This is a genomic window from Actinomadura sp. WAC 06369, from assembly GCF_003947565.1.
In the GTDB taxonomy this organism is placed as follows: Bacteria; Actinomycetota; Actinomycetes; order Streptosporangiales; family Streptosporangiaceae; genus Spirillospora; species Spirillospora rifamycini.
Window position 1 is genome coordinate 1 of record NZ_QHJN01000008.1, and the last position, 57,671, is coordinate 57,671.

Annotated in this window: 10 protein-coding genes (1 of these 10 running past the window's edge); all 10 read right to left on the bottom strand. The window is 76.5% G+C overall.

Going from position 1 to position 57,671, the window contains the following annotated elements; all coding sequences use genetic code 11:
- Nucleotides 1-5,416: type I polyketide synthase (locus DMH08_RS03540; protein ID WP_125611684.1), on the bottom strand; the 5,416-nt coding region annotated here is incomplete at its 3' end.
- Between the two features lie 49 nt (nucleotides 5,417-5,465).
- The gene (locus tag DMH08_RS03545) at nucleotides 5,466-10,958 is read right to left on the bottom strand and encodes a type I polyketide synthase (protein WP_125611686.1); all 5,493 of its coding nucleotides are present in this window, start codon (nucleotides 10,956-10,958) and stop codon (nucleotides 5,466-5,468) included.
- Between the two features lie 61 nt (nucleotides 10,959-11,019).
- Nucleotides 11,020-16,527 (bottom strand): type I polyketide synthase, encoded by a 5,508-nt coding sequence (locus tag DMH08_RS03550; RefSeq protein WP_125611688.1) that lies wholly within the window; start codon nucleotides 16,525-16,527, stop codon nucleotides 11,020-11,022.
- Nucleotides 16,528-16,554: 27 nt separating this feature from the next.
- Nucleotides 16,555-32,439 (bottom strand): type I polyketide synthase, encoded by a 15,885-nt coding sequence (locus DMH08_RS03555; RefSeq protein WP_125611690.1) that lies wholly within the window; start codon nucleotides 32,437-32,439, stop codon nucleotides 16,555-16,557.
- A gap of 30 nt (nucleotides 32,440-32,469) precedes the next feature.
- A complete protein-coding gene (locus DMH08_RS42585; protein WP_125611692.1) occupies nucleotides 32,470-49,182 on the bottom strand; it encodes a type I polyketide synthase in 16,713 nt (5,570 codons plus the stop codon).
- A gap of 41 nt (nucleotides 49,183-49,223) precedes the next feature.
- Entirely contained in the window at nucleotides 49,224-50,315 is a 1,092-nt protein-coding gene (locus tag DMH08_RS03565) for a cytochrome P450 (protein WP_233617375.1), read from the bottom strand.
- 258 nt (nucleotides 50,316-50,573) lie between these two features.
- Nucleotides 50,574-51,584 (bottom strand): Gfo/Idh/MocA family protein, encoded by a 1,011-nt coding sequence (locus DMH08_RS03570; RefSeq protein WP_125611696.1) that lies wholly within the window; start codon nucleotides 51,582-51,584, stop codon nucleotides 50,574-50,576.
- Complete coding sequence (locus DMH08_RS03575) at nucleotides 51,581-52,573, bottom strand: Gfo/Idh/MocA family protein (RefSeq protein WP_125611698.1); 993 nt, start codon at nucleotides 52,571-52,573, stop codon at nucleotides 51,581-51,583. Before DMH08_RS03575 ends, DMH08_RS03570 begins: the two co-directional genes overlap by 4 nt.
- A 236-nt stretch (nucleotides 52,574-52,809) precedes the next feature.
- The gene (locus DMH08_RS03580) at nucleotides 52,810-56,682 is read right to left on the bottom strand and encodes a DNA-directed RNA polymerase subunit beta' (protein ID WP_125611700.1); all 3,873 of its coding nucleotides are present in this window, start codon (nucleotides 56,680-56,682) and stop codon (nucleotides 52,810-52,812) included.
- A gap of 21 nt (nucleotides 56,683-56,703) precedes the next feature.
- Nucleotides 56,704-57,671, bottom strand: the 3' end of a protein-coding gene (gene rpoB / locus DMH08_RS03585; RefSeq protein ID WP_026404213.1) for a DNA-directed RNA polymerase subunit beta. Its footprint extends 2,500 nt past the window's final position; only the last 968 of its 3,468 coding nucleotides appear in the window; its start codon lies off the right edge, out of view; its stop codon occupies nucleotides 56,704-56,706.

The window sequence follows — 57,671 nt, forward strand, 5'->3', positions numbered from 1 at the left end:
CCTCGGGGCCGGTCACCTCGCCGGGCAGCCGGCACGCCATCCCGACGATCGCGATCGGCTCGCCGGGGTCCGCGGCGGCGGCGGGCGCGGCGGGCGGGGCCGGTGCCGCGGCCACCGACTCGTCCAGTTCGGCGCGCAGGTGCCGGGCGAGCGCCAGCGGGGTCGGGTAGTCGAACACCAGCGTGGCGGACAGCTTCAGGCCGGTTTGCTCGCGCAGCCGGTTGCGCAGCTCCACCGACGTCAGCGAGTCGAACCCGGCGTCCTTGAACGCGGCGTCCGCGTCGACGCCGTCCGGGCCGGCGTGCCCGAGCACGGTCGCGACCTCGCCGCGGACCAGGTCGAGCAGCAGCGCCTCCCGGTCCGCGGCGGCGAGCCCGGCGAGCCGCCGGGCCAGGCCGCCGTCGCCGCCGGACGCACCGGACGCCGCCTTGGCCTGCTGCCGTCCGGCCCGGACCAGGCCGCGCAGCAGGTGCGGCACCGTGCTTCCGGCCGCGGCGCCCGCGCGCGTCCCGCGCAGGTCCAGCTTGACCGGGACGAGCTGCGCGAGCGGGGAGCCGAGGGCGGCGTCGAACAGCGCCATGCCCTCCTCGGGCGTGATCGCCTGGACGCCGCCGCGGCTCATCCGCGCCTGGTCGGCGCCGCCGAGGTGCGCGGTCATGCCGCTGGTCTGCCGCCACAGCCCCCACGCCAGCGACAGCGCGGGCAGGCCCGCCGCGCGGCGGTCCGCCATCGCCGCGTCGAGGTAGGCGTTCGCGGCCGCGTAGTTGCCCTGCCCGGCGGACCCGAACACCCCGGAGGCCGAGGAGAACACGACGAACGCGTCCAGGTCCATGCCCCTCGTCAGCTCGTCGAGGTGGCGCACCGCGTCGACCTTCGGCGCGAACACCCCCGCGAGCCGCTCCGGCGTCAGCGCCTCGATCACGCCGTCGTCCAGGACGCCCGCCGTGTGCACCACGCCGGTCAGGCGGCCCGGCACCGCGGCGAGCAGCGCCGCCGCCTGCTCCCGGTCGGACACGTCGCAGGCCGCCACCGCGACCTCGGCGCCCTGCTCGGTGAGTTCGGCGACGAGCTCCCGGGCGCCTTCGGCGTCCGGGCCGCGGCGGCCGGCCAGCACCAGGCGCCGCACCCCGTGCCGGGCGACCAGGTGCCGGGCGACCAGCGCGCCCAGCGAGCCGGTGCCGCCGGTGACCAGGACCGTGCCCGCCGGGTCGAACGCGGCGGGCTCCCCCGCCGCCCGGTCGGCGGCGCGGGCGAGCCGGGGCGCCGCGAGGGCGGTGCCCCGGACGGCGACCTGCGGTTCGCCGGAGTCCAGCACGGGGCCCAGGACCCGCTCCGGGCCGCCGTCGGCGGCCGGGTCGAGGTCCAGCAGGACGACGCGGTCCGGGTTCTCGGCCTGCGCGGAACGCACGAGCCCCCACACCGCCGCGGCGGCGGGGTCGGTCACCGCGCCCTCGCCGGCGGGCACCGCGCCCCGGGTCGCGACGACCAGCCGCGACTCGTCCGGCACGGGCGCGGCCAGCCACGCCTGCACGACGCCCAGCACGCGGGACGCCGCCGCCAGTGCGGCGTCCGGGCCGTCGCCGCCGGCCGCCTCGACGACCGCGGCCCGCGGTGCCGCGCCGTCGCCGGTGAGGGCCGCCACGTCGTCCGGGTCGGCGACCGGCGCCCAGGTCGGCGGGGCCTCCTCCCGGACCGGCGGCAATTCGGCCCAGTCGACGCGGAACAGCGCGTCGCGGGTCGCCGCCGCGGCGGCGTCGAGCTGCTCGGCGGACACCGGGCGGGACACCAGCGACTCCACCGACACCACGGGGCCGCCCGCCTCGTCCGCCGCCTCCAGCGACAGGGCGGTGGGCCCGCGGGACAACAGCCGCACCCGCAGCGCCGCGGCGCCCGCCGCGTGCAGCACCAGCCCGTTCCAGGCGAACGGCAGCACCGGCGGCCCGGACTCCTCCGGCGCGTCCCGGGCGCCGAGCATGCCCGCGTGCAGGCCGGCGTCCAGCAGCGCCGGGTGGAGGCCGAACCGGGCGGCCTCGCCGCGCTCGCCGTCGGGCAGCGCGACCTCGGCGAAGACCTCGTCGCCGCGCCGCCACACCGCCCGCAGGCCCTGGAACACCGGCCCGTACGCGTAGCCGCGCTCGACCAGGTCCGCGTAGAAGTCGCCCATCTCGACCGGCTGCGCGCCGGGCGGCGGCCACGCGGTGAAGTCGCAGCCGGGTTCCCGCGCGGGCGGCGCGGCGGACAGGACGCCGGCGGCGTGCCGCGTCCACGCCTCCTCCGCGCCGTCGGGCTGGGAGTGCACCTCGACGGTGCGGGTCCCGTCGCCGGCCGGGGCGCCCACCGCGACCTGGAGCCGCACGCCGCCGTGCTCCGGGACGACCAGCGGCGCCTCGATCACCAGTTCGTCGAGCACCGGGCAGCCGGCCTCGTCCCCGGCCCGCACGGCCAGCTCCACCAGCCCGGTGCCCGCGACGAGGACCGTGCCGCCGATGGCGTGCTCGGCGAGCCAGGGGTGCGTGCGCAGCGACAGGCGGGAGGTGAACAGCAGCCCGTCGGAGGTCGACAGCCGCACCAGCGCGCCCAGCAGGGGGTGGTCGGCCGCCGCCTGCCCCAGCGACGCCGCGTCCGCGGCCCGCCCGGCCGGCCGCAGCCAGTAGTTCCGGTGGTCGAAGGCGTACTTCGGCAGGTCCACCCAGCCGGTCGCGGGCGGCAGGACGGCGCTCCAGTCGACCGGTGCGCCGCCCGCGAACGCCCGCCCGACGGAGGCGAGCAGCGTCTGCTCCTCGGGACGGCCGTCGCGCAGGGCCGGGACGCACGCCGCCGCCTCGGCGCCCGCGGCGGCGGCGGTCTCCTCGACCAGGGCGCTGAGCGCGGCGCCCGGCCCCAGTTCCACGAACACCGCGGCGCCGTGCTCGACGGCGGCCGCGATCCCGTCGGCGAACCGGACCGGCCGCCGCACGTGCTCGGCCCAGTACGCCGGATCGGCCAGCTCGCCGGGCCCGGCCGGACGCCCGGTCACGTTGGAGATCACCGGGATCTCCGGCGGCCGCCACGCCACGCCGTCCAGCTCGGCGGCGAAGTCGTCCAGCATCGGCTCCATCAGGGCGGAGTGGAAGGCGTGCGAGACCGCCAGCCGCTTGGTCTTGCGGCCGCGCTCCCGCGCCCGCCCGGCCGCCGCGAGGACCGCGTCGCGGTCGCCGGACAGCACCGCGGCGGACGGCCCGTTGACCGCGGCGAGCTCCACGCCGTCGCCGAGCAGCCCGGCGACCTCGTCCTCGGCGGCGGCCACCGCGACCATCGCGCCGCCCGGCGGCAGCGCCTGCATCAGCCGGCCGCGGGCCGCGACGATCCGCGCCGCGTCCGGCAGCGACAGGACGCCCGCGGCGTGCGCGGCGGTGATCTCGCCGATCGAGTGGCCGATCACCGCGTCCGGCCGCACGCCCCAAGACCGCACCAGCCGGAACAGCGCGCTCTCCACCGCGAACAGCCCCGCCTGCGTGAACACCGTCTGGTCGAGCAGCACCGCGCCGCCCGCCGCGCCGCCGAGCACGACGTCCCGGACCGGGTGGTCGACGCGGCCGCTCAGCCGGGCGTCCAGCTCCGCGCAGGCCGCGTCGAACGCCTCCGCGAACACCGGGTACCGGTCGTACAGCTCCCGGCCCATCCCGAGCCGCTGCGAGCCCTGCCCGGGGAAGACCAGCACGAGCCCGCCCGGCGGGTCCGCCCGGCCGGTCACGACGCCGGGCGCGGACTCGCCGCGCGCGACCGCGCGCAGCCCGCCGAGCGCCTCCTCGTCCGAACCGGCGACGACGACCGCGCGTTCGCCCAGCAGCGCGCGCTGCTCGACCAGGGCGGCGGCCACGCGGCCCAAGGGGGCCGCGCCGGACTCGACGAACGAGGCGAGCCGGTCGGCCTGCGCCGCGAGGGCGGCGGTGCCGGCCGCCGACACGACCAGCGGCATGTACCCCTCGGACGCCCGCTCCGCGTCGGCCGCCCCGGTCTCCGCTTCGGCCCGCGGCCCGGTCTGCGTCTCGGTCTCCGCCGGTGGCGCCTCTTCGAGGATCAGGTGCGCGTTCGTCCCGCTGATACCGAACGCGGACACCCCGGCCCGGCGCGGGCGGTCGCCGCCGTCCGGCCAGTCGCGGGGCTCGGTCAGCAGCTCCACCGCGCCCGCCGACCAGTCCACCCGCGGGGTCGGTTCCCGGACGTGCAGCGTGGGGGGCAGGACGCGGTGCCGCAGCGCCTGCACCATCTTGATCACGCCGGCGACGCCCGCGGCGGCCTGCGTGTGCCCGATGTTCGACTTGACCGACCCGAGCCACAGCGGACGTTCCGGGTCGCGGCCCTGCCCGTAGGCGGCGAGGAGCGCCTGCGCCTCGATCGGGTCGCCGAGGGCCGTCCCGGTGCCGTGCGCCTCCACGGCGTCCACGTCCGAGGGGAGCAGCCCGGCGCCCGCCAGCGCCTTGCGGATCACCCGCTGCTGCGACGGCCCGTTCGGCGCGGTCAGCCCGTTCGACGCGCCGTCCTGGTTCACCGCGCCGCCGCGCAGCACCGCCAGCACCCGGTGCCCGCGCTCCCGCGCGACCGACAGCCGTTCGAGGACGACCACGCCGACGCCCTCGGCCCAGCCGGTGCCGTCGGCCGTCGAGGAGAACGCCTTCGACCGGCCGTCGGCGGCGAGGACCCGCTGCCGGGAGAACGCCACGAACGTGCCGGGCGACGGCATCACCGTCGCGCCGCCCGCCAGCGCCATCGAGCACTCGCCGGACCGCAGCGCCTGCGCCGCCAGGTGGATCGCCACCAGCGAGGACGAGCACGCGGTGTCGATCGTGACCGCCGGGCCCTCGAACCCGAACGCGTAGGAGACGCGGCCCGACGCCACGCTCGACGCCGACCCGGTGCCCGCGTACCCCTCCAGCTCCGGGGTGATCGCACCGGCGCCGTAGCCCTGGGTGAACACCCCGGAGAACACGCCGACGTCGGTGCCCTTCAGCGACGCCGGGTCGACGCCGGCGTCCTCCAGGGCCTCCCACGACGTCTCCAGCAGCAGCCGCTGCTGCGGGTCCATCACCAGCGCCTCGCGCGGCGAGATGCCGAAGAAGCCGGCGTCGAACAGCCCGGCGCCGCGCAGGAAGCCGCCCTGGCTGGTGTAGGACGTCCCCGGGTTGTCCGGATCGGGGTCGAACAGGCCCTCCAGCTCCCACCCCCGGTCGTCCGGGAAGTCGGACAGGGCGTCGACCCCGCCGGCGACGAGCCGCCAGAGGTCCTCCGGCGAGGACACGCCGCCCGGGAACCGGCACGACATCCCCACGATGGCCAGCGGCTCGTCGGGATGGCGGGCCCCCTGCTGCTGCCGAAGCGTGTGCAGCTCGGCCGTGACGCGCTTCAGGTACTTGAGGAGTTTCTCGTCCGTGGCCATGGTTTCCGTCCTCGCGAGATCTGCTGTTGCGTGCCGTCCGGGAGCGGTGTCAGACCAGACCGAGCTCCTCGTCGATGAAGTCGAGGACCTCGTCGGCGGACGCGGACTCGAGCCGGTCCGCGACCGCGCCGGTCCCGTCCGCTCCGGGGTCCGGGTCCCCGCCGCACCGGGCCGCCAGGGCCTGGAGGCGGGGCGCGAGGACGGCCCTCGCGGCGTCGTCCAGGCGCAGCCCGCCGATCAGCGCTTCGACGTCGTCGAGCGCGGCCCGCATCCGCGACAGCGCGTCGTCGCCGACGCCGAGTTCGCCGCGCAGGTGCCGGGCGAGCGCCAGCGGCGTGGGATGGTCGAAGACCAGCGTCGCGGGCAGCTTCAGGCCGGTCTGCTCGCGCAGCCGGTTGCGCAGCTCCACCGACGTCAGCGAGTCGAACCCGGCGTCCTTGAACGCCGTGCCGGCCCGGACCGCGCCGGACCCGGCGTGCCCGAGCACGGCCGCGACCTGCTCGCGGACCAGGTCCAGCAGCAGGGCGTCGCGCTCGTCGTCGGCGAGCCCGGCCAGCCGGCGGACCAGCCCGCCGTCGCCGGACGCCGCCGCCCGCGCCCGCCGCCGTCCAACCCGGACCAGGCCGCGCAGCAGGTGCGGCACCGTCCCGCCGGCGCGCACCTCCCGCAGGTTCAGCTTGACCGGGACGAGCTGCGCGAGCGGGGAGCCGAGGGCGGCGTCGAACAGCGCCATCCCCTCCTCGGGCGTGATCGCCACCACGCCGCCGCGGCTCATCCGCGCCTGGTCGGCGCCGCCGAGGTGCGCGGTCAGCCCGGTGGCCTGCTCCCACAGCCCCCACGCCAGCGACAGGCCCGGCAGGCCCGCCGCCCGGCGGGCCGCCATCGCCGCGTCGAGGTACGCGTTCGCCGCCGCGTAGTTGCCCTGCCCCGGGGACCCGAAGACGCCGGACCCGGACGAGAACACGACGAACGCGTCCAGGTCCATGCCCCGGGTCAGCTCGTCGAGGTGCCGCACCGCGTCGACCTTCGGCGCGAACACCCCGGCCAGCCGCTCCGGGGTCAGCGCCTCGATCACGCCGTCGTCCAGGACGCCCGCCGTGTGCACGACGCCGGTCAGGCGGCCGGGCAGCGACTCCAGCAGGCGCGCCGCCTGCTCCCGGTCGGCCAGGTCGCACGCGACCGCCGACGCCTCCGCCCCCCGCTCGGTGAGGTCGGCGACGAGCTCCCGCGCGCCCTCGGCGTCCGGGCCCCGCCGGCTCGCCAGGACCACGCGCCGCACCCCGTGCCGGGCGACCAGGTGCCGCGCCACCAGCCCGCCCAGCGTGCCCGCGCCCGAGACGAGCACGGTCCCGTCCGGGTCGAACACCGCGGGACCGTCCGGGGCCCGCTCCTCCGCGCGGGCGAGGCGCGGGACGGCGAACGTCGTCCCGCGCACCGCGAGCTGCGGTTCGCCCGCGGCCAGCGCCGCGCCGAGCACGGGCCCGGCGTCGCCCCCGGACGCGGCACCGAGGTCGAGATCGGAATCGAGGTCGAGCAGGACGATGCGGTCGGGGTTCTCGGCCTGGGCGGAGCGGACCAGCCCCCACACCGCCGCCGCGGCCGGGTCGGCCACCGCGCCGTCCCCGGCGGGCACCGCGCCGCGGGTCACCACCACGAGCCGGGCGTCCTCCGGCCCCTCGGCCGCCAGCCACGCCTGGAGCACGCCCAGGGCCCGGGAGGCCGACGCGAGCGGCGTGTCCGCGCCGCCGTCCCCGGCGGCCTCGAACACCGTCGCGGCCGGGACGCCGGCCAGCGCCGCCACGTCGGCCGCGCCGGTCACCGCCGTCCACGGCGGCGGCTCGTCCGGGGGCGCGGCCACCTCGACCCAGTCCACCCGGAACAGCGCGTCGCGGTGCTCCGGCGGCGCGGCGTCCGCGCCCTCGGCGGGCGCCGCGCGGAACGCCAGCGCGTCCACCGACAGGACCGGGGCGCCGGTGTCGTCCGCCGCCTCCAGCGACACGGCGCCGGGGCCGGCGGGGGCGAGCCGCACCCGCAGCGCCGCGGCGCCCGCGGCGTGCAGGACGAACCCGCGCCAGTCCGCGGGCCGCCGCGGCCCGTCGGCGGCGGCGTCCAGCTGGGCCGGGTGCAGGGCCGCGTCCAGCAGCGCCGGGTGCACGCCGAACTCCGCCGCGCTCTCCCGCACGTCGTCCGGCAGGGCGGCCTCGGCGAAGACCTCGTCGCCGCGCCGCCACACCGCGCGCACGCCCTGGAACGCCGGCCCGTACGCGTACCCGAGGTCGGCGAGGTCGTCGTACCAGCCGCCGGCCTCGATCCGCTCGGCGTCCGGCGGCGGCCACGCGGCGAAGTCGTACCCGGGCGCGGGCTCCGGCTCCGGCGGCGCGGCGCACAGGACGCCGGTGGCGTGCCGCGTCCAGGCGTCGCCGTCGCGGTCCCGCCGGGAGTACACCTCCACCGTCCGGGACCCGTTCTCCGCCGGGCCGCCCAGGACGACCTGCACCTGCACCCCGCCGTGCTCCGGCACCGCGAGCGGCGCGGCGGTCTCCAGCTCGGCGAGCACCGGGCAGCCGGCCTCGTCGCCGGCGCGGACGGCCAGCTCGACCAGGCCGGTGTCCGGGACGGCGGCCGGACCGCCGGGGGCGCCGTCGGCCAGCCACGGGTGCGCCGCCGTCGACAGGCGCGACGTGAACACCAGCCCGTCCGCCTGCGGGAGCGGCACCACCGCGCCCAGCATCGGGTGGTCGGCCGCCGCCTGGCCGAGGGACTCCGCGTCCGACGCCGTCCCGGCCGACCGGAGCCAGTAGTGCCGCTGGTCGAACGCGTAGGTCGGGAGGTCGACCGGCGCCGGCGCGGGCGGCAGGACGGACGTCCAGTCGACGGGCACGCCGCGGACGAACACCTCGGCGAACGACTCCAGCAGGCGGCGCGGGCCGCCGTCGTCGCGCCGCAGCGACCCGACGACGACGGTGTCGGTGTCGCGTCCGTCGGCGATCTCGCTGATGGGCTGGAGCAGGACGGGGTGGGCGCTGATCTCGACGAACACGCCGTGGCCTTCGTCGGCCAGCGCCGCCACGGCCGGAGCGAACCCCACCCGGTTGCGAAGGTTCCGGTACCAGTAGCCGCCATCGACCACCCCGGCCTCGGAAATCCACTCACCCAGCACCGTCGAAAAGAACGGGACCGTCGGCGCTCGGGCGTCGATGTCCGCAAGCGTCTCCGCCAGGACGTTTTGGATGTCCTCGACGTGGCTGCTGTGGGACGCGTAATCCACGGCGATGCGGCGCACGCGCACGTCCTCGCCTTCCAGCGCCTCCAGCACGTCGTCCAGCGCGGCCGCGTCACCGGCCACCACCACCGAGGACGGACCGTTCACCGCGGCCACCTCGACACGGCCCGCCCACGGCTCCAGGCGGACGGTCGCGTCGTCCTCGCTCAGCGCGACCGACGCCATGCCGCCGCGTCCCGACAGCTCGGCGGCGATGGCCTGGCTGCGCAGCGCCACGACTCGCGCGGCGTCGTCCAGAGACAGGGCGCCCGCGACGCACGCGGCTGCGATCTCGCCTTGCGAGTGCCCCACCACGGCGTCCGGCTGGACGCCGACCGACTCCCACACCGCCGCCAGGCCGACCATGACCGCGAAGCTCGCGGGCTGGAGGACGTCGACCCGATCCATCATCGCGGGAGGGGCCTCGCCTCGAAGCACCTCCACCAGCGGCCAGTCGATCCACGGGTCCAGCGCGGCGGCGCACTCGGCGACCCGCTCGGCGAACACCGGCGAGCCGTCCAGCAGCTCGCGGCCCATGCCGACCCACTGCGAACCCTGGCCCGGGAACACCCACGCGACCCTGCCGGGGCCGTGCGCGGAGACGCCGCCGGTCACGACGCCGGGCGCCGTCTCGCCGCGCGCCAGCGCCGCCAGCCCGGCCCGCGCCTCGTCCCGGCCGCCCGCGACCACCACGGCACGGGTCTCCAGGGCGGCCCGCCCGGTCGCCAGGGCGCTCGCCACGTGCGGCAGCGGCGCCGCGTCGGAGCCGAGGAACTCCGCCAGCCGCTCGGCCTGCCCCGCCAGCGCACCGGCGCTCCGCGCCGACACCGGCAGCGGGACGACGCCCGCGGACTCCGCGCCGCCGGAGCCCGGCTCCGGCTCCGGCACCGGCTCCTCGGGGGCCTCCTCCAGGATCAGGTGCACGTTCGTCCCGCTGATCCCGAACGCCGAGACGGCCGCACGGCGGGGACGTCCGGTGCGGGGCCAGTCGCGGGACCCGGTCAGCAGCTCGACGGCCCCCGCCGACCAGTCCACCTCGGTCGTCGGCTTCTCCACGTGCAGGGTGGGGGGCAGGACGCCGTGCCGCAGCGCCTGCACCATCTTGATCACCCCGCCGACGCCCGCGGCGGCCTGCGTGTGCCCGATGTTCGACTTCAGCGACCCCAGCCACAGGGGGCGCTCCGGGTCCCGGTCCCGCCCGTAGGTGGCGAGGAGCGCCTGCGCCTCGATCGGGTCGCCCAGCGCGGTTCCGGTGCCGTGGGCTTCCACCGCGTCCACGTCGGACGGGGACAGGCCGGCGTTGGCGAGGGCGGCGCGGATCACCCGCTGCTGCGACGGGCCGTTCGGCGCCGTCAGCCCGTTCGACGCACCGTCCTGGTTCGCCGCGCCGCCGCGCAGCACCGCCAGCACCCGGTGCCCGCGCTCCCGCGCCACCGACAGCCGCTCCAGCAGCAGGACGCCGACGCCCTCGGCCAGGCCCATGCCGTCCGCGCCGTCCGCGAACGCCTTGCAGCGGCCGTCCCCGGCCAGCGCGCGCTGCCGGGAGAACGACAGGAACGAGCCGGGCGTCGCCATCACCATCGCGCCGCCCGCCAGCGCCATCGAGCACTCGTCCGACCGCAGCGACTGCGCGGCGAGGTGGATCGCCACCAGCGAGGACGAGCACGCGGTGTCGATCGTGACCGCCGGGCCCTCGAACCCGAACACGTACGACACCCGGCCCGACGCCACGCAGGGCGCCGCGCCCGTCCCGGCGAACACCTCCGACTCGGCCGTGACGACGCCGCCGCCCGCCCCGTAGCCCTGGCTCGACAGCCCGGTGAACACCCCGACGTCCGCGCCCTTCAGCGACAGCGGATCGAAGCCCGCCCGTTCCACCGCCTCCCAGGACGTCTCCAGCAGCAGCCGCTGCTGCGGGTCCATCGCGAGCGCCTCGCGCGGCGAGATCCCGAACAGCCCGGCGTCGAACAGCCCGGCGCCGCGCAGGAAGCCGCCCTGGTCGGTGGAGGAGGTGCCCGGCCGGTCCGGGTCGGGGTCGAACATCCCGTCCAGGTCCCAGCCCCGGTCGTCCGGGAAGCCGCCGACGGCGTCGCCGCCGTCCGCGACCAGCCGCCACAGCTCCTCGGGCGAGGACACGCCGCCCGGGTAGCGGCACGCCATCGCGACGACCGCGAGCGGTTCCCGCGCGCGCTCCTCGACCTCGTGCAACCGCCTGCGGGCCTCGCGGGCGTCCGCGATGGACCTCTTGAGGTAGTCGCGCAGTTGTACCTCGTCAGCCACTGAACTCAGCTCCCCAGAGACGTCCGGTTGCGAATGCGGCGGTGGTGCGGGGCCGTGCGGATCACCCCGACCGGTCGACGAGCGCGAACAGCTCCTCGTCGGTGGCGGTGTCGAGATCGTCGTCGGCGACGCCGTCCGGGCCGCGTCCGGCCGCCTCGGCGGCGGCCAGTAGCTCCTTCAGCCGCACGGTGATCCGTTCGCGCGCGTCCCCGTCGGCCGCCGCGGCGGCGATGGCCGCCTCCAGCCCGGCGAGCCCGGACAGCACCGGGTCGGCGGGCGTCCCCTCGTCGACGGCCAGTTCCGCGCGCAGGTGGCGGGCGAGGGCCTGCGGGCTGGGGTGGTCGAACACCAGCGTGGCGGGCAGCTTCAGGCCGGTGGCCTCCCGCATCCGGTTGCGCAGCTCCACGGACGTGAGCGAGTCGAACCCGGCGTCCTTGAACGCCGTGTCCGGCCGGACCCCGCCGGGACCGGAGTGGCCCAGCACCACCGCGACCTGCGCGCGCACCACGTCGAGCAGCAGCGCCTCCTGCTCGGCCGCGGACCGCCCGGCCAGCCGGCGGACCAGGCCGCCGCCGTCCCCGGCGGCCGCCCGCGCCGCCTGCCGGTTTGTGTGGACCAGCCCGCGCAGCAGCGGCGGCACCCCGCCGCCGGCCGCCGCGTCGGCCCGCGCGGCGCGCAGGTCCAGCGCGACCGGCACCAGCAGCGCGTGCCCGGAGCCCGCGGCGGCGTCGAACAGCGCCATGCCGTCGGCGGAGCCGAGGGCACCGACACCGCCGCGCCCCTCCCGCCGCGACATCCGCGTCAGGGTGAGGTCGTCGATGGTGTCCCCCATGCCGGTGGCCTGCCGCCACGGGCCCCAGGCGATCGACAGCCCCGGCAGTCCCGCGGCTCGACGGCTCGCCATCAGCCCGTCCAGGTAGGCGTTCGCGGCCGCGTAGCCGCCGCTGCCCGCGCCCATGAACACCGACGACGCCGACGAGTAGACGACGAACGCGCGCAGGTCCGTGCCGCGGGTCAGCTCGTCGAGGTGCCGCACCGCGTCGACCTTCGGCGCGAAGGCGGCGGCCAGCCCGTCGTGCGTCAGCGTGCCGATCACGCCCGCGTTGAACACGCCCGCCGTGTGCACGACCCCGGTCAGGCGCCGGTCGCCGGGAATGGCCGCCAGCAGCGCCGCGACCTGGTCGCGGTCCGCGAGGTCGCAGGCGACCACCGACACCTCCGCGCCCTGGTCGGCGAGTTCGGCGACCAGGGCGTCGACGCCGTCGGCGTCCGGGCCCCGGCGGCTGGCCAGCAGCAGGTGCCGGACGCCGTGCCGGGCGACCAGGTGGCGGGCCGCGAGAGCACCCAGCGTCCCGCCGCCCGAGACCAGAACCGTCCCGTCCGGGCCGAACACCGGCGCGGTGCCGGCGGCCCGGTCGGTGACGCGCGCGAGGCGCGGCACGGCGAGCGTCCCGCCGCGCACCGCGACCTGCGGCTCACCGGACGCCAGCGCCGCGCCCACGGCGGAGCCGGGCCCGTCGGCGGACGCCGGGTCGAGGTCGAGCAGGACGATCCGCTCCGGGTTCTCGGACTGCGCGGCGCGGACGAGGCCCCACACCGCCGACGCCGCCGGGTCGGTCACCGCGCCGTCCCCGGCGGGGACGGCGCCGCGGGTGACGACCACGAGCCGCGCCTCCCCGGCGTCCGCGGCGTCCGCGGCGTCCGCGAGCCACGCCTGGACGACGTCCAGCACGCGGCACGCCAGGTCCAGCTCCGCGCGCGGGCCGTCCCCGCCGAACGCCTCCAGGACCGCCACCGGGGGCGCGTCCGCGCCGGTGCCCAGGGCCGCCACGTCGTCCGCGGTCGCCACCGCCGCCCACGCGGGCGCGGGCGCGGGGTCCTGCGGAGGAGCGGGCAGGTCGGTCCAGTCCACCTGGAACAGGGCGTCGTGGATCGCCGCCGTGTCCGCCAGCGCCGCCTGCTCGGGGGACACCTCGCGCAGGACCAGCGAGTCCATCGCCAGGACCGGCGCGCCGGTCTGGTCGGCGGCCTCCACGGACATCGTGTCCGAGCCGTCCGACGCGACCCGCACCCGCAGCGCCGGCGCGCCGACGGCGTGCAGCCGCACGCCGTTCCAGGAGAACGGCATCACCGACCGCCCGGCCCCCTCCCCGGCGGCCGCGGCGGCGACCGTCCCGGTCTGGAGCGCCGCGTCCAGCAGGGCCGGGTGGAGGCCGAACCCGGCGGCCGCCTCGCGGTGCCCGTCGGGGAGCGCGACCTCGGCGAAGACCTCCTCGCCGCGCCGCCACACCGTCCGGACGCCCTGGAAGACCGGCCCGTACGCGAAGCCGCGGCCGGCCAGGTCGGCGTAGAAGTCCCCGACCTCGACCTCCTGCGCGCCCGGCGGCGGCCACGCGGCGAAATCGAACGCGGCGCCGGTGCCCGGCTCGGCCGACAGGACGCCCGTGGCGTGCCGCGTCCACACGTCCGGGCCGTCCTCGCGCTGCGCGAACACCTCCACCGTCCGCGCCCCGCCGCCGTCCGGGCCGCCCACCACGACCTGCACCCGGACGCCGCCGCGCTCGGGCAGCACCACGGGCGCCTCGGTCACCAGCTCGTCCAGCACCGGGCACCCGGCCTCGTCCCCGGCCCGCAGCGCCAGCTCGACCAGGCCGGTGCCGGGGAAGAGGACCGTGCCGCCGATCGCGTGGTCGGCCAGCCAGGGGTGCGTCCGCAGCGACAGCCGCGAGGTGAACACCAGCCCGTCGGACTCCGGCAGCCGGAGGACGGCGCCGAGCAGCGGATGGCCGGCCGCCGCCTGCCCCAGCGACGCCGCGTCGGCCCGTTCGGCCGAATGGAGCCAGTAGTGCCGGCGGTCGAACGCGTACGTCGGCAGGTCCGGACGTCCGTCCGCGGCGAGCGCGACCGCGCTCCAGTCGACGGCGACACCGCAGACGAACAGCTCGGCCATCGACGTCAGCAGCCGCCGCGTCCCGCCGTCGTCGCGGCGCAGCGACCCGGTCACGACGGCGTCGGCGGCCCGGTCGTCGGCGAGCTCGGCGATCGGCTGCACCAGCACCGGGTGGGCGCTCACCTCCACGAATACCGTGTGGCCCCGGCCGAACAGGTCGGCGACCGCGGGCCCGAACCGCACCCGGGAGCGCAGGTTCCGGTACCAGTAGCCGCCGTCGACGGCCCCGGCGTCCCGCACCCAGCCGTCCGTGACGGTGGACCGGAACGGGATCGCCGGCGCCTGGGCCTCGATCCCCGCCAGGGCCTTGGCGAGGGTGTCCTCGATGTCCTCGACGTGGCGGGTGTGAGACGCGTAGTCGACGGCGATGCGCCGCACGCGGACGCCGTCGGCGTCCAGTGCCTCGACCGCTTCGTCGAGCGCGTCGGCGTCCCCGGCGATCACCACGGAGGAGGGGCTGTTGACCGCGGCGATCTCGACGCGGTCCGCCCACGGTTCCAGGCGGGCGGTCGCGTCCGCTTCCGAGAGCGCGACCGAGGCCATGCCGCCGCGTCCCGAGAGTTCGGCGGCGATGGCTTGGCTTCGCAGCGCCACGACCTTGGCGGCGTCCTCCAAGGACAGGGCGCCCGCGACGCACGCGGCGGCGATCTCGCCTTGCGAGTGCCCGACCACGGCGTCGGGCTTTACTCCGACCGACTCCCACACCGCCGCCAGGCCGACCATGACCGCGAAGCTCGCAGGCTGGAGGACATCGACCCGGTCCAGGAAGCCTGGCTCGGTGTCGCCGCGCAGGACGTCTGTGAGCGACCAGTCCACCCACCGCTCCAGCGCGGCGGCGCACTCGGCGACCCGCTCGGCGAACACCGGCGAGCCGTCAAGCAGCTCGCGGCCCATGCCGACCCACTGCGTGCCCTGGCCGGGGAAGACCCACACGACCTTCCCCGGTGCGCCGGCTGCCCCGGGGGACGCCACGAGACCGGACGCGTTCTCCCCGCGCGCCAACGCGTCCAGTGCGTGCAGCGCCTCCTCGCGGGAGTCCGCGACCACGACCGCGCGCTCGTGCAGCACCGAACGGCCCGCTGCCAGCGCCCCGGCGACCGCGGGGAGGGACGCCTCGGTCCGGTTGAGGAACGCCGCCAAGCGTTCGGCCTGCCCGGCCAGGGACGCGGTGCTCCGGGCCGAGACCACCAGCGGCACCGGGCCGTCGGACGGCGGTGCCTCTTCGGCCGCCGGTTCCTCGGGTGCCTCTTCCAGGATCAGGTGCGCGTTCGTCCCGCTGACGCCGAAGGACGAGACCCCGGCGCGGCGCGGACGTCCGTCCGGCGCCCACTCCCGGGCCTCTGTCAGCAGCTCGACGGCGCCGGTCGACCAGTCCACCTGGGACGTGGGCTCTTCGACGTGCAGGGTCGGCGGCATGACGCCGTGGCGCATCGCCTGCACCACTTTGATGACGCTCGCGACACCGGCGGCGGCCTGCGCGTGCCCGATGTTCGACTTCACCGACCCGAGCCACAGCGGCTCCTCGGGATCGCGCTCCTTGCCGTAGGTGGCCAGGAGCGCCTGCGCCTCGATCGGGTCGCCGAGGGCCGTCCCGGTGCCGTGGCCCTCGACGACGTCCACGTCGGACGGGGACAGGCCGGCGTTGGCCAGCGCTGCGCGGATCACCCGCTGCTGCGACGGACCGTTCGGCGCCGTCAGCCCGTTCGACGCGCCGTCCTGGTTCACGGCGCTGCCCCGCAGCACCGCCAGCACCTTGTGCCCGCGCTCCCGCGCCACCGACAGGCGCTCCAGGACGAGCACGCCGACGCCCTCGGCCAGGCCCATGCCGTCCGCGCCGTCCGCGAACGCCTTGCAGCGGCCGTCCTCGGCCAGGCCCCGCTGCCGGGAGAACACGATGAACGAGTTGGGGCTCGACATCACCATCGCGCCGCCCGCCAGCGCCATCGAGCACTCGCCCGACCGCAGCGCCTGCGCCGCCAGGTGCATCGCGACGAGGGAGGACGAGCACGCGGTGTCGATCGTGACGGCCGGGCCCTCGAACCCGAACACGTACGACACCCGGCCCGACGCCACGCTCGACGCCAGACCGGTGCCGGCGAAGCTGTGCATCTCCGGCCCCTCGACACCGGCGCCGTAGCCCTGCCCGGCGACGCCGGTGAACACGCCGACGTCGCCGCCCTTCAGCGAGGCCGGGTCGATGCCGCCGCCCTCCAGGGCCTCCCACGAGGTCTCCAGCAGGAGCCGCTGCTGCGGATCCATCGCGAGCGCCTCGCGCGGCGAGATGCCGAAGAACCCGGCGTCGAACAGCCCGGCCTCGTGCAGGAACCCGCCCTGGCCGACGTACGTGGTGCCCGACCGGTCGGGATCGGGGTCGAACAGGCCGTCCAGGTCCCAGCCCCGGTCGTCCGGGAAGCCGGACACCGCGTCCCGGCCCTCGGACACCAGCCGCCACAGGTCGTCCGGTCCGGCCACCCCGCCGGGCAGCCGGCACGCCATGCCGACGATCGCGATCGGCTCGCGGAACGCGCCGAGGAGCCGGCGGTTCCGCCGCTTCAGCGTGCCGACCTCCTCCACCGACTTCCGCAGCGCCTCCACGACCTGCTCATACGACGCACTCAACGAACCGCCCCAATCAGTTCCACGGGCCTACTCCTCGCCCATCGCCAGTTGCACGAGGTCGTCGACGTCCAGTTCGGCGACCGGCCGCGCGTCCCCGTCGGACGCCCCGTCCGGTCCGGTCTCGCCCAGGTCGGCCAGCCTGGTCAGCACGTCGACCAGTCCCGCCTCGCGCAGCCGCGCCAGCGGGACCGAGGCGAGCACGTGCCGCAGCCGCTCCTCGTCCAGGGCCGCGCCGGACGTCCCGCCGCCCGCGCCGTTGCCCGTCCCGCCGGCCGGGCCGGCGTCCGGGACCAGTTCCGTGCGCAGGTGGCGGGCGAGGGCCTGCGGGGTCGGGTAGTCGAACACCAGCGTGGCCGGGAGCTTCAGCCCGGTCGTCTCGCGCAGCCGGTTGCGCAGCTCCACCGAGGTCAGCGAGTCGAACCCGGCGTCCTGGAACGCCGCGTCCGCCCGCACCGCCTCCGGCCCGGCGTGGCCGAGCACGGCGGCGACCTGGCCGCGCACCAGGTCGAGGAGCAGGGCCTCCTGCTCGTCGGCGGCGAGCCCGGCCAGCGTGCGCGGCAGCGCGTCGCCGTCCGCGGCGGCCGTCCGCGCCTGCCTGCGGCCGGCCCGGACCAGCCCGCGCAGGACGGGCGGCAGCGTGCCGCCGGACTCGGCGTCCGCCCGCAGCGCGGCCGTGTCCAGCTTGATCGGCACCAGCAGGGACTCGTCCAGCCGCAGCGCGTCGTCGAATGCCGCCAGGCCCTCGGCCGGCGTCAGTTCCAGGACGCCGCCGCGGTCGGCGCGCGCGTGGTCGACGGCGCCGAGGTGGGCGGCCATGCCGACACCGCGCTCCCACAGGCCCCACGCCAGTGACAGGCCCGGCAGGCCCGCGGCGCGGCGGCTCGCCATCAACCCGTCCAGGTAGGCGTTCGCCGCCGCGTAGTTGCCCTGGCCGCCGCCGCCGGCCACGCCCGCGACGGACGAGAACACGACGAACGCGTCCAGCTGCATGCCCCGGGTCAGCTCGTCCAGGTGCCGCACCGCGTCGACCTTCGGCGCGAACACCCCGGCGAGCCGCTCCGGCGTCAGCGCGCCGATCACGCCGTCGTCGAAGACACCGGCGGTGTGGACGACTCCGCTCAGGGGATGCTCGGCGGGCACGGACCCCAGCAGCGCCGCGACCTGGTCGCGGTCCGCGAGGTCGCAGGCGACCACCGACACTTCCGCGCCCTGGTCGGACAGCTCGGCGACCAAGGCGTCCGCCCCTTCGGCGTCCGGGCCCCGGCGGCTCGCCAGGAGCAGGCGGCGGACGCCGTGCCGCGCGACCAGATGCCGGGCGGCCAAGCCGCCGAGGGCGCCCGCGCCCGACACCAGCACCGTCCCCTCCGAACCGAACGCCACCGGGACGTCCGCCACTGGCACGGAACCGGCGGCGCGGGCGAGACGCGGAACGGACAGGGCCGTGCCGCGCACCGCGACCTGCGGCTCACCCGATGCGAGCACCGCGCCCAGCACCGGCCCGGCGTCACCCGCCGACGCGGGATCGAGGTCGAGCAGGACGATCCGGTCCGGGTGCTCGGCCTGCGCCGACCGGACCAGGCCCCACACCGCCGACGCCGCCGGGTCGGTCACCGCGCCGTCCCCGGCGGGCACCGCACCCCGGGTCGCGATCACCAGCCGCGACTCCTCCAGCGCGGGCGCGGCCAGCCACGCCTGCACGGCGCCCAGCACGCGGGACGTCACCGCCAGCGCCGCGTCGGGGCCGCCTCCGTCGGCGTCCAGGACGGCCGCCCGCGGGACGGTCCCGCCCTCGGCGAGCGCCGCCACGTCCGAGGCGCCGTGCACCGGCGTCCAGGACGGCGCGGGCTCCCCGAGCGGCGCGGGCAGTCCGGTCCACCGCACCCGGAACAGCGCGTCCGCGCTCCCGGACGCCGCGGCGCCCAGCCGCTCGGCGGACACGGGCCGGGACACCAGCGAGTCCATCGTCAGGACCGGCCCGCCGGTCTCGTCGGCGGCCTCGACCGCCAGCGCGTCGGTGCCCGCGGGCGCGAGCCGCACCCGCAGCACCGACGCTCCGGAGGCGTGCAGGGCCAGCCCGTTCCACGCGAACGCCAGCACCGGCTCTCCCGGCTCGTCCGCGCCGCCGACGGTGGCGGCCTGGAGGGCGGCGTCCAGCAGCGCCGGGTGGAGCCCGAACCGGGCCGCGTCCTTGCGGAGGTCGTCGGGGAGCGCGGCTTCGGCGAAGACCTCCTCGCCGCGCCGCCACACGGCCCGCAGCCCCTGGAACGCGGGCCCGTACCCGTAGCCGCGTTCGGCGAGGCCGGAGTAGAAGCCGGCGACGTCGACCTCCGCCGCGCCCGGCGGCGGCCACGCCGCGAAGTCGAACCCGGTACCGGCGTCCGGCTCGGCCGACAGGACGCCGGTGGCATGCCGCGTCCACGCGTCGCCGCCGCCGTCGCGCCGCGAGAACACCTCCACGGTGCGGGCGCCGTCCCCGCCGGGGCCGCTCACGGCGACCTGCACGCGGACGCCGCCGTGCTCGGGCACCGCCAGCGGCGCCTCGATCACCAGCTCGTCCAGCGTCGGGCAGCCCGCCTCGTCCCCGGCCCGCACGGCCAGCTCGACCAGCCCGCTCCCCGGGAGGAGCACCGACCCGCCGACCGCGTGGTCGGCCAGCCACGGGTGGGTCCGCAGCGACAGCCGCGAGGTGAACACCAGCCCGCCGGACTGCGGCAGGTGCACGACCGCGCCCAGCAGCGGGTGGTCGGCCGCGGCCTGGCCGAGGGACTCCGCGTCCGTCGCCGGCCCGGCGGGCTTAAGCCAGTAGTGCCGGTGGTCGAACGCGTACGTCGGCAGCGCCACCCGGCCGGGCGGGACGTCCGGCAGCACGGCGCTCCAGTCGAGCGCGACGCCCCGGACGTACGCCTCGGCCATCGAGGTGAGCAGGCGCCGCATGCCGCCGTCGTCGCGGCGCAGCGACCCGGTCACCACGGCGTCGACGTCGGTGCCGTCCACGACCTCGCTGATCGGCTGCACGAGCACCGGGTGCGCGCTCATCTCGACGAACACCGAGTGCCCCTGGTCGAGCAGCTCGGCGACGGCGGGCCCGAACCTGACCTGGGCGCGCAGGTTCCGGTACCAGTAGTCGCCGTCGACGACCCCGGCCCCCTCGATCCACTCGCCCGTCACCGTCGACAGCCACGGGACGGCCGGCGCCTGCGCGCGGATCCCGGCCAGCTTCTCCGCCAGCAGCCCCCGGATGTCCTCGACCTGGTTGGTGTGCGACCCGTAGTCCACGGGGACCCGCCGCACCCGGACGCCCCGGTCTTCGACGGCCGCCAGCGCCTCGGACAGGGCGCCGGCCTCGCCGGCGACCACCACCGACGCGGGCCCGTTGACCGCCGCGACCTGCACGCGGTCCGCCCACGGCGCCAGCAGGGCGGCCGCGTCGTCCTCGCCGAGCGCCACCGACGCCATCCCGCCGCGCCCGGCGAGGCCCGCGGCGATGGCCTGGCTGCGCAGCGCCACCACCCGGACGGCGTCCTCCAGCGAGAGCGCGCCGGACACGCAGGCTGCGGCGATCTCGCCCTGGGAGTGCCCCACCACGGCGTCCGGCCGCAGCCCGTACGACCGCCACACCTCGGCCAGTCCCACCATCACGGCGAAGCTCGCCGGCTGCACCACGTCGACCCGGTCCAGCAGGTCGGGGGCGGCGCGGCCGCGCAGCACGTCGGTCAGCGACCAGTCGACGAGGCCCGCGAGCGCGGCGGCGCACTCGCCGACCCGCCCGGCGAACGCGGGGGAGGAGTCCAGCAGTTCGCGGCCCATGCCGATCCACTGCGCGCCCTGCCCCGGGAACACCCACACGACCTTGCCCGGCGTGCCCGCCCGGCCGGTGACCACGCCGCCCGCGGCCTCGCCGCGGGCCAGCGCCGCCAGCCCCGCCTTCGCTTCGGCGCGGGACCCGGCGACCACCACCGCGCGCTCGTCCAGCGCGGCGCGGTCGGACACCAGCGCCCCGGCGGCGGCCGGGAGCGGGACGTCGCCGTCGAGGAACGCGGCCAGCCGGGCGGCCTGCCCCGCCAGCGCCCCGGCGCCGCGGGCGGACACCACCACGGGCAGCACGCCGTGCGCCGCGCCGTCCCCGGCGCCGGGCTCGGCGTCGTCGGCCAGCTCGTCCGGCGGCGCCTCCTCCAGGATCAGGTGCGCGTTCGTCCCGCTGACCCCGAACGCCGACACCCCGGCCCGGCGCGGACGCCCGGTGCGGGGCCAGTCGCGGGACTCGGTCAGCAGCTCGACGGCCCCGGCGGACCAGTCCACCTCGGGGGTGGGCGCGTCCACGTGCAGCGTCGCGGGGAGCGTCTCGTTGCGCAGCGCCTGCACCATCTTGATCACGCTGGCGACACCGGCGGCGGCCTGCGCGTGCCCGATGTTGGACTTCAGCGACCCGAGCCACAGCGGCTGCCCGGCGTCCCGGTCCTGCCCGTAGGTGGCCAGGAGCGCCTGCGCCTCGATCGGGTCGCCGAGGGCCGTCCCGGTGCCGTGGCCCTCGACGACGTCCACGTCGGACGGCGCGAGCCCGGCGTTGGCCAGCGCTGCGCGGATCACCCGCTGCTGCGACGGACCGTTCGGCGCCGTCAAACCGTTCGACGCGCCGTCCTGGTTCACGGCGCTGCCGCGCAGCACCGCCAGCACCTGGTGGCCGCGCTCGCGCGCCACCGACAGGCGCTCCAGGACGAGCACGCCGGCGCCCTCGGCCCAGCCGGTGCCGTCGGCCGCGGCGGCGAACGCCTTGCAGCGCCCGTCGACGGCCAGGCCGCGCTGCCGGGAGAACTCCACGAAGGCGCCCGGGTTCGCCATGACCGTCGCGCCGCCCGCCAGCGCCATCGAGCACTCGCCCGACCGCAGCGACTGCGCCGCCAGATGCATCGCCACCAGCGACGACGAGCACGCCGAGTCGATCGTGACCGCCGGGCCCTCGAACCCGAACACGTACGACACCCGGCCCGACACGACGCTGGACGACCCGCCCGTCCCGGCGAAGCCCTCCAGTTCCGGCGTGACGACGTCCGCGCCCGGCGCGACGTAGCCCTGGCCGAACGCGCCGACGAACACGCCGACGTCCGCGCCCCGGTACGCCGTCGCGTCGACGCCCGCGGTCTCCAGCGCCTCCCACGAGGTCTCCAGCAGCAGCCGCTGCTGCGGGTCCATCGCGAGCGCCTCGCGCGGCGAGATGCCGAAGAACCCGGCGTCGAACAGCCCGGCCTCGTGCAGGAACCCGCCCCGGTCGGTGTAGGACGTGCCGGGGCGCTCCCAGTCCGGGTCGAACAGGCCGTCCAGGTCCCAGCCCCGGTCGGTGGGGAAGCCGGACACCGCGTCCCGGCGCTCCGCCACCAGCCGCCACAGGTCGTCCGGACCGGCCACCCCGCCGGGCAGCCGGCACGCCATGCCGACGACGGCGATCGGCTCGTCGGCGTCGGCCGCGGCGGTGGCCCGCGCCACCGGGGCGGGCGCCGCGTCGCCGGACCCGTCCCCGAGTTCGGCGCGCAGGTGGCGGGCGAGGGCCTGCGGGTTGGGGTGGTCGAACACCAGCGTGGCGGGCAGCTTCAGCCCGGTGGCCTCGCGCAGCCGGTTGCGCAGCTCCACCGCCGTGAGCGAGTCGAACCCGGCGTCCCGGAAGGCCGCGTCCGCCCGGACCGCGCCCGCCCCGGCGTGCCCGAGCACCGCGGCGACCTGGCCGCGGACCAGGTCCAGCAGCAGGGCGAGCCGGTCGTCCGGGGTGAGACCCGCGAGCCGCTCGGCCAGCCCGCCGCGCGCGCCGCCGCTGTCCGCGGCCTGCGCCGCCTGCCGGCGGCGGCCGGCGCGGACCAGGCCGCGCAGCATGTGCGGCACCGCCCCGCCCGCGGCGGCGTCGGCGCGGACGCTGCGCAGGTCGATCCGGGCGGGGACGAGGAGCGAACGCCCGGAACCGAGCGCGGCCTCGAACAACTCCATCCCCTCGGCCTGCGACATCAACTGCAGACCGCCACGCCTGCTCATCCGGGAACGAGTGAGGTCGTCGGTGCCCGCGGCCATCCCCCCGGACGTCTGGTCCCACAGGCCCCAGGCCAGCGACAGGCCCGGCAGGCCCTCGGCGCGACGGCTCGCCATCAACCCGTCCAGGTAGGCGTTGGCAGCTGCGTAGCTGCCGCTGCCCGCGCCCATGAACACGCCCGACACCGAGGAGTAGACGACGAACGCGGCCAGATCCATGTCCCGGGTCAGCTCGTCCAAGTGCCGCACCGCGTCGGCCTTGGGCGCGAACACCCTGGCGAGCCGCTCCGGCGTCAGCGTCCCGATCACGCCCGCGTCGATGACGCCGGCGGTGTGGACGACTCCGGTCAGGGGATGCTCGGCGGGCACGGACGCCAGCAGCTCCGCGACCTGGTCGCGGTCCGCGAGGTCGCAGGCGACCACCGACACTTCCGCGCCCTGGTCGGACAGCTCGGCGACCAAGGCGTCCGCTCCTTCGGCGTCCGGGCCCCGGCGGCTCGCCAGAAGCAGACGGCGGACACCGTGGCGGGCGACCAGATGCCGGGCGGCCAAGCCGCCAAGGGCGCCCGCGCCCGACACCAGCACCGTCCCCTCCGAACCGAACGCGGGGGGCGCGTCCTCGGGCCGCCGCACCGCGCGGGCGAGGCGCGGGACGAACAGGGCCGTGCCGCGCACCGCGACCTGCGGCTCACCGGACGCGAGCACCGCGCCCAGCACCGGCCCGGCGTCACCGGCCGACGCGGGATCGAGGTCGAGCAGGACGATCCGGTCGGGGTTCTCGGCCTGCGCCGACCGGACCAGGCCCCACACCGCCGACGCCGCCGGGTCGGTCACCGCGCCGTCCCCGGCGGGCACCGCACCCCGCGTCAGGACCACCAGCCGCGACTCCTCCAGCGCGGGCGCGGCCAGCCACGCCCGGACGATGGCCAGGACCCGGGAGGTCAGGGCCAGGGGCGCCCGCGTGTCGTCGGCGAACGCCCGGAGGACCGCCGCCGCGGGCGCGTCCTCGGCCAGGGCGGCCACGTCCTCCTCGGTCGCCACCGGCGCCCACGACGGCGCGGACGCCGCCGCCGCGGTCAGCTCCGTCCAGTCGACCTGGAACAGCGAGGTGGCGCCGGCGGCGCCGGCGGCCGCCTCACCCGGCCGCGACACCACCGAGTCCACGGTCAGGACCGGCCCGCCGGTCTCGTCGGCCGCCGCCAGCGACACCGTGCCGGGCCCGCCGGGCGTCAGCCGCACCCGCAGCACCGACGCCCCGGACGCGTGCAGCGCGAACCCGCGCCAGTCGAGCGGCTGCCGCGGCTCGTCGGCGGCGCCGGCCAGCAGCGCCGCCTCCAGCAGCACCGGGTGGAGACCGAACCGGCCCGCGTCCGCGCCCTGCTCCTCGGGCAGGGCGACCTCCGCGAACAGCTCGTCTCCGCGCCGCCACACGGCCCGCACGCACCGCGCCGCTCCTTCGCCGCCGAGGTCGCCGGCCTCCCGCGCGCCGGCCGGCGGCCAGACGGCCGCGTCGAACGGCTCCGGCACGGCGGGCGCGGCCGACAGCCGCCCGGTGGCGTGGCGGGTCCAGCCGTCCGCGCCGTCGTCCCCGGCGACGTCCTCGCGCTGCGAGTACACCTCCACGGTGCGCGCACCGTCGTCGTCCGGTCCGCCCAGGACGACCTGGACGCGCACCCCGCCGTGCTCGGGCAGCACGAGCGGGGCCTCGATCTCCAGCTCGTCCAGGACGGTGCACCCGGCCTCGTCCCCGGCGCGCACCGCCAGCTCGACCAGCCCGGTGCTCGGGACGTCCGCGAGCCACGGATGCACCCGCAGCGACAGCCGCGAGGTGAACACCAGCCCGTCCGACTGCGGCAGCGGCATCACCGCGCCCAGCAGCGGATGGTCGGCGCCCGCCAGCCCGAGCGCCGGTGCGTCCTTGCTCCCGGCCGGGTGGAGCCAGTAGGGCCGGTGGTCGAACGCGTACGTCGGCAGGTCCACGTCGCGCGGCGCCTGCGGCAGCAGGCCGCTCCAGTCGACGGCGACGCCCCGGACGAACAGTTCGGCCATCGAGGTGAGCAGGCGCCGCATGCCGCCGTCGTCGCGGCGCAGCGACCCGGTCACCACGGCGTCGGTGTCGGTCCCGTCCACGATCTCGCTGATCGGCTGGACCAGCACCGGGTGTGCGCTGACTTCCACGAACACGCCGTGGCCCTGGTCGAGGAGGGCGGAGAGGGCGGATCCGAACCGGACCCGGTTGCGCAGGTTCCGGTACCAGTAGCCGCCGTCGACCACCCCGGCCTCGGAGATCCACTCGCCGGTCACCGTCGACAGCAGCGGAATCGTCGGCGCCTGCGCCTCGATCCCGACCAGCGCCTCGGCGAGCGTGTCCTCGATGTCCTCGACGTGGCTGCTGTGGGAGGCGTAGTCGACGGCGATCCGCCGTCCGCCGAGCGCCGTGACCGCCTCGTCCAGCGCCTCGCGGTCCCCGGCGATCACCACCGAGGAGGGACCGTTGACCGCCGCGATCTCCACGCGGTCCGCCCACGGCTCCAGGCGGGCCGTCACTTCTGATTCCGGCAGCGCGATCGACGCCATGCCGCCGCGTCCCGACAGCTCGGCGGCGATGGCCCGGCTTCGCAGGGCCACCACCTTCGCGGCGTCCTCCAGAGACAGGGCGCCCGCCACGCACGCGGCGGCGATCTCGCCCTGCGAGTGCCCCACCACGGCGTCGGGGCGCACGCCGACCGACTCCCACACCGCTGCGAGGCCGATCATGACGGCGAAGCTCGCGGGCTGGAGGACGTCGACCCGGTCGAGGAGATCCGGCTCGGTGTCGCCGCGCAGGACGTCCGTCAGCGACCAGTCCACCCACCGCTCCAGAGCAGCGGCGCACTCGGCGATGCGTTCGGCGAACACCGGGGAGGAATCGAGCAGCTCGCGGCCCATGCCGGCCCACTGCGTGCCCTGGCCGGGGAAGACCCACGCGAGCTTGCCGAACGCGCCCGCGCTGCCGGTCACGATGCCGGGCGCGCCTTCACCGCGCGTGAGCGCGCCGAGGGCGTCCAGCGCTTCCTCGCGGGAGGCCGCCACCACCACGGCGCGGTCGTCCAGGACCGCACGGTGGGCCAGCAAAGCGCTCGCCACGTGCGGAAGTGGCGGCTCGCCGGAGCCCTCCAGGTAGGCCGCCAGCCGTTCGGCTTGTCCGGCCAGGGATCCCGTGCTCCGGGCCGAGACCACCAGCGGCACCGGGCCGTCGAACGGCGGCGCCTCCTCGGCGACCGGCTCCTCGGGGGGCTCCTCCAGGATCAGGTGCGCGTTCGTCCCGCTGATCCCGAACGACGACACGCCCGCTCGGCGCGGATGCCCGTTCGGTGACCAGTCCCGGGCCTCGGCCAGGAGCTCGACGGCGCCGGTCGACCAGTCCACCTGGGACGTGGGCTCTTCGACGTGCAGGGTCGGCGGCATGACGCCGTGCCGCATCGCCTGCACCATCTTGATGACGCTCGCGACCCCGGCGGCGGCCTGCGTGTGCCCGATGTTCGACTTCAGCGAGCCCAGCCATACCGGGCTCTCCTCGCCGCGTCCCTTGCCGTAGGTGGCCAGGAGCGCCTGCGCCTCGATCGGGTCGCCGAGGGCCGTCCCGGTCCCGTGGCCCTCGACGACGTCCACGTCGGACGGCGCGAGCCCGGCGTTGGCGAGGGCGGCGCGGATCACCCGCTGCTGCGACGGCCCGTTCGGCGCGGTCAGCCCGTTCGACGCACCGTCCTGGTTCACCGCGCTGCCGCGCAGCACCGCAAGCACCTTGTGGCCGCGCTCGCGCGCGACCGACAGGCGCTCCAGGACGACGATGCCGACGCCCTCGGACAGGACCGTGCCGTCCGCGCCCGACGCGTACGCCTTGCAGCGGCCGTCCTCGGCCAGGCCCCGCTGCCGCGACATGCCGAGCACGCCGATCGGCGAGCCCATCACGGCGACGCCGCCCGCCAGCGCCATCGAGCACTCGCCGGACCGCAGCGCCTGGGCGGCCATGTGCATCGCGACGAGGGAGGACGAGCACGCGGTGTCGATCGTGACGGCCGGGCCCTCGAACCCGAACACGTACGACACGCGGCCGGAGGCGACGCTCCCCGCCGTGGCGGTCGTGACGAAGCCCTCCAGCTCCGCGGGCATGTTGCTCAGGGATTCGAGGTAGTCGTGGATGGACACGCCGGAGAACACGCCGATGTCGGCGCCGCGCGCCGCGGTCGGGTCGACGCCCGCCCGTTCGAGCGCCTCCCAGGACGCCTCTAGCAGCAGCCGCTGCTGCGGGTCCATCGCGAGCGCCTCGCGCGGCGAGATCCCGAAGAACCCGGCGTCGAACTGGGCGGCCTCGTGCAGGAACCCGCCGCGGGTGGTGTACGAGGTGCCCGCGCGCTCCGGGTCGGCGTCGAACAGGGCGTCCAGGTCCCAGCCGCGGTCGTCGGGGAAGGACGACATGCCCTCGCGGCCCTCGGACACCAGCCGCCACAGGTCGTCCGGGCCGGTGACCTGACCCGGCAGCCGGCACGCCATGCCGACGATCGCGATGGGGTCGCCGGCGTCGGCGGCGCCCGCGGCGGTCGCCGCGCGGGCGCCGGACGCGGCGGGCGCCTCGTCGCCGTGCTCGTCGCCGAGTTCCTCGCGCAGGTGGCGGGCGAGCGCCACCGGGGTCGGGTAGTCGAAGATCAGCGTGGCGGGCAGTTTGACCCCGGTCGCCGCGCTCAGCCGGTTCCGCAGCTCCACCGCGGTCAGGGAGTCGAACCCGATGTCGCTGAAGCCGCGGGTGCCCTGCGCCAGTTCCGGCCCGGTGAAGCCGAGCACCCCGCCCGCCTCGTCCTGGACGAGCGACAGCAGGACGCCCTCCCGCTCCTCCGGCGGCAGCCCCGCGAGCCTGCGCAGCAGCCCGCCGCCGTCGCCGGCGGCCCGCGCCACCCGCCGGCCGGTGCGGACCAGGCCGCGCAGCAGGTGCGGGACGTCCTCGCCCGCCGCGGCCTTGCCGCGCAGCGTCCGCAGGTCCAGCTTGATCGGGACCAGCAGCGCCCGGTCGGCGTGCAGCCCGGTGTCGAGCATCTCCAGGCCCTCGGCGGGCGTCATCGCGAGGACGCCGCCGCGGCTCATCCGCGCCTGGTCGGTGGCGCCGAGGTGCGCGGTCAGGCCGTCGCTCTGCTCCCACAGCCCCCACGCCAGGGACAGCCCCGGCAGGCCCGCCGCGCGGCGGCCCGCCATCAGCCCGTCCAGGTACGCGTTCGCCGCCGCGTAGTTGCCCTGGCCGGCGGACCCCATGAGCGCGGCGGCCGACGAGAACACCACGAACGCGTCCAGGTCCGTGCTCCGGGTCAGCTCGTCGAGGTGCCGCACCGCGTCGACCTTCGGCGCGAACACCCCGGCCAGCCGCTCCGGGGTCAGCGCGCCGATCACGCCGTCGTCCAGGACGCCCGCCATGTGGACGACGCCGGTCAGGGGGCGCTCGGCGGGGACGGACGCCAGCAGGTCCGCGACCTGGTCCCGGTCGGCGACGTCGCAGGCGGCCACGGACACCTCAGCGCCCTGGTCGGCGAGTTCGGCGACCAGGGCGTCGACGCCGTCGGCGTCCGGGCCCCGGCGGCTGGCCAGCAGCAGGTGCCGGACGCCGTGCCGGGCGACCAGGTGGCGGGCGACGACGCCGCCCAGCGAGCCGGTGCCGCCGGTGACCAGGACCGTCCCGTCCGGGCGGAACACGGCGGGCGCGTCCGGGGCCTCCCCGGCGGCCCGCGCCAGGCGGGGCGCGGACCAGGTCCCGCCGCGGACCGCGAGCTGCGGCTCGCCGCAGGCCAGCGCCGTCCCCAGCAGCGGCCCCGCGTCCCCGGCCGGGTCGCCCGCGGGGTCGCGGTCCAGCAGGACGATCCGGTCCGGGTTCTCGGCCTGGGCGGCGCGGACGAGGCCCCACACCGCCGCGCCGGCGGCGTCGGTCACCGCGCCGTCCCCGGCGGGCACCGCGCCCCGGGTCAGCACCACCAGCCGCGCGTCCGCGGCGCCGGCGCCGTCCAGCCAGCGCTGGAGGATCTCCAGCACCCGCGCGGTCAGCGCCAGGGGCGCGTCCGCTCCGCCGGAGGCGTCCAGGACGGTCACCGCGGGCGCGTCCGGCGGCAGCGCGGCCACGTCGTCGGCGGTGGCGACCGGCGTCCACGGCGGCGCGTCCGCCCGCGGCGCCGGGGGCACCTCGGTCCACTCCACCCCGAACAGCGCGTCGCCGCCCGCGGCCGCGGCCGTCTCCAGCTGGTCGTCGGACACCGGCAGCGACACCAGCGAATCCATGGTCAGCACCGGGCCGCCGGTCTCGTCGGCGGCCTGGAACGACAGCGCGTCCGTCCCGCACGGCGCGACCCGCACCCGCATCGCGGACGCGCCGACGGCGTGCAGCACCAGCCCGTTCCACGCGAACGGCAGCACCCGGCGGTCGTCGCCGGGGTCGGCGAAGGCGTTCGTGTGCAGCGCCGCGTCCAGCAGCGCGGGGTGGACGCCGAAGCGGCCGGCGTCCTCCCGGTGCTCGCCGGGCAGGGCGACCTCGGCGAACACCTCCTCGCCGCGCCGCCACACCGCCCGCAGGCCCTGGAACGCCGGGCCGTAGGCGTAGCCGCGCTCCACCAGGTCGGGGTAGAAGCCGGTGATCTCGACCGGCTCCGCGCCGGGCGGCGGCCAGGCCGTGAAGTCGAACTGCGTCTCCCTGGGGCGGGACGTGTCCGACAGCAGGCCGGTGGCGTGCCGCGTCCACGCGTCCTCGCCGGAGTCCTCGCGCAGGGAGTACACGTCCACCGTGCGCGCGCCGGTGCCGGTCGGTCCGCCGACCGCGACCTGGAGGCGGACCCCGCCCTGCTCGGGCAGCACCAGCGGCGCCTCGATCACGAGCTCGTCCAGGACGCCGTAGCCGAACTCGTCGCCCGCCCGCACCGCGAGGTCGACGTACACCGTGCCGGGGATGAGCACGGCGCCGCCGATGGCGTGGTCGGCGAGCCAGGGGTGCGTCCGCAGCGACAGCCGCGAGGTGAACACCAGCCCGTCCGACTGCGGCAGCGGCACCACCGCGCCCAGCAGCGGATGGTCGGCACCGGTCAGCCCCAGCGACGCCGCGTCGGTCGCCGAGTCGCCGAGCCGGAGCCAGTAGTGCCGGTGGTCGAACGCGTACGTCGGCAGGTCCACGTGCCGGGACGTCGCGCCCGCGGGCAGGACCGCGGGCCAGTCCAGCGCGACGCCGCGCACGAACAGTTCGGCCATCGAGGTCAGCAGGCGCCGCGTCCCGCCGTCGTCGCGGCGCAGCGACCCGGTCACCACGACGTCGGCGTCGGTCCCGTCCACGATCTCGCTGATCGGCTGGACCAGGACCGGGTGGGCGCTGACCTCGACGAACACGCCGTGGCCCTGGTCGAGCAGGTCGGTGACGGCAGGCCCGAACCGGACCCGGTTGCGCAGGTTCCGGTACCAGTAGCCGCCGTCGACGACCCCGGCCTCCTCGATCCACTCGCCGGTCACCGTCGAGTAGAACGGCACCGCCGGGGCCTGCGCCTCGATGCCCGCGAGCGCCTCGTCGAGGGTGCCGCGGACGTCCTCGACGTGGCGGCTGTGGGACGCGTAGTCCACGGCGACCCGCCGCACGCGGACGCCCTGCTCGTCGAGCACGTCCAGCGCTTCGTCGAGCGCCCGGGCGTCGCCCGCGATCACGACGGAGGAGGGCCCGTTCACGGCCGCGACCTCGACGCGGTCCGCCCACGGTTCCAGGCGGGCGGTCGCGTCGTCCTCGCTCAGCGCGACCGACGCCATGCCGCCGCGCCCGGACAGCTCGGCGGCGATGGCCTGGCTTCGCAGCGCCACGACCTTGGCGGCGTCGTCCAGAGACAGCGCGCCCGCGACGCACGCGGCTGCGATCTCGCCTTGCGAGTGCCCCACCACGGCGTCGGGCTGGACGCCGACCGACTCCCACACAGCCGCCAGGCCAATCATGACCGCGAAGCTCGCGGGCTGGAGGACGTCGACCCGGTCCAGGAAACCCGGCTCGGTGTCGCCGCGCAGAACGTCCGTCAGCGACCAATCCACCCACCGCTCCAACGCGGCGGCGCACTCGGCGACCCGGTCGGCGAACACCGAGGAAGACTCCAGCAACTCGCGGCCCATGCCGACCCACTGCGTGCCCTGCCCCGGGAAGACCCACACGACCTTGCCCGGTGCACCGGAAGCCCCGGGGGACGCCACCAGACCGGACGCGTTCTCCCCGCGCGCCAACGCGTCCAGTGCGTGCAGCGCCTCCTCGCGGGAGTCCGCGACCACGACCGCGCGCTCGGGCAGCACCGAACGGCCCGCCGCCAGCGCCCCGGCCACGGCCGCCGGCGGGACGTCCTCCGCGTCGCGGAGGAACGCCGCGAGGCGCTCCGCCTGGCCGGCCAGGGACGCGGCGGTCCCGGCCGAGACCACGAGCGGCACCGCCCCGCCCGGCAGGCCGTCCGCCGCCTCGGGCGCGGCCTCCTCGGCGGGCGCCTCCTCGACGGGCGCCTCCTCGACGATGAGGTGCGCGTTCGTCCCGCTGGCGCCGAACGACGACACGCCCGCCCGGCGCGGACGCCCGGCGGGGGACCACCCCCGGGGCTCGGTCAGCAGCCGGACCGCCCCCGAGGACCAGTCGACCTGCGGGCTCGGCGCGTCCACGTGCAGGGTCGCGGGCAGCTCCCCGTGCCGCAGCGCCTGCACCATCTTGATCACCCCGGCGACACCGGACGCCCCCTGGGTGTGGCCGATGACGGACTTCACCGAGCCGAGCCACAGCGGCTCCTCGGGGTCCCGGTCCTTGCCGTAGGTGGCCAGGAGCGCCTGCGCCTCGATCGGGTCGCCGAGCACGGTGCCGGTGCCGTGGCCGTCCACGGCGTCGACGTCGGACGGGGCCAGGCCGGCGCTGTCGAGCGCCTTGCGGATCACCCGCTGCTGCGACGGGCCGTTCGGCGCCGTCAAACCGTTCGACGCGCCGTCCTGGTTCACGGCCGAGCCGCGGATCACGGCCAGCACCCGGTGCCCGCGCTCCCGCGCCGCCGACAGCCGCTCCAGCAGCAGGACGCCCACGCCCTCGGCCCAGCCGGAGCCGTCCGCGCACGCCGCGTAGGACTTGCAGCGCCCGTCGAACGCCAGCGCCCGCTGCCGCGCGAAGCCGACGAACCCGCCGGGCGTCGCCATCACCGTCGCGCCGCCCGCCAGCGCCATCGAGCACTCGCCCCGGCGCAGCGCCTGCGCGGCGAGGTGGATCGCCACCAGGGACGACGAGCACATCGTGTCGACGGTCACCGCCGGGCCCTCCAGCCCGAGCGCGTAGGCGACCCGGCCGGACGCGACGCCGCCCGCGGTGCCGAGGGCGCGCTCCAGGCTCATGAAGTCCTCGAACCCGCTCAGGTCGGGCGCGTAGTCCTGGTGCACGACGCCGGCGAACACGCCGACGTCGGTGCCGCGCAGCGAGTCGGGGGCGATGCCGGCGCGTTCGAGGGTCTCCCAGGAGACCTCCAGCAGCTGCCGCTGCTGCGGGTCCATCGCCAGCGCCTCGCGCGGCGAGATCCCGAAGAACCCGGCGTCGAACTGCGCCGCGTCGTGCAGGAACGCCCCCTCCCGCACGTACGTCGTGCCGGGGTTGTCGGGGTCCGGGTGGTAGAGGCCCTCGAGGTCCCAGCCCCGGTCGTCGGGGAAGCCGGTGTAGACGTCGGTGCCTTCGGACACCACCCGCCAGAAGTCCTCCGGGCCCCGGATGCCGCCCGCGTACCGGCACGCCATGGAGACGATCGCGATGGGCTCCGCCGCCGCGGCGGCGAGGTCGTCGTTCTCCTGCCGGAGCCGCGCGTTCTCCTTCAGCGAGGCACGCAGTGCCTCGACGACCTGCTCGTCTGGCGCCGACATAACTCTCCTCGGGTCGTTCTCCATCGGTGTTCAGCCCGTCCCGCCGAGGGCCCGCTGCACGAGGCCGGCGACGTCCAGTTCGTCGATCGCTTCCGCGTCGTCCGCGCTCCCGGGCGCGGCGGTCGGCGGCGGCTCGCCCGCGCCGTCGCCGTCCGCGGGGTCCGGCTCGGCGAGGGCGAGCAGCGCGTCGAGCACGCCCGCCTCCCGGAACCGGGCGAGCGGCACGGTCGCCAGCACCCCCCGGAGCTCCTCCTCGCGGCCGTCCGGGCCGTCGTCGGGCTCCCGGAGGAGTTCCGCGCGCAGGTGGCCGACCAGCGCCTCGGGGGTCGGATAGTCGAAGATCAGCGTCGCGGGCAGCCGCAGCCCGGTCGCCGCGAGCAGGCTGTTGCGCAGGTTGACGGCGGCCAGCGAGTCGAAGCCGGCCTCCTGGAACGCCTGGCGCGGGCCGATGCCCTCGACGTCGCCGTGGCCGAGGACCGTCGAGGCGTGCTTGCGGACCAACCGGAGCAGGACGCGGTTCTGCTCGGCGTCCGGCACCCCGCGCAGCGACTCCGCGAGGGACGCGGCGGCGTCGCCGTCCTCGCCGTCCGGCTGGGCCGCGCGGAGCGCCGCCCGCGCCTCCGCCAGGTCGGCGAACAGCGGGCTGGGCCGGACCGACGTGAACGCGGGGATGAAGGCGTCCCAGTCCATGTCGACCACGGTCACGGACTTCTCGTTGCCCTCCGCCGCCTGCGCGAACGCGGTGACCGCGAGCTTCGGCGCCATGGGCAGCACGCCGCGGCGCCGCAGCTGGACGAGCGTCGCCTCGTCCATCCCGACCCCGACCTCGTCGAGGGCGCCCCAGGCGATCGAGGTGGCCCGCCCGCCCCGGGCGCGGCGCCGCTCGACGAGCGCGTCGAGGACGGCGTTCGCCGCGCCCGACGGGCCCTGGCCGCCGCCGCCCCACACGCCGGCGATCGAGGAGAAGACGACGAACGCGTCGAGGGGCGTGTCCGCGAACCGCTCGTCCAGCCACACGGCGGTGTCCACCTTGGCCGCGAACACCTCGGCGAGGTCGCGCTCACCGGTGTCGTCCACGGTGCCGGTCCGGGCGATGTCGGCGGTGTGGACGACGGCCGTGAGCGGCGGCCGGTCCGGGTCGTCCGGGACGTCCGGGGCGACCAGCCGCGCGATCGCGTCGCGGTCGGCGTCGGCGCAGGACTCGACGGCGACGTCCAGCCCCATCCCGGCCAGGGCGTCCCGCAGCTCCGGCACGCAGCCGTCCGGCGCGGCCGCGGTGGTGGTGACGACGAGCCGCTCGGCGCCGGCGAGCGCGAGCCACCCGGCGGCGTGCCGGCCGAGGCCCTCCGCGCCGCCGGTGACCAGGACCGTGCCGCGCGGCCGCCAGCGGTCCCCCGCGGGCTCCGGCACGGGCCTGCGGACGAGCCGCCGGCAGTAGACGCCGGAGCGCCGGACCGCGAGCTGGTCCTCGCCGGTGGCGCCGGACAGCACGCCGAGGAGGGCCCGCACCGCGCGCCGGTCGACCGTCGCGGGCAGGTCCACGAGCCCGCCCCACCGGTCGAGGCGCTCCAGCGCGGCGGCCCGGCCGAGCCCCCACACCGCCGCCTGGGCCGGTGCGGTGACGGCGTCCTGGATGCCGATGTTCACCGCGCCCCGGGTCACGCACCACAGCGGCGCGGAGGCGCCGGCGTCGCCCAGGGCCTGGACGAGCGCGAGCGCCGTCGCGGCGCACTCGGCCGGGGCCGCGGCGCCGCGGTCGAGCGCGAGCAGGGACAGCACCCCGTCGACGTCGTGCCCGGCCAGGACGTCGCGCAGGCGTTCGGCGAGCCGCTCGCGGGTGCGGTCGCCGCCGCCGACCTCCAGCAGGACCGTGCCGAGTCCCTGCCCGGTCAGCTCGGCGAGGAGGCCGTCGTCCGGCTCGTCGCCGGCCGGGCTCGCCGGGGCGACCACCAGCCACCGGCCGCCCGGCACGCCCGCGGCGTCGCGGTCGAGCGGCTTCCAGGTGACGTGGTAGCGGAGCCGCTCCGCGTCCGAACGCTCCCGGCGCTTCTCCCGCCAGCCGGCGAGCACCGGGACGAGGTCGCGCAGCGCCCCGCGCTGCTCGGCGGACGCCAGTTCCAGCAGGTCGGCCAGGGAGTCGGCGTCGGTCTTCTCGACCGCCGACCAGAAGTCGGCGTCGGCGCCTCCGGCGGCCTCGCCCTCGACGGCCGCGGCGTCCGCCTCGTCCAGCCAGTAGTGGCGGCGGTCGAAGGCGTAGGTGGGGAGGTCGACCGGCGCCAGCGCGGGCGGCAGGACGGACGTCCAGTCGACGGGGACGCCGCGGACGAACAGTTCGGCCATCGAGGCCAGCAGGCGGCGCGGGCCGCCGTCGTCGCGCCGCAGCGACCCGACGACGAGGGCGTCGGTGTCGCGTCCGTCGGCGATCTCGCTGATGGGCTGGAGCAGGACGGGGTGGGCGCTGATCTCGATGAACACGCCGTGGCCTTCGTCGGCCAGCGCCGCGACGGCCGGAGCGAACCCCACCCGGTTGCGCAGGTTCCGGTACCAGTAGTCGCCGTCGACCACCCCGGCCTCTGTGATCCACTTCCCCAGCACCGTCGAATAGAACGGGACCGCCGGTGCTCGGGCGTCGATCCCGGCGAGGGCCTCGGCGAGGGTGTCCTCGATGTCCTCGACGTGGCGGCTGTGGGAGGCGTAGTCCACGGCGACCCTCCGCACGCGGACGCCGTCGGCGGCCAGCGCCTCGACTGCTTCGTCGAGCGCGTCGGCGTCCCCGGCGATCACCACCGACACGGGGCTGTTGACCGCCGCGACCTCCACGCGGCCCGCCCACCGCTCCAGGCGGGCGGTCGCGTCCGCCTCCGACAGCGCGACCGATGCCATCCCGCCGCGTCCGGACAGCTCCGCCGCGATGGCCTGGCTTCGCAAGGCCACGACTCGCGCTGCATCGTCCAGCGACAGTGCGCCCGCCACGCACGCGGCGGCGATCTCGCCTTGCGAGTGCCCCACGACGGCGTCCGGGCGCACGCCTGCCGACTCCCACACCGCCGCCAGGCCGACCATGACCGCGAAGCTCGCGGGCTGGAGGACGTCGACCCGGTCCAGGAAGCCCGGCTCGGTGTCGCCGCGCAGGACGTCCGTCAGCGACCAGTCCACCCACCGCTCCAGCGCGGCGGCGCACTCGGCGACCCGCTTGGCGAACACCGGCGAGTCGTCCAGCAGTTCGCGGCCCATGCCGACCCACTGCGAACCCTGCCCCGGGAACACCCAGGCCAGCCTTCCCGGCACGTCCACGGTGCCGGTCACCAGGCCGGGCGCGTTCTCGCCGCGGGCGGCCGCGCCCAGCGCGGCGACGGCCTCCTCGCGGGTGCCCGCCACCGCGACCGCCCGCCGCGCCAGCGTCGCCCGGGACGACAGCAGGGTCCCGGCCACGGCGGCGAGCGGCGTCCCGGCGGAGCCGTCGAGGAACGCCGCCAGCCGGCCGGCCTGCCCAGCCAGCGCTCCCGCGCTCCCGGCCGAGACGACCAGCGGCACCACCCCGGTGTCCGGGGCGTCGGCCGCGCCGGACGGCTCCTCGGCGGGGGCCTCCTCGATGATGAGGTGGGCGTTCGTCCCGCTGGCGCCGAAGGAGGACACGGCGGCCCGGCGCGGACGGCCGTCGCGGGGCCACGCGCGGGACTCCGTCAGCACCCGCACCGCACCCGACGACCAGTCCACCTGGGTCGTGGGCTCGTCCACGTGCAGGGTCGCGGGCAGCTCCCCGTGCCGCAGCGCCTGCACCATCTTGATCACGCCGGCGACGCCCGCGGCGGCCTGCGTGTGCCCGATGTTCGACTTCAGCGACCCCAGCCACAGGGGGTGCTCCGGGTCGCGGCCCTGCCCGTAGGTGGCGAGGAGCGCCTGCGCCTCGATCGGGTCGCCGAGGGCCGTCCCGGTGCCGTGCCCTTCGACGGCGTCCACGTCGAGGGGGCCGAGCCCGGCCTTGGCCAGCGCCGCGCGGATCACCCGCTGCTGCGACGGGCCGTTCGGCGCCGTCAGCCCGTTCGACGCGCCGTCCTGGTTCACCGCACTGCCGCGGATCACGGCCAGCACCTTGTGCCCGCGCTCCCGCGCGACCGACAGCCGCTCCAGCAGCAGGACGCCGACGCCCTCGGCCCAGCCGGTGCCGTCCGCGCCGTCCGCGTACGCCTTGCACCGGCCGTCGGCCGACAGCCCCCGCTGCCGCGAGAACTCCAGGAAGGCGTCCGGGCTCGCCATGACCGTCGCGCCGCCCGCCAGCGCCATCGAGCACTCGCCGGAGCGCAGCGCGTGGGCGGCCTGGTGGATCGCGACCAGCGAGGACGAGCACGCCGTGTCCACGGTGACCGCCGGGCCTTCGAGGCCGAACACGTACGACACCCGGCCCGACGCCACGCTCGACGCGGTGCCGGTCATCAGGTAGCCCTGGACGTCCTCGGGCACCTCGCGGAGCCGGGTCACGTAGTCGTGGTGGACGATGCCGGTGAACACGCCGACGTCGCTGCCGCGCACCGACAGCGGGTCGATGCCGGCCCGCTCCAGCGCCTCCCAGGACGTCTCCAGCAGCAGCCGCTGCTGCGGGTCCATCGCGAGCGCCTCGCGCGGCGAGATCCCGAACAGCCCGGCGTCGAACTGCGCGGCGTCGTACAGGAACCCGCCCGAGCGGGTGTAGCTGGTGCCCGCGCGGGCGGGGTCCGGGTCGTACAGCCCCTCGACGTCCCAGCCGCGGTCCAGCGGGAAGCCGGAGACGGCGTCCCGGCGCTCGGCCACCAGCCGCCACAGGTCCTCCGGACCGTCCACGCCGCCCGGCAGCCGCGCGCTCATCGCGACGATCGCGATCGGCTCGTCGGCGTCGCGGACCGCCGCCGGGACGGCCCGCGGCGCCGCGCGCTCGCCGAGCAGTTCGGCGCGCAGGTGCTCGGCGAGCCGCGCGGGCGTGGGGTGGTCGAAGACCAGGGTGCTGGGCAGGTCCACCCCGGTGAAGTCGCGCAGCCGGTTGCGCAGCTTGACCGCGCCGAGGGAGTCGAAGCCGAGGCTGCGGAACGAGCGGTCCTCCTCGAAGCCGTCCTGGCCGCCGTGCCCGAGCACCACCGCGGTGCTCTCCCGGACCAGGTCCAGCACGGCCCGGAACCGGTCGGGGTCCGGCAGCCCGGCCAGCCGGTCCGCCATCGTGCCGCCCGCGCCGTTCGACCGCGCCGCCGCGCGCCGGTCGAGCGGCACCGGCCGGACGTGCCGTGCGCCGTCCGCCGGTTCCGCGGGTGCGCCGGTGGGGGCGGCGAAGGTCACCGGGCCCATGGCCGCGACGGGGGCGCCCGCCGCGTCCGCGAACTCCAGCAGCGGGCCGCCGTCCTCCGCCGGGGTGATCCGCAGCCGCAGCGCGGTCGCGCGCTCGGCGAACACCGCCAGGCGGGCGCAGGACGCCAGGTCGCCGCCGCCGTCGCCCGCCGCGGCGCGCAGCGCGGCGTCGACGAGCAGCGGGTGCAGGACGAACGCGCCGTCCCGCCCGGCCGCGTCGTCCGGCAGCGCGAGTTCGGTGAGGCCGGCCGCGCCCCGCAGGTCGAAGGCCGGTTCGGGCAGCCCGGGGACCAGCACGGCCCCGGCGCGGCGGGTCCACGGCCCGCGCCCGCGACCGGCGGGCCGGGTGTGGACGGCCGCGCGGCGGCGGCCGTCCGGTCCGGGCCCGTCCACCGTCACCCGCACGTCGAGGCGGCCGGGTTCCGGCGGTGCCTGCGGCGCCTCGACGGCGACCTGTTCGAGGGCGCCGCAGCCCGCTTCGGCGCTCGCCCGCACGAGCACCTCCAGCAGCACGGCGGCCGGGTGCCCGGTGCCGTCCGGCGCCGGGAGCCGCCCGGTGAGGACGACGCCGCCGGTGCCCGGCACCTCGACCACCGCGTCGAGCAGCGGGTGCGGGACGCCGAGCCGGTCCGCGCCGCCCGCCGCCGGGCCGGCCTCGACCCAGTAGCGGCGGTGCTGGAACGCGTAGGTGGGCAGCTCGGGCCCGACCTCCGCCGCCGGACGGCCGAGCACCGCCGCCCAGTCGACGGACGAGCCGCGCACGTGCAGGCCCGCCAGCGCGGTCAGGACGTCGGCGGCCTCGGCGCCGTTCCTGCGCAGGGTCGCCAGGCAGCTCCGCTCCTCCCCGCCCAGCGTGCCGAGCGCCATCGCGGCGAGGGACCCGCCGGGCCCCAGTTCGAGGAACGTCGCCGCGCCCCGGTCGCGCAGCGCGGTGACCGCGTCGGCGAACCGGACCGCGCCGCGCGCCTGGTCGGCCCAGTAGTCCGGCGTGCCGAACGTCCCGTCCTCCATCACCCGGCCGGTCAGCGTGGACACGATCGGCAGGTCGCCGGGGCGGACCGGCAGGCCGGCCAGGACGGTGCGGAACTCCGCCAGCGCGGGTTCCATGAGCGGCGAGTGGAAGGCGTGGCTGACCGGCAGCCGCCGCGTCTTGCGGCCGCGTCCGGCCAGTTCGGCGGCGGCGGCGAGCACCGCGCCCTCCGCGCCGGACAGGACCACCGCGTCGGGCCCGTTCACCGCCGCGACGCACGCCGCGCCGCCGCCGGTCCGGGCGAGCAGCTCGGCCGCCTCGGCCTCGGTCGCCTGGACCGCGACCATCGCGCCGCCCGCGGGCAGGTCCTGCATCAGCCGGCCGCGCGCCGCGACCAGCGCCGCCGCCTCCTCCAGGTCGAGCATTCCGGAGACGTGCGCGGCGGTGATCTCACCGATCGAGTGCCCGGCCAGCAGGTCCGGCCGCACGCCCCACGACTCGAACAGCCGGAACAGCGCCGTCTCCAGGGCGAACAGGGCCCCCTGCGTGTACATGGTGCGGTCGAGCAGGTCGCCGTCCGGCGCGAACACCGCCTCGCGCAGCGGACGTTCCGCGTGCCCGCGCAGGTGCCCGTCCACGGCCGCGCACGCGGCGGCGAAGGCGTCCCGGAAGACCGGGAACGCGGCGGCGAGCCCGCGGCCCATGCCCGCCCACTGGCCGCCCTGCCCGGTGAACAGGAACGCCAGCTTGCCGTCGACCGGGGAGCCCGACACGACCGCGGCCGGCTCGGTGCCGCTCCCGTACGCGGCCAGGTCCGCGGCGGCGCGGTCCCGGTCGGGTGCCACGACCACGGCGCGGTGGTCGAGGTGAGCCCGCGCGGTGCCGAGCGCGTGGGCGGCGTCGGCGAGGCGCACGTCCGGACGGTCGTCCAGGAAGCGCGCGACGCGGCCCGCCTGGCCGCGGAGCCCGGCCGGTGTCCGTCCCGACACCGGCAGCGGAACGGGGACGTCCGCCGCCTCCGGCGCGGGCTCCGGTTCGCCGGGCGTCAGCTCGCCGGGCGTCGGCTCGTCGGGGGCGGCCTCCAGGATGACGTGCGCGTTGGTGCCGCCGATCCCGAACGACGACACGCCCGCCCGGTGCGGACGCCCGTCCCGCGGCCACGCGCGGGCCTCGGTCAGCAGCTCCACGGCGCCCGCCGACCAGTCCACCTTGGACGACGGACGGTCCACGTGCAGCGTCCGGGGCAGCACGCCGTGCCGCATCGCCATGACCATCTTGATCACGCCCGCGGCGCCCGCCGCGGCCTGCGCGTGCCCGATGTTCGACTTCACCGACCCCAGCCACAGCGGCTTCCCGGGCTCGCGGCCCTGCCCGTAGGCGGCGAGCAGCGCCTGCGCCTCGATCGGGTCGCCGAGCACGGTGCCGGTGCCGTGCGCCTCGACGGCGTCGACGTCGGACGGCGCCAGGCCGGCGCTGTCGAGCGCCCTGCGGATCACCCGCTGCTGCGACGGCCCGTTCGGCGCCGTCAGCCCGTTCGACGCGCCGTCCTGGTTCACCGCCGAGCCGCGGACGACGGCCAGCACCCGGTGGCCCCGGCGGCGGGCCTCCGACAGCCGCTCCACCAGCAGCAGCCCGACGCCCTCGGACCAGCCGGTGCCGTCCGCGCCGTCCGCGAACGGCTTGCACCGGCCGTCGGGGGCGAGGCCGCGCTGCCGGGAGAACTCCACGAAGGTCTCCACGCCGCCCATCACCATCACGCCGCCCGCCAGCGCCATCGAGCACTCGCCCGACCGCAGCGACCGCGCCGCCATGTGCAGCGCCACCAGCGAGGACGAGCACGCGGTGTCGACCGTGACGGCGGGGCCCTCGAACCCGAAGTGGTAGGCGACCCGCCCGGACACGACGCTCCCCGAGCCGCCGGTGAGCCGGAACCCCTCGACGCCCGGCGCCCCGTGCGTCCGCATGCTGTAGTCGTGGGCGTTGACGCCGACGAAGACGCCGACGTCCTGCCCGGCGAGCGCGGTCGGGTCGATCGCGGCCCGTTCGAACGCCTCCCAGGACGCCTCCAGCAGCAGCCGCTGCTGCGGGTCCATCGCCAGCGCCTCGTTCGGCGAGATGCCGAAGAACGCGGCGTCGAACCCGGCGGCGTCGTCCAGGAAGGCGCCGTGCCGCACGTAGGTGGTGCCCTCGTGGTCGGGGTCGGCGTGGAACAGCCCCTCGGTGTCCCAGCCCCGGTCGGTCGGGAACCCGGTGACGGCGTCGCCTCCCTCGGCCACCAGCCGCCACAGGTCCTCCGGGCCGTGGACGCCGCCCGGCAGGCGGCACGACATCGCCACGATCGCGATCGGCTCGTCGTCCGGCGCGGGCCCCGGCCCGGCGGGGCGGCGGCCGTCGGGGCGGTCCGCCGCGCCGCCGGTGAGCAGGGCCCGCAGGTGCTCGGCGAGCGCGGCCGGCTTCGGGTAGTCGAAGACCAGCGTCGGGGAGAGCGCGAGCCCGGTCGCCGCCGCCAGCCGGTTGCGCAGTTCCAGGGCGGTCAGCGAGTCGAACCCGGCGCTCTTGAAGGACCGGTCGGGACGGACGGACTCGGCGGTGTCGTGCCCGAGCACCTCGGCGGCGTGCCGCCGCACCAGGTCCAGCACGGCCTCGGTCTGCTCGGCGGCGGTGCGCCCGGCGAGGCGGTCCGCCGGGGACCCGGCCGCGGCCGCCGCCGGGGCCGTCCGCGCCGCGGGCCGCGCCGCCGGGACGAGCCCGCGCAGCAGCGGCGGGACCGGCTCGCCCGCGCCCGCGTTCGCGCGGAGGACCCGCGGGTCGAGCTTCGCCGCCACGAGCGCGCCGGAGGCGCCCAGCGCGGCGTCCAGGACCGCCATGCCCTCCGCGGCGGAGAGCGCGGCCATGCCCGTCCGCCGGTTGCGGCGCAGGTCCGCGGCGCCGAGGTGCCGGGTCATGCCGCTGGCCGTCTCCCAGTACCCCCAGGCGAGGGAGACGCCCGGGAGCCCGAGGCGGCGCCGCCGGACGGCCACCGCGTCGAGCGCGGCGTTGGCGGCGGCGTAGTTGGCCTGCCCGGGGTTGCCCAGCACGCCCGCCGCCGAGGAGAACAGCACGAACGCGGCCAGGTCCAGGTCGCGGGTGAGCTCGTCCAGGTGGAGCGCCGCGTCCAGCTTCGGCCGCAGCACCGTGTCGACGCGGTCCGGGGTCAGCTCCGTGAGCACCCCGTCCTTCAGGACGCCCGCGGTGTGCACCACGGCGGTGAGCGGATGCTCGGCCGGGACGGCGGCCAGCACCTCCGCCAGCCGCGCCCGGTCCGCCGTGTCGCAGGCGGCGACGGTGACGGACGCCCCCAGGGCGGTCAGCTCGTCGCGCAGCGCGGGGGCGTGCCCCCGGCGGCTGACCAGCAGCAGGTGCCGCACGCCGTGCGCGGTGACGAGGTGCCGCGCCGCCATCGCGCCGAGCGTCCCGGTGCCGCCGGTGATCAGGACCGTGCCGTCCGGGTCGAGCGGACGGCGCTCCGCCGCCTCGTCCGCCGGGACGCGCGCCAGGCGCGGCACCTCCGCGACGCCGTCGCGCAGCCTCACCTGCGGCTCGCCGCTCAGCAGCGCGGCGGGGAGCGCGCCCCGGGACGCGTCGTCGAGGTCGACCAGGACGATCCGCCCCGGGTGCTCGGACTGCGCCGACCGCACCAGGCCCCACACGGCGGCCGCGGCGAGTCCGGTGCAGTCCCCCGTGACGACGGCCAGCCGGGCGTCCGCCAGGGCCGGTTCGGCGAGCCAGCCCTGGAGCACTCCCAGCGCGGCGCCGATCGCGGCGCGGGGGTCCGCGGCGGCCCCGGCCTCGTACAGCAGCACGTCGGGCGCCGACGCGGCCGACGCGGCGACGTCCTCGCGGGCCGCGACGGGCACGACGGCGGGTTCGCGGTCCACGGCCGGGAGCGGCGACCGCACCCAGTCCACGTGGAACAAGGCGTCGCGCGCGGACGCGCCCGCACCGGCGACGCCCGCGTCCTCCGGGGGGAACGGCGTCCCGCGAACCGCCTCCACGGTCATCACGGGCCCGCCCGCCGGGTCGGTCAGCACCAGGCCGGTCCCCCGGTCGGACACCGCGCCCGGACGGACGTGCAGCGCGGCCGCGCCCGCCGCCAGAAGCGTCACCCCGGTCCACACCGACGGCACCTCCCCGTCGGGGACGACGGTGCGGACGGCGGCGTCGAGCAGCGCGGGATGCATCCCGTAGCGGTCCGCGTCGCGGACCGCGTCGCCGTCCAGACCGACCTCGGCGACCTCGGCGGTGTCTGCGGGCGGCGGCGCCGGGGAGGCGGCGGGCGCCAGCGTGCCGTGCGCGTGCCGCGTCCACGCCGCGTCCAGCGGGGCGTCCGCGGCGCGCGAGTAGATCTCCACCGACCGCCGCCGCGTCGCGCCGTCCGGTTCCCCGACGACGGCCTGGACGTCGCGTCCGCCGCGCCGCGGCAGCACCACGGGCGCGTCCACGGTCAGGACGTCGAGGACGGGGACGGCGGCCAGGTCGCCGAGCCGGACGGCCACCTCGACCAGAGCCGCGTTCGGCACCACGAGCGCCTCGCCCACCGCGTGGTCGGCGAACCAGCGCTGCGACTGCGCCGACCACCGCGACGTCGCCGTGAACCCGGCCGAGCCCGGCCGGCCGACGACCGCGCCCAGCAGCGGATGGTCGGCCGCCGCCTGCCCGAGCGACGCGGCGTCCGACGCCGACCGGGCGGGCTCGAGCCAGTAGCGCCGGTGGTCGAACGCGTACGTCGGCAGGTCCACCCGGCCGGACGCGGGCGGCAGGACGGACGTCCAGTCGACGTCGACACCCCGGACGTGCAACTCGGCCATCGAGGTCAGCAACCGCCGCATCCCGCCGTCATCGCGGCGCAACGACCCGACGACGACACCGTCGTCGGCGATCTCGCTGATCGGCTGAACCAGCACCGGATGGGCACTGACCTCCACGAACACACCGTGCCCCTGGTCGAGCAGAGTGGACAGGGCTGGTCCGAACCGGACCCGGTTGCGCAGGTTCCGGTACCAGTAGTCGCCGTCGACCTCTCCGACCTCGGAGATCCACTCCCCCGTCACCGTCGACAGCAGCGGAATCGTCGGCGCCTGCGCCTCGATCCCGACCAGCGCCTCGGCGAGCGTGTCCTCGATGTCCTCCACGTGGCTGCTGTGGGAGGCGTAATCGACGGCGATGCGCCGCACGCGGACGCCGTCGGCGTCCAGCGCCTCGACCGCTTCGTCGAGCGCGTCGGCGTCCCCGGCGATCACCACCGACACGGGGCTGTTGACCGCCGCGACCTCCACCCGGCCCGCCCACGGCTCCAGGCGGGCCGCCACGTCGGCTTCCGACAGCGCGACCGACGCCATCCCGCCGCGTCCCGACAGCTCGGTCGCGATTGCCTGGCTTCGCAGCGCCACCACCCGCGCGGCGTCGTCCAGCGACAGGGCGCCCGCCACGCACGCGGCCGCGATCTCGCCCTGCGAGTGGCCCACCACGGCGTCCGGTCGCACGCCGACTGACTCCCACACAGCCGCCAGGCCGATCATGACGGCGAAGCTCGCGGGCTGGAGGACGTCGACCCGGTCCAGGAAGCCCGGCTCGGTCTCACCGCGCAGCACGTCCGTCAGCGACCAATCCACCCACCGCTCCAACGCGGCGGCACACTCGGCGACACGCTCGGCGAACACCGGGGACGACTCCAGCAGCTCCCGGCCCATGCCGACCCACTGCGTGCCCTGCCCCGGGAAGACCCACACGACCTTCCCCGGGACGTCCGCGCTGCCCGTGACGAGACCGGGCGCGTGCTCGCCGCGCGCCAGGGCCTCCAGGCCGGACGCGGCCTCCTCGGGGGTGCCCGCGACCACGACGGCACGCTCGTCCAGCACCGCCCGGCCGGACGCCAGCGCCCGGGCCGCGCCCGCCGGGGAGGCAGCGGCGGACCCGATGAACGAGGCGAGCCGGCCGGCCTGCCCGGCCAGCGACGCGGCGCTCCGCGCCGACACCGCCAGCGGCACCGGGCCGTCGAACGGCGCCGCCTCCTCGACGGCCGGTTCCTCGGGGGCCTCTTCGAGGATCACGTGCGCGTTCGTCCCGCTGACACCGAACGAGGACACCCCGGCCCGGCGCGGACGCCCGGTGCGCGGCCACTCGCGGGACTCGGTCAGCAGCTCGACGGCCCCCGCGGACCAGTCCACCTCGGTCGTGGGCGCGTCCACGTGCAGCGTCGCCGGAAGGACGCCGTGCCGCATCGCCTGCACCATCTTGATCACGCCCGCGACGCCCGCCGCGGCCTGCGCGTGCCCGATGTTCGACTTCAGCGACCCGAGCCACAGCGGCTTCCCGGGCTCGCGGCCCTGCCCGTAGGCGGCGAGCAGCGCCTGCGCCTCGATCGGGTCGCCCAGCGCCGTCCCGGTGCCGTGGCCCTCGACCGCGTCCACGTCGGACGGCGCGAACCCGGCGGCGGCGAGCGCCCTGCCGATCACCCGCTGCTGCGCGAGGCCGTTCGGCGCCGTCAAACCGTTCGACGCACCGTCCTGGTTCACCGCACTGCCCCGCAGCACCGCCAGCACCCGGTGCCCGCGCTCCCGCGCCACCGACAGCCGCTCCAGGACGAGCACGCCCGCGCCTTCGGCCCAGCCGGTGCCGTCGGCGCCGTCCGCGTACGCCTTGCAGCGCCCGTCGGGGGCGAGGGCCCGCTGCCGGGAGAACTCGACGAACGTGTCGGGCGTCGCCATCACGGTCGCGCCGCCCGCCAGCGCCATCGAGCACTCGCCCGACCGCAGCGCCTGCGCCGCCAGATGCAGCGCCACCAGCGACGACGAGCACGCCGTGTCCACGGTGACCGCCGGGCCCTCGAACCCGAACACGTACGACACCCGGCCCGACGCCACGCTCGACGCGGACCCGGTGGTCGCGAAGCCCTCCAGTTCCGGCGCGTCCGCTCCGGCGCCGTAACCGTGCCCGAACACGCCGGAGAACACGCCGACGTCGCCGCCCTTGAGGGACAGCGGGTCGACTCCGGCGCGTTCCAGCGCCTCCCACGACGTCTCCAGCAGCAGCCGCTGCTGCGGGTCCATCGCGAGCGCCTCGCGCGGCGAGATCCCGAAGAACCCCGCGTCGAACGCCGCCGCGTCACGCAGGAAGCCGCCCCGGCTCGTGTAGGAGGTGCCCGCGCGGTCGGGATCCGGGTCGAACAGGCGCTCCAGGTCCCAGCCCCGGTCGTCGGGGAAGCCGGAGACGGCGTCGCCGCCCTCGGCCACCAGCCGCCACAGGTCCTCCGGCCCGGCGACGCCGCCGGGCAGGCGGCAGGCCATGCCCACGATCGCGACGGGCCCGCCGGCGTCGGGCTCCGCGGGCGGGGCCGTCCCGGCGGGCGGCCGGGAGACGCCGAGGACGTCGGCCCGGAGGCGGGACGCCAGCGCCGCCGGGGTCGGGTGGTCGAACGCGGCCGCGGCGGGCAGCCGCAGCCCGGTGCCCTCCGTCAGCCGGTCGCGCAGCTCCACGATGGCCAGGGACGTGAAGCCGAGGTCGCGGAAGGCGCGGTCGGCCGGGACCGACTCGGGTCCCGGCTCCCTCAGCACGAGCGCGGCCTGCGTGCGCACCAGGTCTTCCAGCAGCGCGAGCTGCGCGCGCTCGTCCAGGTCCGCCAGGCGGTCGCGCAGCGCCGCCGTGACGGCCGCATCGGGTTCGCGGCCCCGCGACGGCGCCTCGACCAGGTCCCTGAACAGCGCGGGGACGTCGGCGCCCGGGGCCGGGGTGCCCGGCGGCAGCGCCAGCACCGGCGAGCGGCCCGCCGTGACGGCGACGTCGAACGCCGCGAGCAGATCGCTCGGCCGTCCGGCCTCGCGGGACCAGGCGACGAAGCTTCCCGGCAGGCCCCGCAGCCGGCGGTTCCGCACGAGCGCCGCGGCGAGGGCGCCGTCCACGACCGCGCCCGGGTCGCCGGACGGTCCCGGCAGCCCGGCGGCGTCGGCCACCACGACGAACGCGGAGGGTGCGTCGCCCGCGGTCAGCTCGTCCAGCAGCACCGCCAGGTCGAGATCGTCGGCGGCGTGGACGACCGCGGTCACCGGGGGGCGCGCGGCGGCCAGCGCCGCCCGCAGCGGCTCCGGCGCGCGCCCGTCCGCGGTCACCCGGACGATGTCCGTCCCGTCGGCGCCCGCCACGGCGGGCGCCGGTCCGGCGCCGGGGGCATCGACCAGGAGCAGGCTCGTCACCGCGTGGACCGCCGCCAGGCGGCCCGCGACGGCCGCGCCGTGCTCCGTGCCCGCTCCGGTGACCACCACCGTGCCGCCGGCTCCGGCCCACGGCTCCGGGCGCGGCGCGCCGTCCACGGGCAGGCGGGCCAGCCGGGGCGCCAGCAGCGCGCCCGACCGCACCGCGACGTGCGGCTCGTCCGCCGCGACCGCGGCCCGCAGGACGTCCGGGTCCGGGTCCGCACCGGGGGCGAGGTCGACGACCGTGAGCGGGACGTCCGGGAAGGAGCGGGCGGCGGCCCACAGCGGGACGTCGGCCAGGTTCAGGGCGCCGTCCCCCTCGACGGCACCGGCCGCGCCGCGGGTGAGGACGACCAGCCGGGACGCCGCCGCGTCCGGCCGGGCCGACCGGGCCCGCACGCCGTCCGCCAGGGCGCGGGCGCCGGCGCGGCCCGCCGCGACCGGATCCGGCGCCGGACCGTCCGGCCGCACGAGCACCGTCACGTCCGGGACCGGCTCCGCCCCGGCCGCCGCCGCGAGGTCCGGGTACCGCCGCACGCGGGCGCCCGCCGCCTCCAGCGCGGCGGCGAGCCCGTCCGCCGGACCGACCAGCGCCCAGCTCTCCGGCGGCGCGGGGTCCGCCGGTTCCGGCACCGCGACCCAGTCCACGCCCGTCAGCGCGTCGTGCCGCCCGCTCGCCGCGTACCGCAGCCGGCCCGGCTCGTCCGCCAGGAGGCGCCGCTGGGTCTTGCCCGACGCGGTGCGGGGGATGCGCGCGACCTCGTAGACCCGTTCGGGCACCTTGTAGGCGGAGAGCTTCTCGCGGCACAGCTCCACCAGGGCCTGGACGTCGACCCCGGACGGGCCGGGGATCACGTACGCGACCGGCACCTCGCCGAGCGTCCCGTGCGGCGCGCCGGCCACCGCGGCGTCGGCGACGCCCGGCGCCGTGCGCACGACCGCCTCCACCTCGGCGGGATGCACGTTCTCCCCACCGCGGATGATCAGCTCCCGGACCCGCCCGCGGATGGTGAAGTAGCCCTCCTCGTCGCACCGGGCCAGGTCGCCGGTCCGGAACCAGCCGTCCCGCATCGCCGCCGCGGTCTCCTCGGCGCCGTTGTGGTAGCCGACCATGACGTTCGGCCCGCGCACCCACACCTCGCCCTCCGTCCCGGCGGGGACGTCCAGCCCGGTGTCGGGGTCGACGACCCGCACCCCGACCCCCGGCACGGGACGGCCGCACGAGCCGTCGACGCGGGCGCCGTCCGGCGCGTTCATGGTGATGGCCCCGCACGTCTCGGTGCTGCCGTACGCGTCGACCAGCGGGACGCCGAACGTCTCCTCGAAGTCGCGGCGCAGCCCGGACCCGAGGACCGCGCCGCCGACCAGCCCGATCCGCAGGCCGGGCGCGGCGAACCCCTGCTCCCGCGCGGCCGTCACCAGGTGCTGGTACGTCGTGGGGACGCCCGCCAGGAACGTCGGCTCCTCCTCGCGGAGCGCGCGGATCACGTCCCCCGCGTCGCCGCCGTCCACGAGGCGGGCGGTCGCGCCCACCACCGTCACGGACAGGACGCACGCGATGTGCGACAGGCTGTGGAACAGCGGGAGCGGCCACAGCACCCGGTCGCCGTCCGTCAGCCCCGGGATCGGGACGTAGCTCGCCGCGACGGACCAGAGGCAGTTGCGCTGCGTCGACAGCACGCCCTTCGGCCGGCCGGTCGTCCCCGACGTGTAGAACATCCAGGCCACGTCGTCGAGACCCAGGTCGTCGCGGGCGGGAACGGCGGGTTCGGTGACCGCGAGCCGGTCGTAGGAGTGCACGCCCGGCCGCTCCGCGGTATCGCCCGGCCGCTCCGCGGTATCGCCCGTCACCAGCAGCGTGGCGTGCGGCGCGACCGGCAGCCGCGGCGCCTGCACGGCGTCGGTGACGACGGCCGCGGCGCCGCTGTCGTCCAGGAGGTACTCCAGCTCGGCGCGGGCCGAGGCCGGGTTGAGCGGCACCCCGACACCGCCCGCGCGCACGATCGCCAGGTAGCTCTCCACGGCGGCCACCGAGTTGCGCAGGCAGATCGCCACCCGGTCGCCCGGGCGGACGCCCAGGTCCGCCAGGTGCCCGGCGAGCCTGCCGGTCCGCGCCTCCAGGTCCCCGTAGGTGACCGCCCGGTGGTCGTCCTCGAAAGCCGCCTTGCCGGGGAAGCGGGCCGCGTGCTCCTTGAGCGTGGCGGGCAGCGGCTTGATGAGGTCGGTGCGCACTGTGCCGCAGTTCCTTTCGTGGCCGGGGGGGGGAGGAACGCTCACCAGGCGACGGGCAGGTTCCCCACCGCGAAGACGGACCCGCGCAGCCGCAGCGGCACCTCGTCCGCCGGGACGGCGAGCCGCAGGTCGGGGAACGCGGCGAGCAGCGCCGACAGGCCCGCGCGCAGCTCGACGCGCGCCAGGTTCTGGCCGAGGCACTGGTGGACGCCGAAGCCGAACGCCACGTGGCCGGAGGTGTCGCGCTCGATGTCCAGCGCGTCCGGGCAGCCGAACTTGGCCGGGTCGCGGTTGGCCGCGGGCAGCGACACCGTGACGGTGTCCCCCTTCTTGATCGGCTCGCCGTGCAGCTCCAGGTCCTCCAGCGCCGTCCGGTAGGTGTGGTACTGGTTCACGGTGAGGTAGCGCAGCAGCTCCTCGACGGCGGCCCCGGTCTTCCCCGGGTCCGCACGCAGCGCCGCGAGCTGGTCGGTGTGGTGCAGCAGCGCGAAGACGCCGACGGCCAGCGCGCTCTCGGTGGTCTCGTAGCCCGCGAACAGCAGCAGGGTGACCATGTTGCGGAGCTCTTCGGTGGTCAGGCCTCCGTCGGCGACCAGCCGGCTGATCAGGTCGTCCGCGGGTTCCTTGCGGCGCCGCTCGATGATCTCGTCGAAGAAGCCCTGGGCCTGCCCGTAGGCGGCGTCGGACGCCTCCGGCGACGCGTCCGGGTCGTGCAGGAGGGTCACCGCGGGCACGTACCGGTCGCGCTCGTCGTAGGGCAGGCCCACCAGGTCCGACAGCATCCGCAGGACGAGCGGGCGGGCGAAGGCCGTCACCAGGTCCGCGGGGGCGCCCTGGGCGCGCATGGCGGCGATCTGCTCGGCGGCCACCGCCTCGGCGTTCGCCTGCAACCGGGTCACCCGGCGGACCGTGAACTCGCCCGTGAGCAGCTTGCGGTAGCGGGTGTGGTCGGGCGGATCCATGTGGATGAACATCCCGGGGATCAGCGGATGGTTCGGGATCACCTCGCCGTGGTGCGTCACCGGGAAATGCCCGATCTCGCAGCTGTGACTGAAACGCGGGTCGCTCAGAACTTCGCGGACGAGGTCGTAACTGGACACGATCCAGCCGATGTGCCCGTCCGGGTAAGCCATTTTTGCGAGCGGGCGCTCGGCCCGGAGTTCGGCGAAAACCGAAGGAGGATCGAACTTGTCGGTCCGCGCCCAGGGCACTTCGAAAGGAATGGCGTCGGTCATGGAATCCTTCTCACTCGGGACAACATGCATTCCGCCGTCAGCCGGTTTCGTGAAACGCCACCGACGACAAGTCCGGTATTTCCAAAACCAAGTTAGACGAGCCGGGAGCGGCCGCCATCCCTCAGCCTGGTAGGCCCACGACCGAGGCCGGTGAGGTCATTCGATATCGACCGGGCGGCCGGTGCGCATCGACTCGCGGGCCGCCTCCACGACCCGGAGCGCGCGGAGCCCCGCCGCGCCGTCCGGCCCGGCCGCGCGCCCCTCGCCGACCGCGGCGACGAACGCGCCGAGCATGACCGCGGACGGGTCGTCCCCGCCGGGTTCCCACCGTTCGCCGCCCGCGGCGGCGTCGAACCCGCCGAGCAGCCGCGGGCGGGCGGTGAACTCCGCGGACGCCCGCTCGCCGATGAAGGTCATCGTCGGCCCGTCCGCCGCCGGGCGGTCCCCCGGCAGGCTCCAGCTGCAGTCGAGGGCCGCGACCACGCCGCTCGGGTAGCGCACGGTCAGCAGCGCGGCGCTCACGACGTCCGGGGACCCGCCGAGCACGCCGTTGGCCTGCGCGTACACCCGCTCCGCGGGCTCCCCGCCGAGAACCGCGTCCACCATGTCGAGCAGGTGCGCCGCGCCGGCCGCGAACAGCTCGGCCGCCGTCCCGGCCCCCGCCGCGGAGTCCGGACGGGCCGGCCCGGGGGCGTTGCAGGCGCCGTGGACGGTCGTCAACCGGCCGGCGGCGCCCTCGGCGAGCGCCTCGCGCACGGCGGCGAACGCCGGGCTGAAGCAGCCCGGCGACGCCATGGTCAGCCGCACCCCGGCGGCCGCGCAGGCGTCCACCATGGCCCGGGCGTCGGCCTCCGCCGCCGCCAGCGGCGGCTCGCACAGCACCTGCGCGCCCGCCTTCGCCGCCCGTTCGACCTGCTCCCGGCGGCGCGCGGCCGCACCGGTCACCACCACGGCCCGGGGCGCCGACGCGAGCGCCTCGTCCCAGGTCGCGGCGTACTCCGCGCCGAGGCGGCGGGCCGCGGCCGGGCCGCGGTCCGGGCCGTCCGGGGGGCCGTCCGGGGGGCCGTCGAGGTCGGCGACGACCAGCTCGACCCCCGGCATGCCGGCGAGCAGCCGGGCGTAGGTCGCGGCGTGCCCGTGGGCCGGCGACGACACGGCGATCCTCATGCGGCCCCCTCGACCGGCAGCTCCACCGCGCGGCCCGTCCACGCGGACTCCGCCGCGGCCTGGGTGATGCGCACGGCGGCGATCCCGTCCCGGGCCCCGATGCGCGGCTCGGGCCCGCCCTGGAACGCCCGAGCGAACTCCCGGATCTCGGTCACGAAAGGCAATTCCCCTACATAACCGAATCTTCCAATCTTCCCCACCGCATCGCCGGTCGCCCGGACCTGCTGCGGCCATTGCGTGTCATAGACGACGGTTCCACCGGTGCCCGTCACCTTGAGCGATATACGGGCGGGCGGATCAGGTGTCGCCGTCCAGCGGCTCACGATCTGGGAGAGCGCGCCACCGGCATGCGTGAGAACGGCGGTGCCGACCGCGACGGCCCCTTCCGGGGCCGGTGCGGCGATCTCGCCCTGGTATTGCGCGTACACCCGCACCACGTCCCCGAAAATCCAATAGGCGAGGTCGGCGCCGTGCAGCATCTGGTCGGTCAGGATTCCACCGGACCGCGCGGACAAATGGCCCGTCCAGGGCCGCGGATGGTAACCGCTGACGTCGAACCGGGCGACGGCGCCTTTCCCCAGACGGCCCGAAGCGACCAGTTCGTGAAGCCGCGCGAACGCCGGGTCGAACCGTACGTCGTGGGCCGGATAGAGCCGCACGCCGGCGCGTTCCGCCGCGGCCACGATCTCCTCGGCCTCCGCCGTGTCGGCCGCCAGCGGCTTCTCGCACACCACGCCCGCGCCCGCCGCGATGGCGGCCAGGGCGATCTCGCGGTGGCTGCCCGTCGGCGTGCAGATGTCCGCCGCGTCCGCGCCGTCCAGCGCCTCGTCCAGCGACCCGGCGGCCGCGGCGCCGAACTCGCGCGCCAGCTCCGGCGCCCGGCCGTCCGTGGAGTACACCCGGACGGCCGCCCCGACCGCCGTCCACGCCTCCAGATGCAGGCGCGCGATCAGACCCGCGCCGATCAACGCCACTTCGAGCCGCCGCATGGCACCCCCACTCCTTCGCCCGGGACCGGACGCTCGCGCCCGTCCCGGCATGGCCGGCCGCATCCCGCACGCCGGAAGCGAGATCAGTCTCTTCGGCGGCGGGGGCCGCTGCCATCACTCACGTGGGTAATCCCGGCCCGGCCGGAGGACGAGGAAAAGGGCGAGGCCCCTCCCGACTTCCGTCGGAAGGGGCCTCGCCGTGCGCGTCGTCAGTGCGCGGTACCGGCCGCGGCCGGTCAGCGGTTGTACTGCCCGAAGTCGTACTCCTCCAGCGGCACGGCCTCGCCCGAGCCCTGCCCGAAGGCGTACTCGGCACCGTCGTCGTAGGAGCCGACGGAGTACACCGCGGCCTTCGCCTCCTCGGTCGGCTCGACCCGGACGTTGCGGTACTGCGGCATGCCGGTACCGGCCGGGATGAGCTTACCGATGATGACGTTCTCCTTGAGGCCGAGCAGCGGGTCGCTCTTGGCGTGCATCGCGGCCTCGGTGAGGACCCGGGTCGTCTCCTGGAAGGACGCCGCCGACAGCCACGACTCGGTCGCGAGCGACGCCTTGGTGATGCCCATCAGGACCGGACGGCCGGCGGCGGGCTGGCCGCCCTCGGCGACGACGTTCCGGTTCGTCTCCTCGAAGATCGGCCGCTCGACCAGGTCGCCCGGCAGCAGATCGGTGTCGCCCGACTCGAGAATGTTCACCCGCTTCAGCATCTGGCGGACGATGATCTCGATGTGCTTGTCGTGGATCGACACACCCTGCGACCGGTACACCTCCTGGACCTCCTGGACCAGGTGGAGCTGCACCGCGCGGGGGCCGAGGATGCGCAGCACCTCGTGCGGGTCGATCGCGCCCGCGATGAGCTGCTGGCCGACGTCGACCGGCTGGCCCTCCTTCACCAGCAGGCGCGACCGCATCGGCACCTGGTAGGCGATCTCGTCGGAGCCGTCGTTCGGGACGATGACGACCTTGCGGGCCTTCTCCGTCTCGTCGATCTTGACGCGGCCGGCGACCTCGCTGATCGGCGCGACGCCCTTGGGCATCCGCGCCTCGAACAGCTCCTGGACACGCGGCAGACCGTGCGTGATGTCGCCGCCGGCGACACCGCCGGTGTGGAACGTCCGCATGGTGAGCTGCGTGCCGGGCTCGCCGATGGACTGCGCGGCGATGATGCCGACGGCCTCGCCGACGTCCACCCGCTTGCCGGTGGCCAGCGAGCGGCCGTAGCAGGCGGCGCAGACCCCGACCTTGGCCTCGCAGACCAGGGCGCTGCGGGTGCGGACGCTCTCCACGCCGGCCTCGACGAGCCGCGTGACGACCGCGTCGGACAGGTCGGTGTCGGCAGGGAAGATCACCGTGCCGTCCACCTCGACGTCCTCGGCGATCGTCCGGCCGACCAGCGCCGTCTCGGTCGTGGCGAGCTTGACGAGCGTGCCGTCCGGCAGCCGCTCGGCGACCTCGAACGGGATCGTGCGGTCGGTGCCGCAGTCGACCTCGCGGACGATGACGTCCTGCGCGACGTCCACCAGACGACGGGTCAGGTAACCCGAGTCGGCGGTCCGCAGCGCGGTGTCGGCCAGACCCTTGCGGGCGCCGTGCGTCGAGACGAAGTACTCGACGACCGACAGGCCCTCGCGGAACGACGACTTGATCGGCCGCGGGATCGTCTCGCCCTTCGGGTTGGAGACCAGGCCGCGCATGCCGGCGATCTGCCGGAGCTGGAGCGGGTTGCCGCGGGCACCCGACTGGATCATCATCCAGATCGGGTTGTCCTTCGGGAACGCCTCCTCCATGTTCTTGGCGACGTCGACCGTGGCCTTGTTCCAGATCTCGATGAGCTCCTGCTTGCGCTCGTCATCGGTGATCAGACCGCGGTTGAACTCGCGCTGCACCTTCTCGGCGCGGGCCTCGTAGCCGCTCAGGATCTCCTGCTTGCCGGGCGGGGTCACCACGTCGTCGATCGCGATGGTGACGCCCGACCGGGTCGCCCAGTGGAACCCGGTGCTCTTGAGCGCGTCGAGCGAGTTCGCGACGGTGACCTTCGGGTAGGTCTCCGCCAGCTCGTTGACGATCGCCGAGAGCTGCTTCTTGCCGATCTCCGCGTCCACGAACGGGAAGTCGGCGGGCAGCGCCTCGTTGAACAGCGCGCGGCCGAGCGTCGTCTCCAGCCGGTACGGCTGCGACGGGTCGTAGCCCTCCGGGGCCGTCCAGCCGCGCGGCGGCGGGACGTCCTTCAGCCGGAGGGAGACCTTGGCCTGCAGGTCGAGCTCGCTCCGGTCGTAGGCCATGATCGCCTCGGCGACCGAGCCGAACGCGCGGCCCTCGCCCTGCGCGCCGTCCTTCTGCGTCGTCAGCCAGTACAGGCCGATGACCATGTCCTGGGTGGGCATGGTGACGGGCTTGCCGTCGGACGGCTTGAGGATGTTGTTCGTGGACAGCATCAGGATCCGCGCCTCGGCCTGCGCCTCGGCGGACAGCGGCAGGTGCACCGCCATCTGGTCGCCGTCGAAGTCCGCGTTGAACGCGGTGCAGACCAGCGGGTGGATCTGGATGGCCTTGCCCTCGACCAGCTGCGGCTCGAACGCCTGGATGCCGAGGCGGTGCAGGGTCGGCGCCCGGTTCAGCAGCACCGGGTGCTCGGTGATGACCTCTTCCAGGACGTCCCACACGACCGGGCGCGCGCGCTCGACCATCCGCTTGGCGGACTTGATGTTCTGCGCGTGGTTCAGGTCGACGAGCCGCTTCATGACGAACGGCTTGAACAGCTCCAGCGCCATCTGCTTGGGCAGGCCGCACTGGTGCAGCTTGAGCTGCGGGCCGACGACGATGACCGAACGGCCGGAGTAGTCGACGCGCTTGCCCAGCAGGTTCTGCCGGAACCGGCCCTGCTTGCCCTTGAGCATGTCGGACAGCGACTTCAGCGGACGGTTGCCCGGCCCGGTGACCGGGCGGCCGCGGCGGCCGTTGTCGAACAGCGCGTCGACGGCCTCCTGCAGCATCCGCTTCTCGTTGTTGACGATGATCTCGGGCGCGCCGAGGTCGAGCAGCCGCTTGAGGCGGTTGTTCCGGTTGATGACCCGGCGGTACAGGTCGTTCAGGTCGGACGTGGCGAACCGGCCGCCGTCGAGCTGCACCATCGGGCGCAGGTCCGGCGGGATGACCGGGATGCAGTCCAGCACCATGCCGAGCGGGCTGTTGCGGGTGTTGAGGAACGCGGACACGACCTTCAGCCGCTTGAGCGCGCGGGCCTTCTTCTGGCCCTTGCCCGTGCGGATGATGTCGCGCAGCTTCTCGGCCTCGGCGTCGAGGTCGAAGTTCTGCAGCCGGGCCTGGATGGCCGCGGCGCCCATGCCGCCCTCGAAGTACCGGCCGAACCGGTCGCGCATCTCGCGGTAGAGCAGCTCGTCGCCCTCGAGGTCCTGGACCTTGAGGTTCTTGAACCGGTTCCACACCTCGTCGAGGCGGTCGATCTCGCGCTGCGAGCGGTCCCGCAGCTGCTTCATCTCCCGCTCGGCGCCGTCGCGGATCTTGCGCTTCTGGTCGGCCTTCGCACCGGCCTCCTCCAGCTCGGCCAGGTCGGCCTCCAGCTTCTGCTGGCGGGCCTCGACCTGCGCGTCGCGGGCCTGCTCGATCTGCTGGCGCTCCACGGAGATGTGGGCCTCCAGCGTCGGCAGGTCGCGGTCGCGGCGCTCGGCGTCCACGCTGGTGATCATGTAGGCCGCGAAGTAGATGATCTTCTCGAGATCCTTCGGGGCCAGGTCCAGCAGGTACCCCAGGCGCGACGGGACGCCCTTGAAGTACCAGATGTGGGTGACCGGCGCGGCCAGCTCGATGTGGCCCATCCGCTCGCGCCGCACCTTGGCGCGGGTCACCTCGACGCCGCAGCGCTCACAGATGATGCCCTTGAACCGGACGCGCTTGTACTTGCCGCAGTAGCACTCCCAGTCGCGGGTCGGACCGAAGATCTTCTCGCAGAAGAGCCCGTCCTTCTCCGGCTTGAGGGTCCGGTAGTTGATCGTCTCCGGCTTCTTCACCTCGCCGTGGGACCACTGGCGGATGTCGTCGGCGGTCGCCAGGCCGATGCGAAGCTCGTCGAAGAAGTTGACGTCAAGCAACGTGTTTTCCCCTTGAGTTGATCAGACCTCTTCGACACTGCTCGGCTCGCGCCGGGACAGGTCGATGCCGAGCTCCTCCGCGGCGCGGAAGACGTCCTCGTCGGTGTCGCGCATCTCGATGGACATGCCGTCGCTCGAGAGCACCTCGACGTTGAGGCAGAGCGACTGCATTTCCTTGATGAGCACCTTGAAGGACTCGGGAATGCCGGGCTCGGGGATGTTCTCGCCCTTGACGATGGCCTCGTAGACCTTCACCCGGCCGAGGACGTCGTCGGACTTGATGGTCAGGAGCTCCTGCAGGGCGTAGGCGGCGCCGTACGCCTCCAGTGCCCACACCTCCATCTCACCGAAGCGCTGGCCACCGAACTGGGCCTTACCGCCGAGCGGCTGCTGGGTGATCATGGAGTACGGACCGGTCGACCGGGCATGGATCTTGTCGTCGACCAGGTGCAGCAGCTTGAGGATGTAGATGTAGCCGACCGAGATCGGGTCCTTGAAGGGCTCGCCGGTGCGGCCGTCGAACAGCCGGGCCTTGCCGCCGGGGCCGACGAGCCGCTGCCCGTCGCGGTTCGGCAGCGTGGACTCGATCAGGCCGACGACGTCGTCCTCGCGGGCACCGTCGAAGACCGGCGTCGCGGTGTTGGTCCACGGCGGGGCCTCGTCGGCGCCGATCTCCTTGAGTGCGCGCTTCCAGTCGGCGTCGTCGCCCTCGACCTTCCAGCCGCGGCTGGCGACCCAGCCGAGGTGGGTCTCCAGGACCTGGCCGACGTTCATCCGGCCGGGCACGCCCAGCGGGTTCAGGACGATGTCGACCGGGGTGCCGTCCTCGAGGAACGGCATGTCCTCGACCGGGAGCACCTTGGAGATGACGCCCTTGTTGCCGTGCCGGCCCGCCAGCTTGTCACCGTCGGTGATCTTGCGCTTCTGCGCGACGTACACCCGGACCAGCTCGTTCACGCCGGGCGGGAGCTCGTCGCCCTCGTCGCGGG

Coding starts and splice junctions, on each gene's coding strand:
- DMH08_RS03570 (WP_125611696.1), bottom strand. CDS start 51,584: ATGAGGATCGCCGTGTCGTCGCCGGCCCACGGGCACGCCGCGACCTAC.
- DMH08_RS03555 (WP_125611690.1), bottom strand. CDS start 32,439: ATGTCGGCGCCAGACGAGCAGGTCGTCGAGGCACTGCGTGCCTCGCTG.
- DMH08_RS03565 (WP_233617375.1), bottom strand. CDS start 50,315: ATGGCTTACCCGGACGGGCACATCGGCTGGATCGTGTCCAGTTACGAC.
- DMH08_RS03575 (WP_125611698.1), bottom strand. CDS start 52,573: ATGCGGCGGCTCGAAGTGGCGTTGATCGGCGCGGGTCTGATCGCGCGC.